Source organism: Halomonas sp. MMH1-48, assembly GCF_022348105.1.
GTDB lineage: Bacteria > Pseudomonadota > Gammaproteobacteria > Pseudomonadales > Halomonadaceae > Vreelandella > Vreelandella piezotolerans.
The window spans coordinates 56,876-114,546 of record NZ_JAKRFL010000011.1 but is presented as its reverse complement, the minus strand read 5'-3'; the positions used below and the strand labels follow the sequence as shown (position 1 = coordinate 114,546).

At 60.3% G+C, this 57,671-nt stretch carries 44 protein-coding genes (2 of these 44 running past the window's edge); 24 read left to right on the top strand and 20 right to left on the bottom strand.

What is annotated here, in order from left to right; translation table 11 throughout:
- The 4 genes in view from edd to MHM37_RS11510 are tightly spaced (at most 44 nt apart) and all read left to right on the top strand, a layout consistent with a single transcriptional unit that may run on beyond the window.
- Positions 1 to 1,391, top strand: the 3' portion of a protein-coding gene (edd, locus tag MHM37_RS11525) for a phosphogluconate dehydratase (protein ID WP_139528198.1). The gene continues 499 nt to the left of window position 1, outside the view; 1,391 of the gene's 1,890 nt are visible here — the last part of the coding sequence; the start codon falls outside the window, past its left edge; it ends in the stop codon at positions 1,389 to 1,391.
- Positions 1,391 to 2,356, top strand: coding sequence for a glucokinase (gene glk / locus MHM37_RS11520; protein ID WP_239286010.1), 966 nt, complete (start codon positions 1,391 to 1,393; stop codon positions 2,354 to 2,356). The genes edd and glk overlap by 1 nt, the downstream gene beginning before the upstream one ends.
- Before the next feature lie 15 nt (positions 2,357 to 2,371).
- Complete coding sequence (locus MHM37_RS11515) at positions 2,372 to 3,241, top strand: aldo/keto reductase (RefSeq protein ID WP_239296732.1); 870 nt, start codon at positions 2,372 to 2,374, stop codon at positions 3,239 to 3,241.
- 44 nt (positions 3,242 to 3,285) lie between these two features.
- Positions 3,286 to 4,251, top strand: coding sequence for a carbohydrate kinase (locus tag MHM37_RS11510; RefSeq protein ID WP_239296730.1), 966 nt, complete (start codon positions 3,286 to 3,288; stop codon positions 4,249 to 4,251).
- Positions 4,252 to 4,272: 21 nt separating this feature from the next.
- Here the strand turns inward: MHM37_RS11510 and MHM37_RS11505 are convergent, their stop codons facing one another.
- From MHM37_RS11505 to zwf, 4 genes are all read right to left on the bottom strand, one after another.
- Complete coding sequence (locus MHM37_RS11505; protein WP_239296728.1) at positions 4,273 to 5,754, bottom strand: glycoside hydrolase family 32 protein; 1,482 nt, start codon at positions 5,752 to 5,754, stop codon at positions 4,273 to 4,275.
- A gap of 210 nt (positions 5,755 to 5,964) precedes the next feature.
- Complete coding sequence (locus MHM37_RS11500; protein WP_139528203.1) at positions 5,965 to 6,627, bottom strand: bifunctional 4-hydroxy-2-oxoglutarate aldolase/2-dehydro-3-deoxy-phosphogluconate aldolase; 663 nt, start codon at positions 6,625 to 6,627, stop codon at positions 5,965 to 5,967.
- A 42-nt stretch (positions 6,628 to 6,669) separates the two neighbouring features.
- Entirely contained in the window at positions 6,670 to 7,335 is a 666-nt protein-coding gene (gene pgl, locus MHM37_RS11495; protein ID WP_239296726.1) for a 6-phosphogluconolactonase, read from the bottom strand.
- A gap of 1 nt (position 7,336) precedes the next feature.
- Positions 7,337 to 8,830, bottom strand: a complete 1,494-nt coding sequence (gene zwf / locus MHM37_RS11490) for a glucose-6-phosphate dehydrogenase (RefSeq protein ID WP_139528205.1) — start codon at positions 8,828 to 8,830, stop codon at positions 7,337 to 7,339.
- 324 nt (positions 8,831 to 9,154) lie between these two features.
- On the opposite strand from zwf, the gene malE reads away from it, so the two are divergent.
- The 4 genes from malE to MHM37_RS11470 all read left to right on the top strand — a co-directional run bounded on the left by malE (position 9,155) and on the right by MHM37_RS11470 (position 14,536).
- The gene (gene malE / locus MHM37_RS11485) at positions 9,155 to 10,342 is read left to right on the top strand and encodes a maltose/maltodextrin ABC transporter substrate-binding protein MalE (protein ID WP_153844074.1); all 1,188 of its coding nucleotides are present in this window, start codon (positions 9,155 to 9,157) and stop codon (positions 10,340 to 10,342) included.
- A 63-nt stretch (positions 10,343 to 10,405) separates the two neighbouring features.
- Positions 10,406 to 11,965 carry a maltose ABC transporter permease MalF gene (malF, locus tag MHM37_RS11480; RefSeq protein WP_139528207.1) on the top strand — a complete coding sequence of 520 codons (1,560 nt, stop codon included), beginning with the start codon at positions 10,406 to 10,408 and terminating at the stop codon, positions 11,963 to 11,965.
- A gap of 10 nt (positions 11,966 to 11,975) precedes the next feature.
- Positions 11,976 to 12,866 (top strand): maltose ABC transporter permease MalG, encoded by an 891-nt coding sequence (gene malG / locus MHM37_RS11475; protein WP_219863370.1) that lies wholly within the window; start codon positions 11,976 to 11,978, stop codon positions 12,864 to 12,866.
- 182 nt (positions 12,867 to 13,048) lie between these two features.
- On the top strand, positions 13,049 to 14,536 hold the full coding sequence (locus MHM37_RS11470; protein WP_239296724.1) for a TrkH family potassium uptake protein: 1,488 nt from the start codon (positions 13,049 to 13,051) through the stop codon (positions 14,534 to 14,536).
- A 16-nt stretch (positions 14,537 to 14,552) separates the two neighbouring features.
- On the opposite strand, the gene MHM37_RS11465 is transcribed toward MHM37_RS11470, so the two are convergent.
- The 5 genes from MHM37_RS11465 to kdpA are packed head-to-tail and all read right to left on the bottom strand — an operon-like array spanning position 14,553 to position 22,374.
- A complete protein-coding gene (locus tag MHM37_RS11465; protein WP_139528210.1) occupies positions 14,553 to 15,281 on the bottom strand; it encodes a response regulator transcription factor in 729 nt (242 codons plus the stop codon).
- Positions 15,271 to 17,955, bottom strand: a complete 2,685-nt coding sequence (locus tag MHM37_RS11460) for a sensor histidine kinase KdpD (RefSeq protein WP_239296723.1) — start codon at positions 17,953 to 17,955, stop codon at positions 15,271 to 15,273. The genes MHM37_RS11465 and MHM37_RS11460 overlap by 11 nt, the downstream gene beginning before the upstream one ends.
- A 4-nt stretch (positions 17,956 to 17,959) precedes the next feature.
- Positions 17,960 to 18,625, bottom strand: a complete 666-nt coding sequence (gene kdpC, locus MHM37_RS11455) for a potassium-transporting ATPase subunit KdpC (protein ID WP_218013988.1) — start codon at positions 18,623 to 18,625, stop codon at positions 17,960 to 17,962.
- 10 nt (positions 18,626 to 18,635) lie between these two features.
- On the bottom strand, positions 18,636 to 20,672 hold the full coding sequence (gene kdpB, locus MHM37_RS11450; protein ID WP_239296722.1) for a potassium-transporting ATPase subunit KdpB: 2,037 nt from the start codon (positions 20,670 to 20,672) through the stop codon (positions 18,636 to 18,638).
- A gap of 10 nt (positions 20,673 to 20,682) precedes the next feature.
- Positions 20,683 to 22,374 (bottom strand): potassium-transporting ATPase subunit KdpA, encoded by a 1,692-nt coding sequence (gene kdpA / locus MHM37_RS11445; protein WP_239296721.1) that lies wholly within the window; start codon positions 22,372 to 22,374, stop codon positions 20,683 to 20,685.
- 296 nt (positions 22,375 to 22,670) lie between these two features.
- On the opposite strand from kdpA, the gene trkA reads away from it, so the two are divergent.
- Positions 22,671 to 24,044 carry a Trk system potassium transporter TrkA gene (trkA, locus tag MHM37_RS11440; protein WP_168444443.1) on the top strand — a complete coding sequence of 458 codons (1,374 nt, stop codon included), beginning with the start codon at positions 22,671 to 22,673 and terminating at the stop codon, positions 24,042 to 24,044.
- Positions 24,045 to 24,059: 15 nt separating this feature from the next.
- Here trkA and MHM37_RS11435 read toward each other — a convergent pair whose 3' ends face one another.
- From MHM37_RS11435 to MHM37_RS11405, 7 genes are all read right to left on the bottom strand, one after another.
- Positions 24,060 to 24,797: an anti-sigma factor gene (locus MHM37_RS11435; protein WP_239296720.1), complete on the bottom strand. Its 738-nt coding sequence runs from the start codon at positions 24,795 to 24,797 to the stop codon at positions 24,060 to 24,062.
- A complete protein-coding gene (locus tag MHM37_RS11430; RefSeq protein WP_232068234.1) occupies positions 24,794 to 25,417 on the bottom strand; it encodes a sigma-70 family RNA polymerase sigma factor in 624 nt (207 codons plus the stop codon). Before MHM37_RS11430 ends, MHM37_RS11435 begins: the two co-directional genes overlap by 4 nt.
- A 124-nt stretch (positions 25,418 to 25,541) precedes the next feature.
- Positions 25,542 to 26,066: a DUF3455 domain-containing protein gene (locus tag MHM37_RS11425; protein WP_239296719.1), complete on the bottom strand. Its 525-nt coding sequence runs from the start codon at positions 26,064 to 26,066 to the stop codon at positions 25,542 to 25,544.
- A gap of 118 nt (positions 26,067 to 26,184) precedes the next feature.
- Positions 26,185 to 27,297, bottom strand: coding sequence for a sn-glycerol-3-phosphate ABC transporter ATP-binding protein UgpC (gene ugpC / locus MHM37_RS11420; RefSeq protein ID WP_239296718.1), 1,113 nt, complete (start codon positions 27,295 to 27,297; stop codon positions 26,185 to 26,187).
- Complete coding sequence (locus tag MHM37_RS11415) at positions 27,285 to 28,964, bottom strand: alpha-amylase family glycosyl hydrolase (protein WP_139528486.1); 1,680 nt, start codon at positions 28,962 to 28,964, stop codon at positions 27,285 to 27,287. The genes ugpC (MHM37_RS11420) and MHM37_RS11415 overlap by 13 nt, the downstream gene beginning before the upstream one ends.
- Before the next feature lie 147 nt (positions 28,965 to 29,111).
- Positions 29,112 to 31,817: an HTH-type transcriptional regulator MalT gene (malT, locus tag MHM37_RS11410; protein ID WP_139528485.1), complete on the bottom strand. Its 2,706-nt coding sequence runs from the start codon at positions 31,815 to 31,817 to the stop codon at positions 29,112 to 29,114.
- Positions 31,818 to 31,975: 158 nt separating this feature from the next.
- Complete coding sequence (locus MHM37_RS11405; RefSeq protein WP_239296717.1) at positions 31,976 to 33,511, bottom strand: carbohydrate porin; 1,536 nt, start codon at positions 33,509 to 33,511, stop codon at positions 31,976 to 31,978.
- Between the two features lie 470 nt (positions 33,512 to 33,981).
- Here MHM37_RS11405 and MHM37_RS11400 point away from each other — a divergent pair, with 470 nt between their 5' ends.
- From MHM37_RS11400 to MHM37_RS11375, 6 genes are all read left to right on the top strand, one after another.
- On the top strand, positions 33,982 to 35,253 hold the full coding sequence (locus MHM37_RS11400) for an ABC transporter substrate-binding protein (RefSeq protein WP_139528483.1): 1,272 nt from the start codon (positions 33,982 to 33,984) through the stop codon (positions 35,251 to 35,253).
- A 14-nt stretch (positions 35,254 to 35,267) separates the two neighbouring features.
- Positions 35,268 to 36,260 carry a sugar ABC transporter permease gene (locus tag MHM37_RS11395; RefSeq protein WP_139528482.1) on the top strand — a complete coding sequence of 331 codons (993 nt, stop codon included), beginning with the start codon at positions 35,268 to 35,270 and terminating at the stop codon, positions 36,258 to 36,260.
- A complete protein-coding gene (locus tag MHM37_RS11390) occupies positions 36,260 to 37,102 on the top strand; it encodes a carbohydrate ABC transporter permease (protein ID WP_139528481.1) in 843 nt (280 codons plus the stop codon). The genes MHM37_RS11395 and MHM37_RS11390 overlap by 1 nt, the downstream gene beginning before the upstream one ends.
- Positions 37,103 to 37,170: 68 nt before the next feature.
- On the top strand, positions 37,171 to 38,787 hold the full coding sequence (locus tag MHM37_RS11385) for an alpha-glucosidase family protein (RefSeq protein ID WP_139528480.1): 1,617 nt from the start codon (positions 37,171 to 37,173) through the stop codon (positions 38,785 to 38,787).
- A gap of 65 nt (positions 38,788 to 38,852) precedes the next feature.
- Entirely contained in the window at positions 38,853 to 39,959 is a 1,107-nt protein-coding gene (gene ugpC, locus MHM37_RS11380; protein WP_139528479.1) for a sn-glycerol-3-phosphate ABC transporter ATP-binding protein UgpC, read from the top strand.
- Positions 39,960 to 40,137: 178 nt separating this feature from the next.
- Positions 40,138 to 41,187 (top strand): LacI family DNA-binding transcriptional regulator, encoded by a 1,050-nt coding sequence (locus MHM37_RS11375; RefSeq protein ID WP_231125665.1) that lies wholly within the window; start codon positions 40,138 to 40,140, stop codon positions 41,185 to 41,187.
- Positions 41,188 to 41,210: 23 nt separating this feature from the next.
- On the opposite strand, the gene gap is transcribed toward MHM37_RS11375, so the two are convergent.
- Positions 41,211 to 42,215 (bottom strand): type I glyceraldehyde-3-phosphate dehydrogenase, encoded by a 1,005-nt coding sequence (gene gap, locus MHM37_RS11370; RefSeq protein WP_139528478.1) that lies wholly within the window; start codon positions 42,213 to 42,215, stop codon positions 41,211 to 41,213.
- 238 nt (positions 42,216 to 42,453) lie between these two features.
- Here gap and pyk point away from each other — a divergent pair, with 238 nt between their 5' ends.
- Together pyk and MHM37_RS11360 are read left to right on the top strand one after the other, a co-directional pair.
- Positions 42,454 to 43,920, top strand: coding sequence for a pyruvate kinase (gene pyk / locus MHM37_RS11365; RefSeq protein ID WP_139528477.1), 1,467 nt, complete (start codon positions 42,454 to 42,456; stop codon positions 43,918 to 43,920).
- Positions 43,921 to 43,974: 54 nt separating this feature from the next.
- The gene (locus MHM37_RS11360; protein WP_239286044.1) at positions 43,975 to 44,451 is read left to right on the top strand and encodes a methylglyoxal synthase; all 477 of its coding nucleotides are present in this window, start codon (positions 43,975 to 43,977) and stop codon (positions 44,449 to 44,451) included.
- Between the two features lie 35 nt (positions 44,452 to 44,486).
- On the opposite strand, the gene cra is transcribed toward MHM37_RS11360, so the two are convergent.
- A complete protein-coding gene (gene cra / locus MHM37_RS11355; RefSeq protein WP_239286046.1) occupies positions 44,487 to 45,461 on the bottom strand; it encodes a catabolite repressor/activator in 975 nt (324 codons plus the stop codon).
- A 236-nt stretch (positions 45,462 to 45,697) separates the two neighbouring features.
- Here cra and ptsP point away from each other — a divergent pair, with 236 nt between their 5' ends.
- The 5 genes from ptsP to MHM37_RS11330 all read left to right on the top strand — a co-directional run bounded on the left by ptsP (position 45,698) and on the right by MHM37_RS11330 (position 53,690).
- Positions 45,698 to 48,568 carry a phosphoenolpyruvate--protein phosphotransferase gene (gene ptsP / locus MHM37_RS11350; RefSeq protein WP_239296715.1) on the top strand — a complete coding sequence of 957 codons (2,871 nt, stop codon included), beginning with the start codon at positions 45,698 to 45,700 and terminating at the stop codon, positions 48,566 to 48,568.
- A complete protein-coding gene (pfkB, locus tag MHM37_RS11345; protein WP_239296713.1) occupies positions 48,568 to 49,539 on the top strand; it encodes a 1-phosphofructokinase in 972 nt (323 codons plus the stop codon). Before ptsP ends, pfkB begins: the two co-directional genes overlap by 1 nt.
- A complete protein-coding gene (locus tag MHM37_RS11340; RefSeq protein ID WP_239296712.1) occupies positions 49,536 to 51,272 on the top strand; it encodes a PTS fructose-like transporter subunit IIB in 1,737 nt (578 codons plus the stop codon). The genes pfkB and MHM37_RS11340 overlap by 4 nt, the downstream gene beginning before the upstream one ends.
- Positions 51,273 to 51,507: 235 nt before the next feature.
- Positions 51,508 to 53,175, top strand: coding sequence for a glucose-6-phosphate isomerase (gene pgi / locus MHM37_RS11335; protein ID WP_044629392.1), 1,668 nt, complete (start codon positions 51,508 to 51,510; stop codon positions 53,173 to 53,175).
- Between the two features lie 134 nt (positions 53,176 to 53,309).
- Entirely contained in the window at positions 53,310 to 53,690 is a 381-nt protein-coding gene (locus MHM37_RS11330) for a gamma-glutamylcyclotransferase (RefSeq protein ID WP_239296711.1), read from the top strand.
- Here the strand turns inward: MHM37_RS11330 and MHM37_RS11325 are convergent.
- Entirely contained in the window at positions 53,639 to 53,872 is a 234-nt protein-coding gene (locus MHM37_RS11325) for an isochorismatase family protein (RefSeq protein WP_343218250.1), read from the bottom strand. The genes MHM37_RS11330 and MHM37_RS11325 overlap by 52 nt on opposite strands.
- 181 nt (positions 53,873 to 54,053) lie before the next feature.
- On the opposite strand from MHM37_RS11325, the gene MHM37_RS11320 reads away from it, so the two are divergent.
- Together MHM37_RS11320 and MHM37_RS11315 are read left to right on the top strand one after the other, a co-directional pair.
- Positions 54,054 to 55,133, top strand: coding sequence for a PA0069 family radical SAM protein (locus tag MHM37_RS11320; protein ID WP_239296710.1), 1,080 nt, complete (start codon positions 54,054 to 54,056; stop codon positions 55,131 to 55,133).
- Between the two features lie 38 nt (positions 55,134 to 55,171).
- On the top strand, positions 55,172 to 55,465 hold the full coding sequence (locus tag MHM37_RS11315) for a winged helix-turn-helix domain-containing protein (RefSeq protein WP_139528467.1): 294 nt from the start codon (positions 55,172 to 55,174) through the stop codon (positions 55,463 to 55,465).
- Here MHM37_RS11315 and MHM37_RS11310 read toward each other — a convergent pair.
- Positions 55,386 to 57,671: the 3' portion of a cation-translocating P-type ATPase gene (locus MHM37_RS11310; protein ID WP_343218249.1), read on the bottom strand. Its footprint extends 21 nt past the window's final position; the window shows 2,286 of its 2,307 coding nt (coding positions 22-2,307); the start codon falls outside the window, past its right edge; it ends in the stop codon at positions 55,386 to 55,388. The two genes, MHM37_RS11315 and MHM37_RS11310, sit on opposite strands and share 80 nt — an antisense overlap.

Here is a 57,671-nt window from a genome sequence, read left to right as displayed (position 1 = left end):
CGGGCCTGTTTATCGGCGCGGCCCGTTTCGGTCACCTGCCCGCCATGTTCGTCCCCGCAGGCCCGATGCCCAGCGGCTTGCCGAACAAAGAGAAAGCGCGCATTCGCCAGCTCTACGCCGAAGGCAAAGTAGGCCGCGAAGAGCTGCTGCAAGCGGAGTCCGACTCCTACCACAGCCCCGGCACCTGCACCTTCTACGGCACCGCCAACTCCAATCAGCTGATGATGGAAGTGATGGGCCTGCACCTGCCGGGTACCTCGTTCGTCAACCCAGGCACCGAGATGCGCGAAGCGCTGACCCGCTACGCCACCGAGCAGGCCATTCGCAACACCGAACCCGGCGGCGAGTACCGCCCGTTCTACAAGCAGATCGACGAGCGCGCCATCGTCAACGCCGTGGTCGGCCTGCTGGCCTCCGGTGGTTCGACCAACCATACCATGCACCTGATTGCCATGGCGGCCGCGGCAGGCATTACGCTGAACTGGGATGACTTCACCGACCTGTCAGCGGTCACCCCCAGCCTGATGAAGGTGTACCCGAACGGCCAAGCAGACATCAACCACTTCCAGGCAGCGGGCGGCATGAGCTACCTGTTCCGCGAGCTGTTGGGCGCGGGCCTGCTCCACGGTGACATTCCCACCGTGTTTGGCACCGACCTGACCGCTTACACCCAAGAGCCCTTCCTGGAAGATGGCAAAGTGGTCTGGCGCGAAGGCCCGGAGAAGAGCCTGGACGAAGAAGTGCTGCGCCCTGTGGCCACGCCCTTCGCCCCCACCGGCGGCCTGACCGTGATGAAAGGCAACCTGGGCCGTGGCGTCATCAAAGTCTCGGCCGTTGCCGAGGAGCACCGCATCGTCGAAGCGCCGGTGAAGATCTTCGAAGACCAGAACGAGATGAAAGCGGCGTTCGAGTCGGGCGAGCTGGACCGCGACGTGATCGTCGTCGTGCGTTTCCAAGGCCCCAAAGCCAACGGCATGCCCGAGCTGCACAAACTGACACCGTTCCTGGGCGTACTCCAGGATCGCGGCTTCAAGGTAGCCCTCGTCACCGATGGCCGCATGTCCGGCGCCTCGGGCAAAGTGCCCGCCTCTATCCACATGAGCCCGGAAGCGCTCGACGGCGGCCCGCTGGCCAAGCTGCGCGATGGCGACGTGGTGCGCCTGGATGCCAACGCCGGTACGCTGGAAGCCAAGGTAGACGCCGCCACCTGGGCCGAGCGTGAGCTCGTTGTCGCCAATTTGGACCACTACCATGTGGGCCTGGGCCGCGAGCTGTTCTCGGGCTTCCGCCACCTCGCCATGCGCGGTGAAGAGGGTGCAGGCTCCCTGGGCGGCTTCGAAGCCGACGATCTCGCTCGTCAAGAAGGTCAGATTTTTCAAGAGGACGCCTGATGCGACCGGCACTCATCGGGGACATTGGCGGCACGAATGCTCGCTTGGCGCTGGTCACGCCGGGCGAGGTCACGCCCCACGACATTCTTAACCTGCCCTGCGCCGATTACCCCGGCGTGATCGAGGCGATTCAAGACTACCTCGCTCGGGTAGGCGCTACAGGCGAAAACGCGCCCAAAGAAGCCTGCCTGGCATTCGCCTGCCCGGTACATGCCGAGCGAGTGAAAATGACCAACAACCATTGGGATTTCATGAAAAGCGACGTTCGGCAGGCGCTGAATTTGTCGCTGTTCAAGGTCATCAATGACTTCACCGCCCAGGCGCTGGGCGTACCCCACGTAGGGGAAGATAACCTGGTGGAAGTGCAGCCTGGGGAAGCCCAGTCGCACTCGACCCGCTTGGTCATCGGCCCAGGTACGGGGCTAGGCGTGGCCGGGGTGTTCCCCGGCCAGCACGCCTGGATCCCGCTGCCCACCGAAGGCGGCCACGTGACGTTTGCGCCTACCGACCCCACCGAGCGCGCGCTGCTGGACGTGTTCCTGCAGCGCCACCGGAGGGTGAGCGTCGAACGCATTCTGTGCGGCCAGGGGCTGCTTGAGCTGTACCAAGCGCACTGCACCCTGGAAGGCCAAGCGCCTCGCTGCGAGACGCCTGCCGAGGTGACCCAGGCGGCCAACCAGGGCGATGCCATCGCCACCGCCACGCTGCTGCGCTTTTTGAAGATTCTCGGTGACGTATGCGGCGATGCCACCCTAACCATGGGTGCCCGAGGCGGCGTGTATCTGTGCGGCGGCATTCTGCCCCGCCTGTTGGACTGGCTGCCTAAGTGCGAGCTGCGCGCAAGCTTCGTCAACAAAGGGCGGATGGGCGGGTATAACGCCGATATTCCGGTGTGGATCGTGACACATCCATGGACCGGCCTGTTAGGGGCCGCCGAAGCGCTGCATAACGAAGAAGTCTTTTAACGAATGGAAAACGCCATGGCTGCCGTTACGTTTGACGTGCCTTTTGTACTCGGCATGATGCGCCTGCATGAAGCGCAAGAGATGCACCAAGCGAGCCAGTTGGCCGACTGGATCGAAGCTCGTCTAGAGCAAGGGTTACACTGGTTCGACCATGCCGACATCTACGGCAATGGCGCCTGCGAAATGCTGTTTGGCCAAGCCCTGCGTGCCCGCCCGGCGCTGGCCAAGCGGCTGAATGTGGTGACCAAGGCCAGCATCGCCAACGACAATCCGGCTCCAGGCTCCGGTAAGGTCAAGCACTACAATGCCAGCCCGGACTACCTTGGCCGCGCCATTGACGATGCGCTGGGCCGCTTGGGTGTCGAGCGTCTGGATCACTTTCTGATTCACCGCCCGGACCTGCTGATGGACGCCGCCGCGACAGGCCGTGCGCTGGATGACGCCATCGAGGCGGGCAAAATCGGCGCGGCGGGGATTTCCAACCATCTGCCCAGTCAGTGGCGCCGACTGCAACGCCATATGCACCACTCGCTACGCGCCAATCAAATCGAGCTTTCGATTGCCCATAGCGCGCCGCTGTTCGACGGCAGCTTCGACGACCTGAACGCCGATGGCCAGGCGCCCATGGCGTGGTCGCCGCTGGCGGGCGGCCAACTGATGCAGGGCGAGGTCAGCCGCGTGCTGAACCGTTTGGCAGGCGAGCTGAACGGTACGCCCGGCGCGTTGGCGCTGGCCTGGCTGCGCACCCTGCCCGGCCGCCCGGCACCGGTGGTGGGCAGCGTGAAACCGGAGCGTATTGCCAATATGCTGAACGGCCCGGAAACGCTGCCCAGAGACGCCTGGTATGAACTGCTGGAGGCCGCCCGCGGCCACTGCGTCGCTTAGTACGCCCACTCAACATCAATGCCAATAATGACAAGGAACGACCTATGACGCCGGTGATTGCTTTCGGTGAAGCCTTGATCGACATGCTCTCGAGCCGACTGGGCGATGACACGGGGCCGGAAACCTTTACCCCCTACGCGGGCGGCGCGCCCGCCAACGTCGCGGTGGCCTGCGCGCGCCTCAACGTACCCAGCCAGTTTTTGGGGATGGTGGGTGACGATACCTTTGGGCACTTTCTCATCCGTGAGCTGAAAAGCCACGGCGTCGATACCCAGGGGGTCGTGCTCACCCAAGAGGCGCGCACGGCGCTGGCCTTCGTCTCTCGCGATAGCAGCGGCGAACGCACCTTCGACTTCTACCGCCCGCCAGCAGCGGACCTGCTCTACCGCCTGGAGCATCTGCCCCACGGCGTGTTCGAGCAGCCCGCCATCGTGCACCTATGCAGCAACAGCCTGACCGACCCCAACATTGCCGAAACCACTCTCGCGATTGCCGCCATGGCCAAGCGTGCAGGCTGTCTGGTAAGCGTGGATGCCAACCTGCGCCACAACCTGTGGGCAGAGGGTGCGGCAGATCCTTGGCTGGTCACCGAGCTGGTCGATAGCGCCGAGTTGGTCAAAGTCTCTCTCGAAGAGCTGGACTACCTGCGTGGCGACCATCCACCAGAGGCGTGGTTAGCCGAGCGCATGGCCGCTGGCGTCAAAGTGGTCGTCGTCACCGATGGCCCTAACGATGTCGTGCTCAAAGGCATCGGTATCGACCAGACCGTGACGCCACCCAGCGTGACGGCCGTCGACACCACCGCCGGTGGCGATGCCTTCATTGGCGGCTTACTGGCCGAGCTTTCCCGCTACGGCATCAGTGAGAACTGGCATCAGGACAGCGCGTTTCTCACCCGCGCGGTGGACATTGCCTGCCGCTGCGGTGCCCACGCGGTCACCCGCCCCGGCGCGTATGCCGCACTGCCCACCCACGCCGATATCGAAGCCCTGCGCAGTTCGGCAAGCTAACTCTCAGTGTCGTCGAGGTCGCTACTCGACGACGCTTTGGATGACCCCTTCCGCCACTTCCACCCGCCCGCTGACGACGTCCAACGTCACCGGCTGACGGCGATGATCGACAAAGCTAACCTGAGTGATGCTGCGCTGTTCGGTGGCCCCGTCGACCAACATTTCCAGCGTGCCGTGATCGCACCACCACGTTACCGTCACCGTTAACCCATCGACGCTGCCCGCCGCGTGGTCGCAGGCAAAGTGTTCGTCGAACGCAGCCTGCCCAATACGTCCCTGCCGCTCGTAGTGAAGTAACGTTTCGGCATCGCTTGCGGTCAGCCACAGCCGCTGCTGACTCCCCTGCTGCAGCGACAGCGCCAGCCTCGTGCCCGCTTCGAGCACCAGCGTCAGCTGACCGTGAATGACCTCCCCGTCGGGCACGACAATGCAGTGCTCCCCGGCCGTTTGAAGCGAGCGCGGCGATAGATGACAAGGGGCGCTCAGCACTTGCCCTGCTTCGCGAGCAAAGCGCTGTCGTAACCGCACCCCACGGGAAGTCGCGCGCAGTGTCAGCTCTCGCGGCAGGCTCATGGTGCCCCGCCAGCCCGTTTCGGGAGCCTGGTTGGCGTACTGCCAGTTGTTCAACCACGCCAGCGCAAGCTGCCGCCCGGGGGTATTCGACCAGCTCTGCACCGCGTAGAAATCCCGCCCTTCGTCCATCATCAGCACGACGTCGGCAGCGTTGTCATTGGTGAAACGCTGGCCGTCGAACGCGCCGATGAAGTACTGGGTCAACGAGCCAAACGGGTTATCCGGCGTGGCGCCAATGCCCACCACCAGCACCCAGAGGGTGGCGGGCTCATTCGGTCCAGCACCTTCCACCGGCAGCTCGAACAGGTCCGGGCACTCCCAGGGGTGCTGGGTGTGAGCGCCCTCGCCTTCGCCAAAGGCGCTGGCGAACTGCCACGCCAATAGGTCGTGGGAGGTATAGAAGTGAATCGCCTGCCCACAGGCCAGCGCCATTACCCAGCGCTGGCTAGGTCCATGCCAAACGACTTTAGGGTCGCGGACGTCTTTAAACCCAGGCGGCGGCAGAACCGGATTACCCGCGTAGCGCTGCCAGGTACGGCCCTTGTCACGGCTATACGCCAGGCACTGGGACTGCTGGTAATCCTCCGGGTCACCGGAGAGCACCTTATGGCAGGTGTAAAACGCCACGAGCCCCGGCTGGCCCTCGAACAGCCCAGTGACATCGTGCTCATCCACCACGGCGCTCCCCGAAAAGCAGGTGCCGTCTTCGTTGGGCGCCAGCGCGATGGGCAAATGCTGCCAGTGGCACAGGTCGCGACTGACCGCATGCCCCCAGTGCATCGGCCCCCAGACGGTGCTGAACGGGTGGTGCTGATAAAACAGATGGTACTCGCCCTCGAAAAACACCAGCCCGTTGGGGTCATTCATCCATCCCATCGGCGGGGCAAAATGCATCGCCGGTCGCTGGGGCTCGAAATCCGCTAACGTCATGCTTGAGCCTTGAGTTAACCAGTTAACTTAATCGTTTAAGTTAGCGTATCACGCCTATTAACTAACGGAAGTATCCCCTTTAGGTGTAGACGTAAAAAAGCCCGAGCATGACGACATGCTCGGGCAAACGTCTTGCTCACACGACCCGACATCAGTGAGGCAAGTGACGAGAGTGCTCGGTACTGTGTTTTACATAAGTGGTGGAAACGTTTAGTGGTGGAAACGCTCTGCAGCTTGGCGGGCCAGTTCGCGGATGCCGTCCCAATCTTCGGCATCGACCATTGCTTTCGGCGTCAGCCAAGAGCCGCCTACACACATCACGTTCGGCAGCGAGAGATAGGAGTCGGCGTTGTCGACCGTGATACCGCCCGTGGGGCAGAAACGTGCTTCCGGGATCGGTGCGCCGAATGCTTTGATCGCTTTGGCACCGCCGCTGGATTCAGCGGGGAAGAACTTGAATCGGCGGTAGCCGTATTGCCAGCCAGTCATCAGCTCAGAAATGGTAGAAACGCCCGGCAGCATCGGCACGGGGCTCTCTACGCCGTAGCGGTAAAGCGCTTCGGTGGCTCCTGGCGTAACGACGAAATCAGCGCCGACCTGTTCTGCTTGGCGATACTGGGCAGGTGTGAGTACGGTGCCCACTCCAATGCTGGCCCCCGGCAGCGCCTCTTTCATGCGTTTGATGGCGTCTAAGGCGCAGTCGGTACGCAGAGTAATTTCCAGAACGGTCAGGCCACCTTCGACCAGCGCACGGCCCAGCGGCACGGCATCTTCCAGGCGCTCGATGGTGATCACCGGGATCACTTCGGCTTTCAAACAGATGCTGTCCAGCTCGGCGGTGCGCGTTGAGGGTAACTGTTTATCGATGGTCATCAGTGAGTCTCCAAGCAATTTGTTATTGGCGAAGGCGGTTTATTAGGGCGCCCAGTAAATCGCCAGCGGGCAAGATAGAAACGCGCGAATCGGCAGCGTGCGAACGTCGTCGCCGCCCATGGCGTTGGCCAGTACGGCGCGCTTGTCTTCACCCGTGATATGCAGAATGTGGCGTTTCGCCTGGTGCAGGCGGTCCGCAGAGAAAGTAATGCGCGGCTGCGGCTGGCTGGGCGTACGCACCGCGACTAGCGGCTCATCCGTAGAGAGCGCCAGCCCCAGCTCTTGGCTATCGGGGAACAGCGAGGCCGTATGACCATCGCCGCCCATGCCCAAAATCACCACGCTGGCAGGCCAGCTCAAAGCCGCGGTTTGCTGTACCACGGCGGCCACCCCTTCTTCCGGCGTACCATCGTTGCTAGTAAGTGGCACGAAGTTAGCGGCCGCCGCCGGGCCTTGCAGCAGGTTGTCGCGCACCAGTTTGGCGTTGCTATCGCTGCTCTGCTCGTCGACCCAGCGCTCGTCGGCCAGGGTGATATCCACCCGCGCCCACGCCAGTGGCTTTTGCGCCAGCGCTTTGAAGAACGGCACCGGCGTCGAGCCGCCCGATACCACCAGCAGCGCACGCTCCTGGTGCTCCAGGTCTGTCGCCAGGGCTTGATAAACGGCTTCGGCTAGCTGCTCGGCCAGCGCTTGTCGTGTATTGCTCATCTCAATAATCCTCGTACCAGCTGCGACCATCCTGGGTGATCATGGCAATGGAGGCGACCGGCCCCCAAGAGCCTGCCGGGTAGCGGCGCGGTGGGGTATCGCGTGATTTCCAACCATCGATGAGCTGATCACACCAGCGCCACGCATGCTCCACCTCGTCCCGGCGGACGAACAGATACTGCTGGCCTTTCATGACCTCCAATAGCAAGCGCTCGTACGCATCCGGGATACGCGATTTCGGGAACGCGCTGTTGAAATCCAGATGTAGTGGGCCAGGGCGCAGGCGCATGCCCTTGTCTAGACCGCTATCCTTGGTGAGCACCTGAAGGGCAATGCCCTCTTCTGGCTGCAGGCGAATGATCAGTTTGTTGGAGGCGATGCCGCGCTGGTCCGGATCGAAGATGTAGTGAGGCTGCTGACGAAAGTGAATGACGATTTGCGAGAGTTTTTCCGGCATCCGCTTACCGGTACGCAGGTAGAACGGCACGCCCGCCCAGCGCCAGTTGGACACTTCGGTTTTCATGGCCACGAAGGTTTCGGTCTGGCTCTGGGTATTGGCCCCCTCCTCTTCCAGGTAGCCCGGCACGGCTTGGCCGTCGCTGGTACCGGCAATGTACTGGCCGCGCACGACGTCACGCCCCAGCGATTCACCGGTAAACGGTTTCAGCGCCTTGAGCACCTTCACCTTCTCATCGCGAATGGCATCGGCATCCAGGTTCGAGGGCGGGTCCATGGCGATCAGGCATAGCAGCTGTAGAAGATGGTTCTGGACCATATCGCGCAGTTGGCCCGCATCATCGAAATAGCCCCAGCGCCCTTCGATACCGACTTTTTCGGCGACGGTAATCTCGACGTGGGAAATATGATTCTGATTCCACTGGGTGCCAAACAGCGGGTTGGCAAAGCGTAGAGCAATGAGATTCTGAACCGTCTCTTTACCCAAGTAGTGGTCGATGCGGTAGATGCGCGATTCGGGGAACACGGCGCCGATGGCATCGTTGATCTCTTCGGAAGAGGCCAGGTCGTAGCCAATCGGTTTTTCCACCACGACGCGGGTATCGTCATCCAGACTGTTACTGGCCTGGAGGTTGCGGCAAATGTCGCCGTAGATGCGCGCCGCCACCGAGAGATACACCACCATCGGGCGCTTTGAGCCTTCGCGCCACTGGCGAATGGCGTCATAACCGTCAGCGGTAGCGAAGTCGAGCTTGAGATACTCCAAGCGATTTAAAAAGCGCTCCAGACTCGCCTTGTCCTGCTCCTCTTTCTTCAGACGCTTCTGCAGCGCGCCACTGACTAGCTGGCGGAACGCAGCAGTGTCATGCTCCTGACGCGCCAGCCCCATGATCCGCGTGCTTTCGGGCATCAAGCCTTCGCGGTCAAGATGATACAGCGCGGGAAACAGCTTGCGCATGGCAAGGTCGCCAAGCGCCCCGAATAGCGCCAGATCGATCGCGTGATTGGGATCGCCCAGCGGGGCATGTGACTGGCTCATCTCAGCTCCTGTTTATAATTAGGTCATCTGATGTAGTTAGATTACCTAAAATCTATCTGATGTGAGGCATTATACGCAATAATTCTTGTAATTTTACTACAAAATATTCTCGCCTGCTGCCCTTTCCGGTTGGTGTTACAGCGGTGATGCCGAGCCCTGGTCACCTATTCTTCTACCTTTACTCTACGCCCCTTGGATACGCCACCCCTCTTCCCCCCTAGGATGAGGTGACCTCGTGCGTAATTAGCGACGCTGACCGTGAACAAAGCACGTCGTATGAGAACGTGCACGACAACAACAACGTCATAACGAGGTACGCACATCATGGCAATGGTTCGTCCATTTTTCACGCCGCTGCTCGCCGCTACGCTAGCGGCCACTGCCACACTCCCCGCCCTGGCCTTCGAAGATGACCGTTTGACCATCTGGATGGGCGACAATAAAGGCCAGGAAGGCATCCGCGCAGTGGCCGATCAATTCCTGGAAGATACCGGCATCGAGGTGGACGTCGTGTTTCCCGACAACCTGACCGACCGTTTTCAGCAAGCGGCAGGCAGCGGGCAAGGGCCGGATATCGTCATTTGGGCCCATGATCGCATGGGGGAATGGGCGCAAAGCGGTCTGCTCAAACCGATTGCGCCCAGCGACAGCTTCCGCGAAGCGTTCTACGACTTCACCTGGGAGGCCGCACTATGGAATGGCGAGACCTACGGCTACCCCATTTCGGTGGAATCGCTGGGGCTGATTTACAACAAAGCGTTGGTAGAAACGCCGCCTGAAAGCTTTGCCGAGTTAATGGAGCTAGACGCCACGCTCTCCCAAGAAGGCAAAAAAGCCATTTTGTTCGATTACAGCGAACCCTACTACGGCTGGACGCTGCTGGCAGCCAACGGCGGCTACCCGTTCAAACAGACCGACAGCGGTTATGACGTCAGCGATATCGGCGTCAATAACGAGGGTGCCTTGCAAGGGGCTGAGCTGCTGGTCGAGTTGATCGAGAGCGGCGTACTGCCCCGCGGCACCGACTACAACCTGATGGATACTCGCTTCAACCAAGGCGAGGTAGCGACCATGATCAGCGGCCCTTGGGCGTGGCCTAACCTGGAGCGTAGCGGCATCGAATACGGCGTCGCCCTGCTACCCAACGTGGGTGACGAGCGAGCCAAGCCGATGTTCGGCGTGATGACCGCGATGATCAACTCCGCCACGCCCAACGACTTCCTGGCGGTAGAGTTCTTGGAAAACTATTTGCTGAGCGAAGAGGGTATGCGCACGTTCAATAGCGACGGTTCGCTCGGCGCGGTAGCGCATATCGATTACCAGGCAGAGCTGGCGGACAACCCCAACATTGCCGCGACGCTAGAGAACGCCGAAGTGGGCATGCCGATGCCCAACATTCCTGAAATGGGCGCCTTCTGGGCCGCTATGGAACCCGCGCTACAGAACATTGGCAGCGGTCGCCAATCCCCCCAAGAAGCGCTGGATGCCGCTGCGCGCCGTATGCGCCAGTAGCCTCCTTTTTAGCCTCCATTGCCCGGCAGCGCCCGCTGCCGGGCAGCCTTTCAGGACGTCATCATGTACACCACTAACGCGTCTCGTGGCCTGCCCCGCCACCGCTCTCGCCATCTTACCGAACGCTATACCCGCTGGGCCATGCGCGGCGTCATTGCCGTGCTGGTGATCGCGCTACTGTGGCTGGTGCTGGCGTTTCATCTCAACGGCCAGTGGATGTTTGCTCTGCTGTTTCTGGTACTGGGCGGCTCGCTGGGCGTGGTCTTTACCAAGCGCACGCTGATGAGTCATCGCTACATCTTTCCTGCGATAGCCGGGCTTGGTGTGTTCGTCATTTTTCCGCTGCTGTACACCATCGGGATCAGCTTCAGTAACTACAGCTCTACCAATCTGCTTTCGGAAGAGCGGGTGCGCGACCAGCTCATGAGCCAAACCTATCAAGCGGAAGGCAATGCCTTTGACCTGGCCCTCTACCCCGACAGTGATTTGGTTCGGCTCTATTTGGAGAGCCAAGAGGGCCAGCGATTCGTTTCCTCCCCGCTCAATGTTGCCAATCAGGAGAATCGACAAATTGGCGTGCAGCCCGCCGATGCACCACCCGCGCAGGAAGCACTGGGCATGCGCGACATCATTCAAGCGCGCGAGGCCCTGCAAGGGCTGCGGCTAATCACCCCGGACGGCAACGAGCTGCGCATGGCGGGACTGCGCCAGTTCGCCCCCATGGTCAACCGCTACGAAGCCCGCGAGGATGGTGCGCTGTACGACCGTCGCGATGACAGGCTGCTCACCCCCGACCCCAGCATTGGTTTCTTCGTGGCTGACGACGGTGAACGGATCGCGCCCGGCTGGCCGGTCAACGTCGGCATGGCCAATTACACCCAGATTTTCACCGACCCGGACATTCGCGGTCCGTTCATGCAGATTTTCGTATGGACCTTCGTATTTGCCGCCCTCACCGTTGTGTTTACTCTGGCCGTCGGTTTCGTGCTGGCCTCTTTGCTGCAGTGGGATCAACTCAGGGGCAAGGCCGTATACCGCACGCTGCTGATTCTGCCCTATGCGGTGCCAGCGTTCATCTCGATCCTGATTTTCAAAGGGATGTTCAATCAGCACTTCGGTGAGATCAACCTGATCCTGGATACCCTGTTTGGGGTACGCCCGGAGTGGTTTACCGATCCTTGGATGGCGCGCAGCATGCTGCTGATCGTCAATACCTGGTTGGGCTACCCCTACATGCTGCTGCTCTGCATGGGCTTGATTCAGGCCATTCCGCAGGACTTGTACGAAGCCTCGGCCGTGGATGGCGGCGGCCCAATCACCAATCTGTTCAACATCACCCTGCCGCTGATCCTCAAGCCGCTCACGCCGCTGCTGATTGCTGCGTTTGCGTTCAACTTCAATAACTTCGTGCTGATTGCCCTGCTCACCGGCGGCAGCCCCGATATTTTGGGCGCCAGCACCCCGGCGGGCACCACCGACCTACTGGTGAGCTACACCTATCGCATCGCCTTTCAAGACGCAGGGCAGAACTTTGGCCTTGCGGCGGCTATCGCTACGCTGATCTTCCTGCTAGTCGCGGGTTTGTCGCTGCTCAATTTGCGCCTTTCCAAAGTAAAGGTATAGGAGGTTACCGATGCCCATGGTTCAACCCCGCTCCGTTGGCGCGCGTCGCTTGGGCGCGCACTTGGCGCTGAGCTGCTTCGTATCGCTGATCGTCTTTCCGCTGCTGCTGGTGATCTCGATCTCGTTTCGAGAGGGTAACTTTGCCACCGGCAGCCTGATTCCGCAGAACTTCTCGCTGGAGCACTGGTCCCTGGCGCTAGGGATCCCTTGGGAGCGGCCCGATGGCACCGTGGTCCAACCGCCCTTCCCGGTGCTGCTGTGGCTGTGGAACTCCATCAAGGTGGCGGTGATCTCCTCGGTGCTGATTCTCATGCTCGCTACCACCAGCGCCTACGCGTTTGCCCGCATGCGCTTCAAGGGCAAAGCGCCGCTGCTCAAAGGCATGCTGATTTTTCAGATGTTCCCAGCGGTGCTCTCGCTGGTGGCACTGTATGCCCTCTTTGACCGGCTGGGCCAGTTCGTCGGTTGGCTGGGCATCAATACGCACGGCGCGCTGATCGTCGCCTCGCTGGGGGCGGTAGCGCTGCATATCTGGACGATCAAAGGCTATTTCGAATCCATCGACGGTTCACTGGAAGAGGCCGCCATGGTCGATGGCGCCAGCACCTGGCAGGCGTTTCGCTATATTCTGCTGCCGCTTTCTGTTCCCATTCTGATGGTGGTCTTCATCCTGGCCTTCGTGATGAGCATCATGGAGTACCCGATGGCCTCGGTACTGTTGGTGGATGAGCACAAGCTGACGCTTGCCGTTGGCGCGCAGCAATACCTCGCCGACCATAACCAGCGTTGGGGTAACTTTGCCGCTGCCGCCGTGCTCTCTGGCCTGCCCATCACCGTGGCGTTTCTTATTTGCCAACGCTGGATTATTGGCGGTTTGACCGCCGGAGGCGTCAAGGGCTAGGCCGCCCACCGCTCGAGGGTTTCCTCGCTTGAGCATGTTGCTCATGACCGGCGCTCATCAGCGCCGGTTTTTTATGGGTAAGGTAATTTTTAGGGAAATTTTACGGACAATGTTTGATCGGCGTGGTGAGATAGCTCACCACCCTTAGGGTAATTTAGAGCGGACCCACTTAGAGCGGACTTATGGCCACGTTCCCTAGCGCACGTTACTACCAAGAGACTTACCGAAACTGGGCACAAATTTTCAAGATCATGTCGGTGCTGTGGCTGGTACTGGCTATGTTCATGACGCTGCCGCTGATGGTACTGCTCATCGAACGCGATCCCGATGCCCCTGCTTTTGCCGTCTCGCTGATCATCATTTTAAGCGCGACGTTGAGTACTTGGGCAGTCACCCGCGGCGTGCCGTTAGAGCTCAAACCCTGGCAGATGTTCATCTTGACTGCCGGCAGTTGGACCAGTATCAGTGGCTTTGCCAGTCTGCCGCTCGTTCTAGGCGCTCCCCAGCTTAGCTTTACCAACGCCGTGTTCGAATCGGTGTCGGCGATTACCACCACTGGGTCGACCGTCTTGGTAGGTATCGATAACCTCTCGGACGGTTTGAAACTATGGCGCGGCTTGATGCAGTGGATGGGAGGCATCGGCATCATCGTCATGGGCATCGCCATTTTGCCGTTTCTGAAAGTGGGTGGGATGCGGCTGTTTCACACCGAGTCGTCCGATTGGTCCGATAAGGTCATGCCACGCACGGGCGGCATTGCCAAAGCCACCCTCGCCGTTTACGTGATATTGACGCTCGCGGCCATGCTGAGCTATTGGCTGGGAGGCATGCTCCCGCTGGATGCCATCGTTCACGGCATGACGTCCCTGGCGACAGGCGGCTTTGCCAACTCCGACGCGTCGTTTGGGGCCTATGCCGAGCAGCCCTGGCTGCTCTGGATGGCGAGCTTTTTCATGCTCAGCGGCGCGCTCCCCTTCGTGCTGTACATCCGCTTCATTCGCTCGTCCAAGAGCGCGCTTTGGAAAGACCAGCAGGTGCGCGGGCTGCTCAAGCTGTTGCTGACGGCCATCGTGATACTCAGCGCTTGGCGGGTGTTTCAAGGCGACGACTGGTTCGTCTCGCTGACCCACGTCACCTTCAACGTCATTTCCGTGGTCACCACCACCGGATACGCCTCCGACGATTACACGCTATGGGGGGCGCTGCCCATTGCCGCCTTCTTCTACCTCACCTTCGTCGGTGGCTGCAGCGGCTCTACTAGCGGCGGCATGAAGATCTTTCGCTTTCAAATCGCCATGCTGATGCTGCAGAACCAGTTGCGCTATCTGATTCACTCGAACGGCGTCTTTACCACTCGCTATAACCAGCAGCCGGTGACCAGCGATATCTCCCGCAGCGTGGTGGCGTTTTCGTTCTTCTTTTTCATTACCATTGCCGTCTTAGCATTAGGGCTCGCCGCGCTGGGTCTGGATCTCGTCACGGCGCTTACCGGAGCCGCCACGGCAGTGGCCAACGTGGGCCCGGGCCTGGGCGACATCATCGGCCCCGCCGGCAACTTCGCCAGCCTGCCCGATGCCGCCAAGTGGCTACTGTGCATCGGCATGTTGATGGGCCGCTTGGAGATTTTGACCGTGGTGGTGTTGATGACGCCGATGTTCTGGCGGCGTTAACCCCCGTTTGGTGGCGTCAGAGTGTCTCTGCAGGCCGAGCGCTGGCTTCTACCAATAACCGATACCCGACGCCGGCCTCGGTTTGAAGCAGGGCCGGTGTTTGTGGGTCATCAGCTAGTTTTTGGCGCAAACGACTCACTACAATACGAAGATAATGAGTGTCATCAGTATGCGTTGGCCCCCATACCTCCTTGAGCAGTTGAGTTTGCGTGACCACTCGCCCAGCGTAGCGGCAAAGCTTTGCCAGTACGGCAAACTCTTTTCGGGTTAGGTGTATCTCTTGCTCATACACCACGACACGCCTCAACTCCACATCGATGGTGACATTAGCGCTTGCGAAAAAACTGGCACTCTCTTCACCTCTAGCCTTTTGGGCAATACGCAGCACTGCCCTGATGCGCGCCAGCAGCTCTTGGATACCAAACGGTTTAGTGACATAGTCATTAGCCCCATTATCCAGTGAACGGACTTTCTCCTCCTCTCTATCGCGTACCGATACTACGATAATCGGTACAGTGCTATGGTCACGGATCCCACGCAGTACGTCATGACCATCCATATCAGGCAAGCCTAAATCGAGCAGCACGACATCCGGCGATTGGATGTAAGCCGCTGCCAGTGCCTGCTCGCCATTTTCTGCCTCAATGACACTGTAGCCCTGCGAAGCAAGACTAATACGCAAAAATCGACGAATCTGCTGCTCGTCATCAACGATCAAAATGCGTCCATTCCCCTCACTCTTCATCCATCCTCCCTATATCGGCTCCTAATAGTGGCAGTGTGATGATGATCGCTGTTCCCTTTCCGTTCGCGCCTACATCGGCTGTGATAGTGCCACCATGGGCGCCAATCATGCCGCGACAAATTGCCAACCCCAACCCACTACCATGGGCGCTGCGGTCACCGTCACCGCCGCTATAAAACATATCGAACACCTGCTCACGCAGTCCGGGCGAAATACCGGGGCCTTCGTCCTCAATCTTAATAACTAGTACGCTGGGGTCCTCGTCTTTTAGGTGTACGCTAATCAATAGTTCACCGTTAGGTGGTGAAAAGCGCTGGGCATTATCCAAGACGTTCACCAGCGCTTGCTCTATCAGTGCGGGATGCACGTAAAGTAGCGGCAAGTTGGTCGGCCACTGTTTGCGAACCACCACGTGCTTGAGCGATTGACCCAGTCGTTTAAGCGCCGAATTAATCACGTCATCAAACGAGACCCAATCGCGCTCAATCTTCAGTGTGCCATGGCCTAGACGAGTCATATCTAACAGGTTTTGGATGTAGCGATTGAGCCGTTCGCTTTCAGACAAAATGCCGTCCAGTAGCTCACGCTGGTCGCTATCACTGAGCTGTGGTTTTAACTCGATTAACGAACTGGTGGAGCCAATAATTGAGGCAAGCGGGGTGCGTAAATCATGGGATACGGAGGAAAGCAGCGCAGAACGCAAACGCTCGTTCTCCTCTGAGACCCGCGTGGTGTTCAGCTCTGCTACTAGCCGTGTTCGTTCCAGCGCCATGCTGAGCTGACGCACCAACGTATCAATTAATGCCTCATTTTCGTGTGTTAGCCCCTTCTGGCTTGCAGAGAGCTTAAGCGCCAGCATCCCTACTTTCTCCCCTTGCACCGCCAGCGGTAGCAAGCGCCAAGCTTGTTGGCTCAAGGTTTGAGTGCCCTGACCGCTGGGTTTTTGGTGTTGCCAACTCCACACCGCTGCCTGCTTGGCGGTCATGTCCAGACGCTCGGCATCCGGCAGTGCGTAGACCACACGCACTTCGCTAGCGCTTTCCGCCGTTTCAATAAAGATAACGGGGACTTCAAAACACTGCACCAAGGTATCGACACCCACTTTGGCGGCACTGGCACTGTCGGTGGCAATTGAGAGCTGCTCGGCGTAGCGCAGCAAAAGCTGAGTCTGGTCGCGGCTGGCCCGCAGTGCGACTAAGCGCTGGCGTCCACGTCCCGCCAATTGCCCCACCACTAGCGCTACCAAAAAGAAGAACAACACCGTCAGCAGCTGTCCCCGCTCCACCATGGCAAAGGACAAACGTGGCTCTGTAAAGAAGAAGTTAAAGATCAAAAAACCCGCAACGGCACTGAACATCGCCATTGAGGTGCCCGCCCAGACAGCGCTGAAAAGCACGGCGGCTAAAAATACTAGCGACAGATTGGCAAGCTCCAACCAGGGCTCTAACAGGTGGGCGATTCCCAATGAGGCCATCACCGCCAAGCTGGTAGCGAGTAGTTGAGGTGGACGCACTATCCAGCTAGGCTGCCGTTTATGCCTACCTTGCTTCACGCTCCCCTGAGCCACTACCACGATATCAAAGACATCGGTATGCGCGATCAAGCGTTGGGCAAGCGGCCGCGACCACGGCCACCAGCGGCGCTTGCCGTCGCGGCCCACCATAATTGTGGTGGCATTAATCGAGCGGGCGTAGTTAAGCACTTCACCTAGCTGGCTATGCCCCTGCAAGCGAAGTGAATCGCCTCCCAGCCGGGTCACCAGGCTAAATATCTTCTCAATCGTAAGCTGCTGCTCCGGCGAGGCAACACCTTTATCCACATAGACCGCTCGCCATACGGCCAAACGCCTCTCGGCCATTCGATGGGCTGCACGCACGAGGGACACATCGTCTTCACTACCGGTAATAATCACCAACAGGTGGGGCCTTACCGGCCAAGGGCCTGCCCTACCGCTGGCATCCATGGCTACTTTTACATCGGCATCTACCCGCTCGGCCATGGTCTGAATCGCCAGCTCGCGCAGCGCGTTAAGGTTCGACTCGTTAAAGTAGCCCTCCATGGCGGCGCGAGCTTGCTCGGGGATATACACCTTGCCGCGTCTTAAGCGTTCGAGCAGCTCCTCCGGGGTTAAGTCCACCAGCGATACATCCCGGGCGCGCTCTAGCAGTGCATCGGGAACGGTTTCGCGCATGCGAATGCCGGTAATCCGTGCAACATCGTCGTTGAGGCTTTCCAAATGCTGGACGTTCACCGTTGTCCAGACATCGATCCCCGCATCCAGCAACTCTTCGATATCCTGATAACGCCGTGGATGTCGGCTGCCGGGGATATTGCGGTGGGCTAACTCGTCTACCAACAGAATGGTGGGTTTCCGCTCTAGGGCCGCATCGATATCGAATTCATAAAACGTTCGGCCATGATGCTGTAAAGGCGCTAGTGGAATACGTGACAGCCCCTCACAGAGAGCTTCGGTGTCGGCGCGCCCGTGGGACTCCACCACGCCAATCACAATATCGTCACCCTCCTCTGCCCGCTCCCGGGCCGTGCGTAGCATGGTGTAGGTTTTGCCAACGCCAGGGGCGGCTCCCAAAAATACACGCAAACAGCCGCGCGCCTCTCGGCGCGCGGCTTTTAGCAATGCATTGGGATCGGGTCGCTGATCCGCTGAATACATTTAGCTACTCCACAGGGGCGACAGACGACGTGGTGGTGGCGACGGGAAAACGCTCATCCAAACTCACATTCAACCGCAATACGTTGACCACTGGCGACCCCAACCAGCCCGTGTTTTCAAGCGCTTGGTCGATCAGCTCAGTGACGCTAGCTTCGTCGATTTCACGCGCCTGCGCTACCCTTGCGACCTGTAATTCAGCGGATGGTAACGAGATATGTGGGTCAACCCCTGAACCCGATGCAGTGATCAGATCAACCGGGATTTGATCGACACTGACGCCTTCCCGCTGGGCAATCGCCTGGGCATCGGCCTGGGCACGCTCACGAAGCGCCTCATTGCTAGGCGCTAGGTTAGAGCCCGATACCCCGCCCGCATCGTTACCCGCCGCTGACGGGCGACCGATAAAGTATTCATCGCTGACAAAGGTTTGCGACACCAGGCTTGACCCTATCACCCGACCATCGGCGTCACGAACCAAGCTGCCTTGCGACTGCTCAGGAAACAACCAGCCACCGACCATTGTCGTCGCGAAGGGGTACACTAGGCCAAGCAAAACGGCCATCACCACCATAAAGCGCAGCGCACTGCCCCAAGTGGCTTTTGCCTCGGCCGTTGGTGCCTGTTGCGCTTCGTCATTCATCGCCATTTGATCCTTGAAACCTGTATTCATGACGCTTCTCCTAGATAAACAGCGCAATCAGCATGTCGAACAGCTTGATGGCGGGGAACGGTAGCAGCAGCCCACCAAGACCGTAAATCAGCAGGTTGCGGCGCAATAGCACCGTCGCCGATGCGGCTTTCACAGACACACCACGTAGCGCAAAGGGAATCAGCGCGGGAATAATCAACGCATTGAACAGCACGGCTGCCAGCACCGCCGTGGTGGGTGAATGCAGATTCATGACATCCAGCACGCCCAGCGCCGGGAAACTCGCCGCAAAGAGCGCCGGTAGAATCACGAAGTACTTAGCGACATCGTTCGCCAAAGAGAACGTGGTCAGTGCGCCTCGGGTTACCAGCAGCTGCTTACCAATTTCCACCGCGCTGATAAGCTTTCCGGGATCGGAGTCCAGATCGACCATATTGGCCGCTTCGCGGGCGGCTTGGGTGCCGGAATTCATGGCCAGACCAAGATCAGCCTGGGCCAGCGCCGGTGCGTCATTGGTACCGTCACCCACCATGGCCACCAGACGGCCACTGGCCTGCTCTTCGCGAATCAGCGCCAGCTTACGCTCAGGCGTGGCTTCGGCAATGTAGTCGTCGACCCCTGCCGTGGCGGCTATGGCCGAGGCGGTAATCGGGTTGTCACCGGTGATCATCACGGTTTTGATGCCCATGGCACGTAGCTCGGCAAACTTCTCCGCGATGCCGCTTTTGATGACGTCAGACAGCGCTACCACACCCAGGATCTGCTGGTTTTCCGCTACTGCAATGGGTGTGGCACCATCTCGGGATATACGCTCAATGACCTGGTTGTAGTCACTGGGAATAACGCCGCCCTGCGCCTTTACCCACTCGGCGATGGCATTAGGGGCACCTTTACGTAGCTTTTTACCGCTGGTTAGATCCACACCTGAAAGCCGGGTTTCAGCACTGAAGGCTTTAAAGGTTGCGCCATCCGCTTCTTCGCTAAGCTGGGCATCTACACCCTGCTCGGTGGCCAACGACACAATCGAGCGACCTTCCGGCGTCGGGTCTTCCAGTGAGGTTAAAAACGCTACATCGCGTACCTTTTGATGCCGCACCCGCTGACAGGGGGCAAACTCTGTCGCGCGACGGTCACCCAAGGTAATCGTGCCAGTTTTATCCAGCAGAAGCGTATCGATGCTACCGGCGATCTCTACTGCCTTGCCTGATTTAGCAACCAGATTGGCCCGCATGGCGCGCTCCATACCAGCAATGCCAATGGCAGGCAAAAGACCACCTATCGTGGTGGGAATCAAGCACACCAATAGCGCTACCAACATGACCGCCGAGGTTTCTACCCCAACGAACGCGGCCATGGGCACCAGTGTCACCACCACGATCAGGAACACCAGTGTCAGCATCGCCAGCAGCACCGAAAGCGCCAGCTCGGAAGGCGTTTTCTGACGGCTAGCCCCCTCTACCAAGGCAATCATACGATCCAGCAGGGATTCACCGGGATTGGCGCTGACTTCAATGATCAATTGATCCGAGAGCACTTTGGTGCCCGCACTGACGCCGCTGTTATCGGTGCCCGCTTCACGCAGCACCGGCGCGGACTCACCGGTCACCGCCGACTCGTTAATAGATGCCGCACCCTCGACGATATCGCCATCTGCCGGAATCAGCTCACCCGCCACCACTTTCACTCGGTCGCCTTTACGCAGTGAGTCGGCGGTCACGTCGCTGGTGGTGCCGTCAGCGTTTAGCTTGGCCGCCTTGAGCTCCCCTTTGGTTTTGCGCAGCGCCCCAGCATGAGCCTTACCTCGGGACTCCGCCAGTGACTCCGCACCGGTGGCAAACAGCACGGTGGTAAGCAGTAGTAGCGAAATAGTGAGCGCAAAGCCGCCGTTTTCGCCCTGGACGAAAGCAATCGGCGTTAGCCCGAAACACACCACCGTACCAATGGCGACCACCGCCATAACCGGGTTGCGCGCCAGTAGATGGGGCGCAAGCCCTTTTACCGCGCCGGTGACAACTTGGCCAATAGGCAGCGAACGACGCGGCTGTTTAGCAAGCTCTGTATGTGACATCTCTTTTCTCCTAGAAGCCTTGCACGACGGATTCTGCAATCGGGCCAAGCACTAACGCCGGTAAGAAGCCAAGCAGGTTAACAATCACAATCACCCCTGCGGTTAAGCCCATAAAGGCGGGGCTATCCATGGGCAGGGTTCCACGACCGGCCGGTGCCGTGCGCTTAGCGGCCAACCAACCGGCCACCGCTAATGGCACTAGCATGGGTAAGAAGCGGCCAATCAATAAGGCGACCACGCAGGCGAGATTCCACCAGGGCGTGTCATCGCCCAGCCCTTCAAAACCAGAGCCGTTATTAGCAAACGCCGACGTAAACTCATAGAGCACTTGTGATAAGCCATGGAAACCGGGGTTTGAGTTAGCGGCTGCGCCAGGCATCGCCACGGCCAGCGCACTCAACCCTAGGATGACCAGCGGCTGAGCCAGCATCGCCAGTGAAATCCAGCGCATTTCACGGGTTTCTAACGGTTTACCGAACAGCTCGGGTGCCCTGCCCACCATCAACGAGCCCACAAAGGCCGCCAACATCAGGTAGAGAAAGAAGCCAATCAGCCCGACGCCCACGCCACCGAAGGTCACGTTCACAAACATATCCATCAGCAGCATCATGCCGCCCATGGGATTGAAGCTATCGTGCATGGCGTTGACTGAGCCGTTGGAGGTTTGCGTCGTCCAACTGCCCCATAGAGCGGAAAGGTCAGTGCCAAAACGCAGCTCTTTACCTTCCAAATTTCCCCCCGGCTGGGAGAGTTCGACTAGGGCCGCATTGGGCATGCGTTCCGAATAGACCACCACGGAGGTAGAGATCAGAGAAAACGCAATCATCACGGTGCCAATGCCCATCATTAGCCGACGTCGACCGCTGATCAAAGCAATCGCGATAAGCAGTGCCACGGGGATAAGCGTGAGTGAAGCGGTTTCAATAACGTTCGCCAGCGGCGTGGGGTTCTCAAGGGGTACGGTAGAGTTGGGTCCATACCAGCCACCTCCGTTGGTACCTAGCTGCTTGATCGCCACCATGGACGCCACCGGGCCTAAGGGAATCGACTGCACTTCTTCCACCTGGGGATCCAGCATGTCTACTTGGTGGGCGGCCTGATAGCTGGCCGGTACGCCCTGCCATGTGAGCAACAGTGCGACAACCGCTGCCAGTGGCAACATAACCCGTACCACGGTGCGGGTAAGGTCGTGGTAGTAGTTGCCAACGCCGTTTAATACTTTGGCAGGCTTAGCAACTAACAAAGTGCGGGCAATCGCGACCAACACTGCGAGCCCCGTGGCGGGAGTTAAGAACTGCAGTGTGACAATGGCAAAGGTTTGGCTTAAGTGCGAAAGCTGCGCTTGGCCAGAGTAGTGCTGCTGGTTAGTGTTGGTAGCAAAAGACACCGCTGTATGCAGCGCTGTGTCCCACGGCATGCCGGGGATGCCGTCCGGGTTGAGTGGCAGTAGGCCCTGGCACATAAAGACCAGCCAGGCCAGCAGTATCAAGCCCACATGCAGCTTAAGGATGGCTAACGCGTACACTTGCCACGTCATGGCGTGTTGACTGTTAACGCCCGCCAACCGATAGATAGGCTTTTCAATCACGCCAAACAGCGTATCGAGCCGGTTCGTCTGTGTGCTTAATGCAAAAGCAATATAGATACCCAAGGGCACACTAAGCAGAGCCACTAAGGCGTAAATAGCGATCATATCGTTCATGACGATCTCCTAAAAACGCTCGGGACAGATGAGCGCGTAAAACAGATACGCCGCTGTGCCGGTCGCGATAATTAGCAATGCAATATTCATGGAAGTGCCTCCTTTGATTGGCACCCTGAGCTTAGAGATTGCAGGCGTAAAAATTCGATGGCATTTAAGGCATTAGCCGTCAAAAACGCGTAAAAAAAGCCCTTTCCGTCGGGCAAAGGCAGAACTGAGCCCACCTACACTCGACAGCTTCCCCTTAGATAGGTGAGTATCTGTATTCATATGTCGCCGGAGTGACCTAACTACCCATGAAAATTATCATTCTTGGGGCAGGCCAAGTGGGCGCAACCCTAGCCGAGCACCTTGCCCGCGAGGAGAACGACATCACCGTCGTCGATACCGACGGCGCAAAACTGCGCGAGCTGCACACCAAGCTGGATATCCGCACGGTGACCGGCGCAGGCTCCTACCCGATCGTGCTGCGCCAGGCGGGCTGCGAAGACGCCGATATGCTGATCGCGGTGACCAACACCGACGAGATCAATATGATCGCCTGTCAGGTGGCCCACACGCTGTTTCGCACCCCCACCAAAATTGCCCGGGTCCGCTCCACTGCCTATCTGACTCGTAAAGGCCTCTTTGCCCACGAAGCCATTCCCATCGACGTGCTGATCAGCCCCGAGCAGGTGGTGACCGACCACGTGCGCCGCTTGATCGAGCACCCCGGCGCGCTGCAGGTGCTGGAGTTTGCCGGCGGGTTGGTACAGCTGGTGGCGGTGAAAGCCTTCTACGGCGGTCCATTGGTGGGCCAGGATTTGGCCTTTCTGGGCAAGCACATGCCCAACGTGGAAACCCGTGTCGCGGCGATCTACCGCCGCAACCGACCGATCATCCCCCGGGGCGACACCATCATCGAAGCCGACGACGAGGTGTTTTTTCTCGCCGCCCGGCGAGATATCCGCGCGGTGATGAGCGAGCTGCGCAAGGTAGAGCGGGACTTCCGCCGGGTCGTCATCGCCGGAGGCGGCAATATCGGCGAACGCTTGGCGGAGCACTTGGAGCACAGCCATCAGGTCAAGATCATCGAGCACAGCCTGGAGCGCTGCACCACGCTCTCCGAGCGGCTGGATCGCACCGTGGTGCTTCACGGCAGCGCCACCAGCAAGCGGCTGTTGGAAGAGGAAAACATCGAAGACTGCGATATCTTCTGCGCGCTGACCAACGACGACGAAGTGAACATCATGTCGTCGCTGCTGGCCAAACGGCTGGGGGCGAAGAAGGTCCTCACGCTGATCAACAACGCGGCCTACGTGGATTTGGTGCAGGGTGGCGATATCGACATCGCCATCTCCCCCCAACAGGCCACCATCGGCAGCCTGCTGACCCACGTGCGTCGGGGCGATATCGTCAACGTACACTCGCTGCGCCGGGGCGCGGCAGAGGCGATCGAGGCGATTGCCCACGGCGATAAGCAGTCGTCGAAGGTCGTGGGCCGCACCATCGCCGATATCGACCTGCCCGAGGGCACCACCATCGGCGCCATCGTACGCGGCAAAGAGGTGCTGATTGCCCACGGCGATGTGAAGGTGGAGAGCGGCGACCACGTGATTCTGTTCGTGATCGACAAGCGGCGTATTCGCGACGTGGAGCGCTTATTCCAGGTCGGGTTGAGCTTTTTTTAACAGCGGCTGGCGACGTTAGATTTCGACCGCGCGGCCAATGAACTCAATCGGACCAGTGGGCAGCCCGGTGGGCGAGCCAGTGTCATCTTCCAGCGTCAGCTCGAATAGCTGATTATCTTGCAGCGGCGGCAGCTGATCCAACCGCAGGCGCAGCGGTTGCCCCGGCTCGACGAGCCCCAGCGAGACGGGCGCTTGCCAATCATCGGCTTTGGTCCAGAACTCCAGCGCTTTGCCCTCCGGTACCTCGAAGGTGCCCAAAGGAATTAGCTGGATCTCCTGGCGATTCGCGGCCTGCGCCACCCACCCCGCCGACTGAGTTTGCGGTGCGAGCAGCACCACCATGTACTCTGGCGTTGCAGGTGCGGTCGTCACGTTGGTCAACAGCACGCCCATGGCCAGCGCAGCCGCTAATCCTGCCCCTGCCACCCCTCGCCAAAACGGCAGGCTCTGCATCAAGCGGCGGCGTGGTCCATTCGGCCTGGGAGCGCGTGTGGGCACGGATGACGGGGCACGGGTAGCGGAGGCTTTGAGACTGCGCTCGATGCGCGGCCAGAGATAATCGGAGGGCGTGACCGGCTCCACCATCGCGGTGTAGGGGAAAAAGCGCTCTTCCCATGCCGCCACCGCTTTTTGCAGCTCAGGGTCGTTGGCTAAACGCGCCTCAAAGGCTTCGCGCTCGGCCATGGGCAGCGTGCCTAGCACGTACTCACCGGCCAGGACATGAAGATCATCGGGTTCGTTCGAAGGGCTCATGCCATACACTCCCGTAAGCGAAGCAGGCTGCGCTTGATCCAGGCTTTGACCGTACCTAGCGGCGCGCCCGTGTGCGCCGCAATCTCTGCATGGGACAAACCATCCACATAGGCATGCAGCACGCAGTTACGGCGTTCGGTTTCCAACTGCTGCAGGCACTCGTCCATCCGTTGGCCGGTTTGCCAATCGAAGGCATCCGTCACTTGCGACGCCTGCTGGAAGGTATCGTCGTCATCGAGTTCGTGGGGGTCGTTCAGGTCGACGCTCACTTCGCGGTCACGGCCGCGGATGGCATTCAGCGCCAAGTGACGGGCAATGCTGAAGATCCAGGTTCGGGCTGTCCCTTTTTGCGGGTCGAAGCTGTCCGCGCGCTGCCAAATGTTCAGGCAGGCATCGTGAACGATATCTTCTGCCATGCCTCGATCCTTCACGATGCGCAGCACGACACCCAGCAGCTTGGCGCCTTCCTGTTGATAGAGCCGTTGCAGCGCTGCGTGCTCCCCCCGGGCACAGCGGGCGAGCGCATCAGCGTAATCGAATTCTTGAGCGGGCCTTACGTGGCCGTTATCGGTGCTAATGGTGTTAGCCTTACCTGTTTCAGGCATGTCACGTTCAGACACATCTTCGCTCCCTGGTAACGCGCCGCATCGGTCGTCGCACTGCCAGGAGCATAACGGCTAGGGAGCCTGGTGACGAGTCCCTAGCCTTACGAAGCTTAATAAAAGTGAGTCAGTGTTGGAACGCTTAGTTCGCGGTCCAGAAGATGTAGTCGGCTTGATAGGTGACGACCGCAGTGGCGCCGTCGTGGCCCTCGTCGCAGGCAACGTCAGGGGCAACGCCACCTTGGGTGTTCAAGCGCTGGATGTAGCTCACGCCGCTCATTGCGCCTTCGCCTTCCGCCGGGTTGGCTTCGACGAGCTGCAGCGGAATGTTGCCATCGCCATTCGGCGCCACGGCTAGCTGAGTGCCGGTAATTTTAGAACCGTCCAGGGCTTCCCAAGTGGCGGGCGGGCCGTAGTAGCTGCCGACCTGGGTGCCTTCGCTGTCGTTCAGTGCAGCGTGTGGGCCTTTAAATACCCAGCCCATGGTGCCGTCGTCCTTGGCTTCACACATGTAGGTAATCGCACCCACGCCGACGGTTTCGAGAGCGACGGTGTTGCCGTCCGGTACTTGGACGTCGGCGGGGGGCATGTCCGCCAACGCGGCGTGACTGAAGGATGCAATCAAGGTAGCGGCGAGCGTCGCACGCGCCATGTGTTGGATGGTCATTTCAGTCTCCTTGGGTTTTGTTCAACCGCTTTGAGTAGCGGCTGTATAGGGGGATACACACAAGGAGACCGATTGGATGCACTCTTTTTTAAAAAAAGTTTAATTCTTTAAAAAATTATCAGCTCACCCCATCCACCGTGACTTGGCGCGGGCAGGCATTGCCGTTGGCATCAAACAGGTGGCAGCGCTGACCAGCGATTCCCAAGCGCGAAACCTGGCCCTCTTCCAGCCGTGTCAGGCCATCCAGCCGCTGGGTCACGGGGGTATCGATGCCCGCCAACTGCCAGTGGGCGAGGGTTTCATAGCCCAGCTTTTCGGCCACCATCAGCGTAGCGCTCAACGTGGCGTCGGCTTGCTCAGCCGCCACGAAATCCTCGGCCCGCAGTCCCAGGGTGGCCCTATCGCCTGCCTGAAGCTGCTGGCCATTTACCGCCACCGCCAGCGTTTCACCGCTGTGCAGGCGCACCACGGTTTGGCGCTCGCCGGGGTCGACCACCGTCACCGGCAGCGTATTGATACGCGGCGAACCGATAAACTCCGCCACCTCAAGGGTATTGGGAAAGTGATACAGCGATAGCGGCGCGCCCACCTGGGCAATACGTCCTTTCGAGAGCAGCACGATACGGTCGGCCAGGGTCATCGCCTCCACCTGATCGTGGGTGACGTAGATCATGGTGGCGTTCAGGCGCTTGTGCAGCGCGGCGATCTGTACCCGCATATCCACGCGCAGCGCGGCATCCAGATTGGAGAGCGGCTCGTCGAACAGAAACACGGCAGGCTCTTTGACCAGGGTGCGGCCAATGGCCACCCGCTGGCGCTGGCCGCCGGAGAGGTCTTTGGGCTTGCGCTCCAGAAGGTCGGTGAGATGCAGCATCTCGGCGGCGTGCTCCACGCGGCGACGGATCTCCGCCTTGTCGGTACGCGCCAGCTTCAAGCCAAAGGCCATGTTCTCCGCCACGCTCATGTGCGGGTAGAGCGCGTAGGATTGGAACACCATGCCGATGTCTCGCTCCTGGGGCGGTATCTCGTTGATCCGCTGGCCATCGAGCTGCATATCCCCGGTGGTGATGTCTTCCAAGCCTGCAATCATGCGGAGTAGCGTGGATTTACCGCAGCCGGAGGGGCCCACGAAAACGACGAACTCGCCGTCTTCGATGGTGAGGTCGATATCCCGTGAGATTTCGACACCATCGAAGGATTTACCGATGCCGCTGAGGGTTAAACGTCCCATGGCGCATCCTCCTGGGTTTGCGGGCAGCGGGCAATCGCCACCCCAAACGGCGGCAGCGTCAGCGTACCTGCCTGCCACTCGCCGTTTAGCCACTTAGGCGCATCCTCCAATGCTTCAGCACCCTCGGGAGCCGAGCGGGTCACGGTTTGATCGCTAAAGTTCAGCGCCACCAGCAGGCGAGTTTGCTGATGGGTGCGCTCCAAACAGAGCACCTCGTCGCGTACCGGATGGTAGTCCACGTCGCCTTTCACCAGCGCAGGCTGCGTGCGGCGGAAGGCTAAAAACGCGCGGTAGGCATTGAGCAGCGAATCGGCATCCTGCTCTTGCTGGTCCACCGCCAAACTTGCGTGGGAATCGGGCACCGGCAGCCAGGGAGTAGCGCTGCTAAAGCCCGCATGGCGGGCGTCCGCCTGCCAGGGGTGCGGGGTGCGGCAGCCATCGCGACCTTTATAAGCAGGCCAGAAGGTGATGCCCGCCGGATCGACGAGCTGCTCGAACGTCAGCTCCGCCTCGGGCAGGCCCAGCTCTTCGCCCTGATAGAGGCATACGCTGCCCCGCTGGCTGAACAGGAACACCAAATAGAGGCGCAGCTTATCGAGCTGCCCTTCCGCCTGCCAGCGGGTTGCCAGCCGCGTTACGTCGTGGTTTCCCAGCGCCCAGCAGGGCCAGCCATCGCCAATGCGCGCTTCCATTTCGGTAAGCGTTTCGTGCAAGTAGCCAGGGTCGGCTTTATCGGTCAGCAGGTTGAACGAGTAGCACATGTGCAGGCGCTTGCCGCCCTGGGAGTACTCCGCCATCACGCCGAGCGCATCGTCGTCGCCCACTTCGCCCACGCTGGTGGTGCCGGGGTACTCATCCAACAGTGCCCGCAGCCGCTCCAGGAAAACGAGATTTTCCGGCTGAGTCTTGTCGTAATGGTGGAGCTGATAGCCGTAGGGGTTGTCAGGGCGAACGCCTAGGAAGCTCTCGGTGATTTCCTGGCGCGGCGGATTGTCTTTTAACTCGCCGTGGGTGCAGAAATTCACCGCATCCAGCCGGAAGCCATCCACGCCGCGCTCCAACCAGAAGCGCACCTCTTCCAGCATGGCGTCGACCACGGCAGGGGTGCGGAAGTTGAGATCCGGCTGGCTGGCCAGGAAGTTGTGCAGGTAGTACTGGCAGCGGCGGGTATCCCACTGCCAGGCGCTGCCGCCGAATACCGACTGCCAGTTGGTGGGCGGCGCGCCGTCGGGTTTGGGGTCGGCCCATACGTACCAGTCGGCTTTTGGGTTGTCGCGGCTTTGGCGGCTCTCTTCGAACCACGCGTGCTGGTCGGAGGTGTGGGACATCACCTGATCGATCGTCACTTTCAGCCCCCGCGCGTGGGCCGCTTCGACCAGGCGGTCGAAGTCGTCCAGCGTGCCGAACATGGGGTCGACATCGCGGTAGTTGCTGATGTCGTAGCCGAAATCTTTCATCGGCGAGGTAAAAAACGGCGACAGCCAAATCGCATCGACGTTTAATGACGCGATGTAGTCGAGCTTGTCGATCACGCCTTGCAAATCGCCAATGCCGTCGCCGTGACTGTCCATGAAACTGCGCGGGTAGATTTGGTAAATCACCGCGCCGCGCCACCAGTCGGCCCCTTGGCTGCCAACGTAGTGAGAAGTAGAAGGTGTCTGCATCATGATCCTTATCCTTGTTATTGCCGTCGGTATCTCGATGAATAGAGAGATGGCCCATGCTCGGCATGATGCAGGCTACGCCGCTTGATAGAATCCTCCCCCACTGGGCATACCAGGCGTAGGCCCGGGGAGGAGTGATCACACGGCGCCTCACTCCCCCTGAATATGCGCCATGAGTTGCCCTGCCAGCGCAATGGCTTCGTCCCGGCGGCGAATGCTCTGCTTTTGGTAAAGGCTGCGGATATGGGTCTTGATGGTCGTCGGCGCCACCGAGAGCTGTTCGGCAATCTGCTCATTGGAGAGCCCGGCGTAAATCAACCCCAGGATTTGCCATTCGCGTCGGGTGAGCGGCGAGGTGCGAATCAGCTCCGGCACGTCAGGTCTTGCGACAATATCGGCGATCACCGTTTCATCCAGCATCAAGCGTCGGGCGCTTCCAAAATCTTTCTGCTGACCCGCCAGCGCCAGCAGCCGCTCTGCCCTCGCCTGCTCCAGCGCTGAAAGCGGACCGTCCGTCAATACGCCCGACAGCAGATCTCCCAACGGTTTGCCCATGCGCAAAAAGCTGCCTATCAACGCCGTGCGAGACGCCAAACTGAGCGCTTGATGCATGTGGCGGCGGGCTTGCGCCTCCTGGCCAGCCGACCACGCAGCGGCCGCGAGGCAGAGCTGGTTGCGATTGGCATCGGTGACCAGCCCAAGTCTTTGAGTATGGACTTCGAGCGCTTCCAACAGCGCGCGGGCCTCATCAAAGCGGCCCAGCAGCGTGAGCGCCCGGGCGTGATTGCGTACGTTACACTGCGCAAAGTGGTTGGTGGCCCCGTCGGTGATGGGGGTGGGCGCTTCCTGACGCCAGCGCTCTACCGCGTCGAGGTCTTGCGTGGAGTGCCACCAGGCCAGCAGCGTGGCGTGGGCATTGGCCACCCAGTCGATATGGTAATCGCCTTCGGCCAGGATTTTACGCAGCCGCCGAATATGATCAGCGCACTGAGCCTGATCGCCACGGCTCTGGGCAATTTTGGCCAGTTGAATGTGGCACTGTAGCGTCCAGCGCTCGCCCTGGTTGTCGAGCACGGCAATGCCTTTGAGCGCGGCCTGCTCGGCTTCATCCAGGCGGTGCCACTCCCAAAGCACCTGGCTGCGAATCCGGTAGAGAAACTCCGCCACGGGCAGGTGCTCGAGCTCTGCCCGCTCCAGATGGGCAAAAGCGCGCTCTTGAATATCGTAAGCGGCCTGCAAGCGCCCCTGGGCCACCAGCGTTTCCGACTGATGGCAGAATGACCACAGCAGTAGCTGGTGATCTTCTCGCTGGCGTGCCAGACGCTCCACCTCGCGCACCCGTTGCAGCGACTCGTCCAGATAGCCCAGCACGAAACGCGCCTCGCTCAAGATGGCGGTCGCGGTCAGCGGGGTGGAGGCTAAATAGCGGGCGGGCACGGCGAGCGCCTGTTCAGCGAGCGGCGCAGCGCGCTCGGCGTTGCCCTGATTGATCGCTAATTGGGCGCGCAGGGTGGCAAACTCGGCCGTCAGCCGCTGCCACTCTGGGGCCTCCAGCTGCGCTTCGATCCATTGGATGACTCGTGCGGTGATATCGAACTGGAACTGCGCATGGGAGACCCAGCCGTAGAGCAGCGCCAGCTCTGGGCGTGTCGAGATTTGCGGCTCCCCCAGCAGCCCAAGCCCTTGAGCCAGCAGCGCGTAGGCCCCGCTGGCCAACAGCGCTGGCCCTTGCGCGACCAGTAGACTGGCCACCTCCTCGGGCGATTCCGCCAAAATGGCTTGGCGCAACGCCATGATCGGGTCGTTGAGTGCCAGCCAGGCTTGGCTGGCCCGCTGGTGCAGGGTGCGCTGGGTGGCCAAGCTAAGCTCGTGGCGGCGGTGGCGCAGGTACTCCCCGAACAGCCGTTGAAAGCGGTACCACTGGGCGTGGGGGTCGGGCCGCTCGATGAATAGCCCCGCTTGCTCGAAGGCATCGAGCCGCTGGGTAAGCCGCTCGCCCTCCAGCAGGCGCGCCATCAATTCAGGTGAGAAGCGCTCCAGCACACCGAGCTGCAGTAGTAGCTCTCGCTCCTCAGGGGGCAGCGCCTCGGCCAGCCGTTCATCGAACCAGGCCACAAAATCGGGATGACCGCCGTTTAGCCGCTCGACCAGCGCATCGAATCCGGCGCGAGTCGTCGTACGCTCCACCAGCCAGTTCAGGGCCATCACCCAGCCGCCGCTGCGGCGCAGCGCCCGCTCCAGGCTCACCCGAGTAGGCGGAAAACTGAGCTGCTCGGCGCAGAGGGTTTGCGCCTCTTCGCTATCGAAGGCCAGGGCGCTTAGATCGATCTCTTCGAGTTCGCCCCGCAGCCGCAGGCTGGCAAGGCCCAGCGCAGGCCGGGAGCGACTGGCCAGGGTCAGGGTCAGCCAGGGCGGCTGATGACGCAGCCAGTGGGCAAGCCCCGCCAGAATATCGGGGTGCGTCAGGTGCTCGAACTCATCCACGACCAGCCGACAAGCCGTCCGCTGCTTCGGCAGCTCGCCCAGCCAGCGCTCTAGCTGCTCCACGCAGTCCGCCGCCTCAGACAAAGGCGACAGCGGCGCATCCTCACGTAACAGCGTATCGATGGCGGCTTGCCAGTAGCGTAAAAAGCGCTCGGGCCGATTGTCGCGCTGGTCCAGGCGCAGCCAAGCGGCGTCTTGCTCCAGGGCGGGTAGGCGTTCTGCCAGTAGCGTGGTCTTTCCGTAGCCCGACGGGGCTTGAACGAGAAGCAGGCGCACGCGCTCGTTCAATGCAAAGGCATCATTGAGGCGTGGCCTTGCCACGACGCCCAGTGGCAACGTCGGTGCGGTAAGCTTTTCTTGTAGCAGCGGCATGGCCCTCTCCTATGTGTCTACCAACGTCCTCGTCTATGACTTAGGCTACTTATTTGGACAATAAAAAGCCCGCGACGAGTCGCGGGCAACCGGCATGGGCAGATGGCGCTCATGCCGCCATGAGATCGAAAGCAGTCTTGCTAGCGAGCGGTACTCCCCTAGAACCATACTTCGGTTTGGACACCGAAGGTGAACTCACCACCTGTGAAGCCGTCGCTGCCCAGCGAGCTGGCACCGTAGCTATTCAGGCTCTCATCCCAGTCGCTGTAGGTGGTGAACAGACGGATTTCAGGACGCTTCCAGAACCCGCCCACTTCCGGCTTGAAGGTCGGGGCGATGGTGAACTTCATGTAGTCGCCGTCCACCGCATTGCGGCCGCTGTAACCCTGCGGTTCGAAGTCCATCCACTGGTAGCTGGCTTCGTACTGCATTTCGAAGTTTTGGTTGATTTCGTTCGCCAGGCGAACGTTCAGCGTGGCCCAATCATAGCTATCGCCACTAGCAAAACGGTCGTCGCTGGTTTCCGCCAGGATGGCCGGCGCAATGCGCCACTGCGGGGCAATGTAGGTCGTGCCGTAGAGGGCAAGGCGCGTTGCGCTGGCATCATCGGTCAAGTCGCCGTTGCTACCCAAGCCTTTCACCTCGGCACCCAGGCCTTGGCCGTGCAGTACGGCGGCCTTGAAGTTACCGTCGCCCAACCCAAAGAAGCTATCACCGTGGTAGGCCACCATGGTGTGCCAACCGGTATCGGCAGCGGTTTGGCCGACGCCGATGTCGCGCTCGTCGTTATCGGCAGCGGACATGCCGTTGACCATCACCTGCCAGTTACCGAAGTAGTTGTTGGAGGTCAGGACAAGGTTGTCGGTATCGCTGTTTTCGCCGTCCAAACCGGGGTTTTCACGGTTGACGACCGGGAAGTCGCTGAAGCTGCGACCATAGAGCGAGAAGTTGGTTTTCCAGTTCTCCGCCAGCTGCACGTCGTACACACCACCACCGGTACCGGCGAGAAAGACCACGTTGCTGTCAAGCCAGTGAATGTCGAAGTTATTGCGATCGAAGCGCTTACCCGCCCAGATCGAGGCGTTCTCGAAGGCCCCTGTAAAGCTCGGCAAATCGCTGAACTCTGCGTACACCTGACGCACGTTCAGGTTGGTGTCATCGCCCACCCAGTCGTTGCTGGAGTTGGTGCCATGGGCCAGCATGGTGGTGTAGCGGGCTTTGGCGCCGTTATCGAACTGCATGCGGTAGTTCAGGATCGCTTCAGAGTAGGTGTCCGGCTCGTTGCCCAAACGCCCCACCGCCCCACCGTTACCACCGGCGGGCGTTAGGTACGGGCCACCCGGTGCACTTTTGCCATCTTCACCAATCAGCAGGCCAGATCGGGCGTAAACGTTAAACGAAAAGCCCTCTTCGCCGCTGGCCTGGCGTTCGACGCGGGCCAGGCGCTCTTCGATATCGGCATTGGTAGTCGCCGCAGCCGGGGCGCTGGATGCAGGCGCGGTTCCGCGACCTTGCTCGGCTAGCTCGGCGCGGCGCTCGGCCGCTTCAGCTCGCTGCTCAGCGGCTGCAATGCGTGCTTCCAGCTCGGCAAAGCGCTCTTCCAAGGTCATGTCAGCATTGGCGGCACCGCAAAGACCGAAGCTGGCAGCGGCGACGGCAATGGCTAAAGGTGTTTTGAACGTCATTTTATGCATTGTTTTTCAACCCTAGTGTTAAATCCTATTGTTTTTTATCCCGAACGCCCGAACCGTTTGGCTCCCTACTTTTTGATCACCGGCCCCAAAACCGGTGTAAAAAAAGCCAGCGTTTCAGTGCTGCCACCCGTGTCGTTACTTCGACTCGCCGAAGCCTGTGCCCAACAACGCGACAAGGTGATTGACCCAACGTGTTGCAAAGCAACTTTCGTGTTGTGTGAAGATAGAGTGACAGTTGAAACTTAATCGATTAAGAGCACGTAAACCAACAAGCTTTTACTAATTATCGACCAATGGTCTAAAAGGTTATTTATCTTAGAGAAATTGAATTGACATAGATTAGACAAAAGTCGCTATTGAACTTCACGACGACAGACGGCTAACTGGCAGCGTACTTAATCGTTTAAGTAGGCGCTATGAGCGCATTGATACCCCATCACCCACAACAATAAACGCCGAGGAACGCCGTAATGAAAAAGACACTACTCACTTCAGCTATTGCTTTGGCCAGTCTTGCCAGTGCCACCGGGTCTGCCCAGGCGGCCGAACTGACGATCTCCTGTGGTGCAGTTGGCGCAGAGTTGACCCTTTGCCAAGAAGGCGTACGCGCCTGGGAAGAGAAAACCGGCCACAGCGTCGATGTGGTTTCAACGCCCAACTCGTCTACTGAGCGCCTGTCTCTCTATCAACAAATTCTCTCCGCTAACTCCAGCGATATCGATGTGATGCAGATCGACGTGGTATGGCCCGGTCTGCTAGCCAACCACCTGCTCGACCTGCGCGAAGTACTGGGTGAAGACGCCGCAGTCGGTCACTTCGACACCATCGTGACCAATAACACCATCGATGACCGCCTGGTCGCCATGCCCTGGTTTACCGATGCGGGTGTTCTTTACTACCGCGAAGACCTGCTGGAAAAGCATGGCCACGAGGTGCCCACCACGTGGCAAGAGATGACGGAGATCGCGCGCGATATTCAAAACGCCGAGCGTGAAGCGGGCAACGACCGTATGCAAGGCTTCGTGTTCCAAGGCCGCGCCTACGAAGGCCTGACCGTCAACGCCCTCGAGTGGGTTGCCAGCTTTGGCGGCGGCACCGTGGTCGATAACGAAGGCGAAGTGACCATCAACAACGAGCGCGCTGCCCAAGCGCTGGATCTGGCCGCCTCTTGGATTGGCGACATCTCCCCGGAAGGCGTGCTGAACTACACCGAAGAGGAAGCACGGGGTGTTTTCCAGGGCGGCAATGCCGTCTTCATGCGCAACTGGCCCTACGCGTGGTCACTGGCCCAGAGTGACGATAGCGACGTGCGCGGCAAAGTAGGCGTCGTGCAGCTGCCTGCCGGCGGTGAAGAGGGCCAGAGCGCCGCGGGCCTGGGCGGCTGGAACCTGGCCGTGTCGCGCTACAGCGAGCATCCTGAGATCGCCGCTGACCTGGTGGCGTATCTGACCGGTGAAGAAGAGCAAAAGCGCCGCGCCATTCAGGCTTCTTACAACCCGACGATCGATTCGCTCTACCAAGACCAGGAAGTGCTGGATGCCGTGCCCTTCTTCGGCACGCTTTACGATACGTTCACCAACGCGGTGGCCCGCCCCTCTGCCCCCACGGGCGATGCCTATGGCCGTGTCAGCAACGCGTTCTTCAGCACCTCTCATGACGTGCTGTCCGGCACCAAAGATGGCGCTCAAGCCGTCGCCGACCTTGAAGGCGAATTGCTGCGCCTGAAGCGTCGCAACTGGTAAACGCGGAGACACCTATGTCGAGCTCTTCTCACCACTCTCACCAAAACGCGCCCCTCGGGGCGCGTTCCGCCACGCCAGCGCGGCGGCAACGGGGTACCAAGGTCCGCCGCCAACGCGTCAAGGCGGCGTGGCTGTTCTTAGCCCCCATGCTGATTGCCCTCACGCTGGTGGCGGGCTGGCCGTTACTACGTACGTTTTTCCTGAGTTTTACCGATGCGTCGCTCTCCGATTTGGGCTCGGCGAATCTGATCGGTTTCGAAAACTACCTGGTCTACGACAACGGCCGCTGGTTTGGCGTGCTGGCGGACCCAGTGTGGTGGCAGTCCGTGTGGAACACGGTTTACTTCTCGGTGGTGTCGGTATCGCTGGAAGTCGTTTTCGGCGTCATCGTCGCACTGATTTTGAACGCAGAATTCAAAGGCCGCGTGATCGTTCGGGCGGCCGTGCTGATTCCCTGGGCCATTCCTACCATCGTGTCGGCTCAGATGTGGGCGTGGATGCTCAACGACCAGTTCGGCATCATCAACCACCTGCTGATGATGGTCGGTATTATTGATAACCCCATCGCTTGGACCGCGAGCGCCACCTACTCCATGTGGGCGGTGATCATGGTCGACGTGTGGAAAACGATTCCCTTCGTGGCTCTGTTGGTCCTGGCCGCGCTGCAGATGCTGCCCAAAGATTGCTACGAAGCCGCCGAGGTGGATGGCATTCATCCGGTGCGCGTGTTCTTCAAGGTCACGCTACCGCTGATTACCCCGGCGCTGATGGTGGCGGTCATCTTCCGCCTGCTGGATGCCCTGCGGGTCTTCGACGTGATCTACGTGTTGACCTCCAACTCCACCAGCACGATGTCGATGTCGGTCTACGCGCGCCAGCAGCTCGTCGAGTTTCAGGACGTCGGCTACGGCAGCGCCGCATCCACGCTGCTGTTCTTGATCATCGCGCTGGCCACCGTGGCTTATCTCTACCTTGGCCGCAAACAGATTCAATTGGGAGGTGACTGATGAACAGCCGTCAGTTAGCCAAAGTAGCGAAACGCGTCGGGTTCTGGGCACTGATTGCCGTCATCATGGTGTACGCGGTCTTCCCGTTCTACTACGCCGTCATTACCTCGGTAAAACCCTCCAGCGACCTGTTCCGCGTGGAGCTATGGCCCTCGACCTGGAATCTGGACAACTACGCACAGATCTTTAGCCAATCGAGCTTCGTGAGGGCGATCTTCAACTCGATCATCGTCGCGTTCAGCGTGGTATTCATCGCGCTGCTGCTAGGCATCACCGCTTCTTACGCGCTGGGTCGGGTACGCTTTCGCGGCCGCTCCACCGTGCTGCTGGTCATTCTCGGCGTGTCGATGTTCCCTCAAGTGGCCGTTCTCTCTGGGCTGTTCGAAGTGATTCGCGCGCTGAACCTCTACAACAACCCGGCAGGCCTCATTCTCAGCTACACCATCTTTACCCTGCCCTTTACGGTGTGGGTGCTCACCACCTTCATGAAGCAGCTCCCCATGGAGCTGGAAGAGGCGGCGATCATGGATGGGGCAACGCCCTGGGTGACCATCACCAAGGTATTTCTGCCGCTGATGTGGCCCGCCATGGCGACCACGGGCCTGCTCGCATTCATCGCCGCCTGGAACGAGTTTCTGTTCGCACTGACCTTCACACTGACCGATGCGCAGCGCACGGTGCCGGTTGCGATTGCCCTTCTGTCAGGCGGTAGTGCCTACGAACTGCCCTGGGGGCCGATCATGGCAGCCTCCGTCGTGGTCACCGTACCGCTGGTGATTCTGGTCATCATTTTCCAGCGCCGCATCGTGTCCGGCCTGACCGCGGGTGCCGTGAAGGGCTAACCGCCTTCACACCATGGTCCCATGAATTCGCTGATCAAACTCAGCAACCGTTTTTAAGGAACACAGTAATGCAAGACAACATGATGTGGTGGCGCGGCGGCGTTATTTATCAAATCTATCCGCGTAGCTTCTTGGACAGCCGCGGCGACGGCGTAGGCGATCTGAACGGCATCACCGAAAAGCTGGATTACGTGGCCTCCCTCAACGTGGACGGCATCTGGCTATCGCCCTTCTTTACTTCTCCGATGCTCGACTTCGGCTATGACGTGAGTGACTACCGCGACGTAGACCCCATGTTCGGCACGCTGGAAGACTTCAAGGCGCTGCTGGAAAAAGCTCACTCGCTGGGCTTGAAAGTGATGATCGACCAGGTGATCAGCCATACCTCCGATCAGCACCCCTGGTTCCAGGAGAGCCGCCAGAATCGCACCAATCCTAAAGCCGACTGGTTCGTATGGGCCGATCCGAAACCCGACGGCACGCCGCCCAACAACTGGCTGTCGATTTTTGGCGGCTCGGCGTGGACCTTCGACTCCCGGCGCCAGCAGTACTATCTGCACAACTTCCTGACCAGCCAGCCGGACGTGAACTTCCACCACCCGGAAGCCCGTCAGGCGCAGCTCGACAACATGCGTTTCTGGCTGGATTTGGGCGTAGACGGCTTCCGCTTGGATACGGTCAACTTCTACTTCCACGACGCCGAACTGCGGGACAACCCGCCGGTACCGACAGGCGAAGCCAAAACCCTGGGGGCACCGGAAGCGAACCCCTACACCTGGCAGCGCCATGTCTACGACCTCAGCCGGCCGGAAAATCTGGACTTCCTCAAAGACCTGCGTGCGCTGATGGATGAGTACCCCGGCACCACCACCGTGGGTGAGATTGGCGACGATAATCCGCTAGAACGCATGGCCGAATACACTGCCGGTGGCGATAAGCTGCACATGGCGTACACCTTCGACCTGCTCAACATGCCCCACTCCGCCAGCTACCTGCGCGAAGTGATCGAACGCTTCCAACGCTTGGCGGGCGACGCCTGGCCTTGCTGGGCCACGTCCAACCACGACGTGGTGCGCAGTGCGACCCGCTGGGGCGCTGAGGAAGACCCCCACGCCTACCCAAAAGTGATGCTGGCCATGCTGTTCTCACTGCGCGGCAGCGTGTGCCTGTACCAAGGCGAAGAGCTGGGCCTACCGGAAGCGGACGTGCCCTTCGAGCGCATTCAAGACCCCTACGGCAAAGTGCTGTGGCCCGAGTTCAAAGGCCGCGACGGCTGCCGCACGCCCATGCCCTGGACCGACGGCGATCAGGGTGGCTTCTCGCCAGTAGAGCCGTGGCTGCCCATGGAAGCTCGTCACTTGGATTTGGCGGTGAGCCGCCAGCAAGACGACCCCAACGCCACACTCAATACCGTACGCGCCCTGCTGGCGTTCCGCCGCCGCCACCCCGCCCTCTTCGATGGCGATTTATCGTTGGTCGACGTCGGTGACGACCTGCTCGGCTTTACCCGTCAAAAAGGCGACGAGATCTTGCTATGTGTTTTCAACCTGACCGGGCAAGAGCAGCAAACCACCCTGCCCGTGGAGGTCGCCAGCGACTTGCCGGTCGCCCATTTTACCGCCACGCGAGACGGCAGCACACTCACGCTGCCCGCGTACCAAGCCGCCTTTATGCAGGTTGCCTAAACGCCGCCCATAACAGTTAATAACGATAGCCGACCCGCTCAGGTCGAGGTCGGCAAGGAGTTACCATGGCAAGTGTTACGCTTGAAAAGGTCAACAAGGTATTTGGCCGCGACCACATCATCAAAGACGTCGATCTTTCCATTGGCGACGGCGAGTTCGTCGTGTTCGTGGGTCCCTCCGGCTGCGGTAAATCCACCCTACTGCGCCTGATTGCAGGGCTCGAATCGATCACCGATGGCGACCTGAACATTGGCGGCACCGTGGTGAACGACCTACCCCCCCGCGAGCGCGGCGTCGGCATGGTGTTTCAGTCCTACGCGCTCTACCCGCACATGACCGTCTACGACAACATGGCCTTTGGCCTAAAGCTGGCCAACACTGCTAAAGAGACCGTTCACGAGCGGGTAATGAGCACGGCCAAAATCCTGCAGCTGGAAGAGCTGCTGCACCGCAAACCCAAAGCCCTCTCTGGCGGCCAGCGCCAGCGCGTGGCGATGGGACGTGCCATGGCGCGGGAGCCGCGCATTCTGCTGTTCGACGAGCCGCTCTCCAACCTGGATGCCTCGCTGCGGGTGCAGATGCGTAACGAAATCGCCCGCCTGCACAACCGTCTTGGCTCTACCATGATCTACGTGACCCACGATCAGGTCGAAGCCATGACCCTGGCGGATAAGATCGTAGTGCTCAACCGGGGCCATGTGGAGCAAGTGGGCAGTCCCCACGAGCTGTACCAGCGTCCGGCCACCCAATTCGTCGCGGGCTTCATTGGCTCGCCTACCATGAATTTTATGCCCGCCGAGCTGATCAGCGGCGCCGCCGAAGGCTGCCGCGTCAAAGCAGCGGGCATCGGCGAGGTCTCACTGCCCCAAGCGGGCGACGCTTACTCACAGGGCACCTCGCTCACGCTTGGCGTGCGGCCCGAGCACCTTCGCTTGGAAGCGCCTCAAGGCGATAACTGCTTCGATATCGTCAACGTCGAGTACCTGGGCAACGAGGTCTACGTCTATCTGGAGCCGAAAGCGGGCTCGACGCTGCTCATCCATCGCAGCGAAGCGCCCAGCCAGTGGCAAGAGGGCCAGCAGGTGTCGCTGGTACCGGATACCGAACACGTCCACCTGTTCGATGAGAGCGGCGCCGCGTTGACACTAGCCAAGGCGCGCTCGGCCGCTTAAACACGGATAGAAAGACCCATAACGGCCTTGGCTGGATGAGGCACCTTGCAAAGAGGGTAGTCGTCAGACCGTCAAGGCCGTTATTCTTGTGCGCGACAATTCAATAATTAGCCTGCGCTGTAAAGGCGTCCGGCACGCACTCTCTCCGCCCATACTCTTCACCAGTTTAGGAAGCTCCGTGACCACCCCTCGCCGAATGACCTTAAAGGACCTTGCGCTCGAACTCGGCGTTTCTACTGCGACGATTTCCAACGCCTTCAATCGCCCCGACCAGCTCTCTCCGCTGCTGCGCGATCGCATTCTCAAAGAAGCCAAACGCCTGGGGTATAACGGCCCCGATGCCAAAGCGCGCAGCCTGCGCACCGGCCGCTCCAGCATCGTGGCGGTGATTCTGGCCGAAAGCCTGACTTACAGCTTGAACGATGCCGTCGCCAGTGAGTTTCTTTCCGGTGTAGCGGAAGTCCTGGATGCCCATGGCCATACCCTGCTGCTGCTTCCAGGCCGGGGGCACGCATCACAACCGCCCGGCTCGGCCAACATTGCCGATGGCTTCATCGTCTACGGCCTGATGCCCAACAATAAACTGTTGAACGAACTGCCGTCGCAGCGTCCGCTGGTCTCGGTCGACTTCGATATCGACGGCTGCCCCACGGTGCATATCGATGACCGTGACGCTAGCTACGCCATGGCCATGCATGCCCTTAAACAGCGTCCTACCCGGCCTGCCATCATCAACCTGCGGCTGACCAGAGAGCCCTGTAATGGCCGAGTAACGAAGGCGCATACGTTGCTTCCCGACAGCAGCACGATCAGCCGAGCACGCCTCGCCGGGTTTCACGCCGCGCTCAGTGAACACGGGTTCGATACCGATACCATTCCGCTATGGAACATCGAGGAGAACGTGTTCGATGTGTGCTCGCCGGTGATCACCGAGATCCTCGATCAGCCAGCAGAGCAGCGTCCCGATCTGCTGCTGTGCATGTCGGATCGGATTGCTCTGACCGCGCTGACGCTGGCGGAACAGCGAGGCATCCAGGTGCCGAAGGCGTTACGCATCACGGGGTTCGATGGCATTGCCGAAGGGCAATATCGTGCCCCTCGATTGACGACCGTGCGCCAGGACAGCGCGGGCAAAGGACGTGTCGCGGCCAAAATGATTCTGGGGCGAATACCCAAGACCCAACAGCTGCTCCAGACCGAGCTGCTGTTGGGCGATACCTGTCCTTAGCGGACAGCCCCTAAACGGCGGGATTACTGCGCAGTTTTCTGCATGGCGATGGCGGTATCCAACATGCGGTTGGAGAAGCCCCACTCGTTGTCGTACCACGCCATGATTTTCACCAACCGGCCATTAACGCGGGTGTGATTCGCGTCAAAGGTAGACGAGTGCGCATCGTGGTTGAAATCGATGGAGACCAGCGGCTGGGCGTTAACCGCCAGGACAGGGGAGTTCGCGGCGGCTTTCTCGACGATCTCGTTGATCTCCTCTTTGGTCGTATCACGTCCTGCCGTGAAAGTCAGATCCACCAGAGAGACGTTGATCACCGGTACGCGCACCGCCAAACCGTCGAACTTGCCCGCCAGCTCCGGTAATACCAGACCTACTGCAGCGGCAGCGCCGGTCTTGGTCGGAATCATGGAGTGGGTAGCGCTACGGGCACGGTAGGGGTCGGAGTGGTACACATCCGACAGGTTTTGGTCGTTGGTGTAGGCATGAACCGTGGTCATCAGGCCGTTTTCGATACCAACAGCGTCGTTCAGCGCTTTGGCAACCGGTGCTAGGCAGTTCGTCGTGCACGACGCGTTGGACACCACGGTGTGCTCAGCGGTGAGGATGTCGTCATTCACACCGTAAACGATGGTGGCATCCGCGTCCGGGCTGGGAGCTGAGATCAGCACACGCTTGGCGCCCGCAGCAATATGCTTGGCAGCCGCCTCGCGCTTGGTGAACAGACCAGTACACTCCATGACGAGATCGATATCCATGGACGCCCAGGGTAGGTTGGCCGGATCACGCTCGGAGGAGATCGTAATACGATCACCATCTACGCTGATGCTTTCGGCGTCATGCTCGACACTGAAGGGGAAGTGGCCGTGAACCGTATCATGACGCAGTAGATGGGAATTAAGCGAAGGGTCACCCAGATCATTGATCGCAACGACCTGAACGCGATCACGGTAGCCGTTTTCATACAGTGCACGCAGTACGTTGCGGCCAATCCGTCCAAATCCGTTAATGGCAACTCTTATTGTCATGGTAGCACCTCAATCAAGCAGTGGTCGTAGATGGCGTATCCAGTAAAAAAATTACTAAAAATACGTATTTAATCACCTGTAGGCCGATTAAAACCTGCCATAACCGCCCCTAAAGGCTAATAACTATCCAATATGTAGTAAAATTACTATATAAAGGCTATCGTAGTCCAATACTTAATCAACGATTCACCCGCCCTTTATCGGGCCACGTTCAGCAACGCTGCCCCCAGGAGCCCCTATGACACGCGCAACGTCCTCGACTCCCCTACGCCGTACCAAAATCGTCGCCACGCTTGGCCCAGCCAGCGACCGCCCTGGGGTATTGGAAGCCATGCTAAAAGCAGGCGTTGACGTGGTGCGCCTCAACTTCTCCCATGGGTCTGCCGATGATCATCGCAAACGCCTCAACGCTGTCCGCGAGATCGCCCAGCGCCTGGGCCGCAGTGTCGCCGCCCTCGGCGACTTGCAGGGCCCTAAAATTCGCATTTCGCGCTTTGCCGAAGGCGCCGTTCATCTAGAGGTCGGTCAACCGTTCGTGCTGGACATGGCACTAGATGCCAATGGCGGCAGCAGCGAGCGCGTCGGCTGCGACTACAAAGCGCTCATCGATGACGTCACCCCCGGCGACCGTCTGCTGCTGGACGATGGTCGCGTCGTGCTGGACGTCACGTCTATCGTTGGGCAAGAAGTTCACACCCGAGTTCACGTGGGCGGCAAGCTGTCCAACAATAAAGGCATCAATAAGCAAAGCGGCGGCCTTTCCGCCCCAGCGCTGACCGATAAGGATAAAGAAGACCTGAAAACCGCCATCGAGATTGGCGTGGATTACCTCGCCGTTTCGTTCCCACGCAGCGCCGCCGACATGCAGGAAGCGCGTGCTCTACTGGGTGACGAGGGCAAAGAGATCGGGCTGGTGGCGAAATTGGAGCGTGCCGAGGCCGTCGCCAACGACGACACCTTGGACGCCATCATCGAAGCATCGGAAGCGGTGATGGTCGCTCGCGGCGACCTGGGCGTAGAGATAGGCGATGAGGCGCTGATCGGCACGCAAAAGCGCATTATCAAGCATGCCCGTTCGCTGAATCGCGCGGTGATCACCGCCACCCAAATGATGGAGTCGATGATCGAATCGCCGCTCCCCACCCGTGCGGAAGTCTTCGACGTAGCCAACGCCGTGCTCGACGCCACCGATGCCGTCATGCTCTCGGCGGAAACCGCAGCGGGCGACTATCCGGTGGAAACCATCGAAGCCATGGACCGCGTCTGCCTGGGTGCCGAGCGCGAGCGCATTGCTCAAGCCTCCGGCCACCGCATCCATGAAGGCTTCGAGCGGATCGATGAAACCATTGCGCTCTCCGCCATGTACGCCGCCAACCATCTGACCGGCGTACGCGCCATTGCCTGCATGACCTCCACCGGCTACACGCCGCTGATTGCCTCGCGCATTCGGTCGGGCCTGCCAATCGTAGGCTTGGCCCATAGCCCCATCGCCCAGCGGCGCATGGCGCTCTACCGCGGCGTGGTCTCGCTTCCATTCGATACCACGCACATGGAGGCGACCGAAGTGAACCAGGAAGCCATCAAGCTGCTGAAAGCCCATGGATTGGCACGCCCAGGCGAGCATGTCATTCTTACTCGCGGCGACCACATGAACGCCCATGGCGGCACCAACACCATGAAAGTACTGGCCGTCGACGCCGAATGAATAACCGTCTCGACGGACGATGAATAACAAGCGAATGACCAGGAGAGCCATGCCATGAACGATGCCCGCCCACCCCGCCAAGCGGTGCGCACGCTGCAACCGCGCAAGCGTATTGCGTTGATAGCCCACGATGGCAAAAAAACCGAGATGTTGGAGTGGGCGACGCGCTGGCAGGAGACGCTGAGCCAGCACACGCTGATTGGCACGGGCACTACCGCCGGGCGACTGAAGACCGCCCTGGGGCTAGAGGTAGAAGGCTTGATGAGCGGGCCGCTGGGCGGCGACCAGCAGATCGGCGCGCGTATCGCCGAGCAGCAGCTCGACGTATTGATCTTCTTCTGGGACCCCTTTGCACCGCAGCCTCACGACCCGGATGTGAAAGCGCTGCTGCGTTTGGCGGCGCTGTGGAACGTGCCGGTGGCCTGTAATGCGGCGAGTGCTGACTTTCTACTCTCCTCGCCCTACCTGAGCGAGCGCTACGATATGTCGATTCCCGACGCGAATGCCTGGGCAAAAGCCCGCACGGTATAATAGGCACGCACGGTATAGCCGCGCGCACCTCTTGCTTAGCGAGTACGCAGGTGGCGTGCCACCACCTGCTGACCGCATTGGTAACTTCCGTTCATCGCGCCGAGCGCGCACTGAAGCGTCAGCTCGGCGATGCGGTCGTAATCTTGCAGTGCCGAATTGACCGGCTGGGGTAGAAAATCCAGCAGGCGATGATCGCCGAAGGTGGCTAACCGAAGTGTCCTCGGCATCCCACCTCGAGCCAGCAGCTCATCGAAGACGCCCTCCATGAGTGCGTAAGAGGCGGTGACCAGCGCATCCACCTCGCCCGCCGCAAACGCTTGCTGCGCCAGCGCCACGCCCACATCCCGCTCGTAACGCTCGCCGCTGAAGGTGGTCGCCTCAACCCCCTGGTCTTCCAAGGCGGCAAAGAAACCCGCACGGCGCTCACGGCTCACCGAGAGTTCGGGCATGGCATCCAACCAGGCAATGCGACGCGTTGAGCCCTCCATCACCGAGCGCGTCAGCGCGTAAGCCGCCTCTTGGTCATTGCTCACTACGCTGGCAAAACGCTCGGGTGTCAGGCCACGGTCCATCCCAACGACGCTCCAGCCTTCGTCGGCCAAATCCGTATAAAAAGTGTCGCTCTCTGGCAGACAGCTGGCGGTAATCAGCACCTCACAGCGCTGGGCGCGCAGCGCCAAGGCCAGCGCGCGCTCACTATCCGCGCAGTCATCGGAACTCACCACCAGCAGCTGGTAGCCGCGTTCGCGGGCACCGCGCTCCAGGCGCTTGGCAAGGCGCGCATAGCTGATGTTCTCTAAATCCGGCACGATCAAACCAATCAAACGGCTCGCGCCACGGCGCAGCGCGGCAGCTTGAGGATCGATGTGATAGCGGTGCTGACGCACCACAGCCATCACTTTATCGATGGTGGCCGGGCTAATACGCCGCTGTTCGGCCTGGCCGTTGATTACATAGCTTGCCGTGGTGCGCGAAACCCCGGCAAGCCGGGCAATATCGGCAAGTGTCATGCTGGTTTCTCCCTAGATGAAGACGACAGTTTAGCAGCCGTTTTACCCTCTTCAGACCAAAGTCTTAAAAGACAACCCTTGTGTCGAAAAGTGAATCGATTCAGCATAGCCACTATACACAGGTGACACGATTCATCCAGTTAACCACAACGATCTACGACTAACGTTTTATGCGCGCACTTTCACCGCCAATCGCAGACGTTGCCGTTGCCTGACCGCGTTTACAGGAGACCCCTATGTTGACACTCGGCCCCGATGACATCTTGCTCGACCGCCATGCGGACAACTGGCAAGCTGCGCTCGACAGCGCCGCCAACGCTCTGGCAGAGGCTGGCCTGGTGGCGGCCGAGTACCGCGATGGCCTCCACGCCCGCGAAGCGCAGTCCTCGACGTACTTAGGCAATGCCATTGCGATTCCCCACGGCACCCCGGAAAGCCGCCAACACGTCAAGCGTACCGGCGTGCGGGTGCTGCAGTTCCCTGAGGGGGTTCAGTGGCATGACGGCAACACCGTTCACGTACTGGTCACGATAGCGGCACAAAACGACGAACACCTGGATATTTTGCGCCAGCTAACCCACGTCCTCGACCGCGACGGCGTGGCAAGCGAGTTGGCTCGCGCCAGCTCCGCCGCCGATGTTGCACGCCTGCTCTCTAAGCCGTCACTAGCCCCCCGCCTGGATGCGGATACGCTATGTATCAACTTCCCCGCCCGTGACCCGCATGAGCTGGCCCTGGCGGCGGCTGCGCGGCTGCGTCAAAGCGGCTGCGTGGATAATGGCTTTATCGGTACCGTGGCGAGCGCCCAGCCCCAGTGGCTGGGCAAAGGCCTGTGGCTCTCGAGCAGCGCCCAAGGCGTGAACCAACCCGCGTTAGGCGTCGCCACCCCCGCCGATAGCACGCTCGAACACGGCGGCCACCCGGTGCATGCGCTGTTCTGTCTGGCTGCCAGCGGTGACGCTCACCGGCCGCTGCTCGAACAGTTGATGGCGGTACTGGAAAACGGCGAAAGCGACAGCTTCTTAGGCAAAAGCAGCGCCCAGCTACTGGCGGCACTGGCCGGTGAAACCGCCAGCACCCAAACCCGCCGGGTGCGCGTTCTGAACCCCCACGGTCTGCACGCTCGCCCGGCCAAACAGCTGGTACAGATCGCTCGTGTCCAGTCCATGCCCATCAACGTGCGCCTGGAAGAGGGCAGCGCCACTACCGTCTCCGCCGCCAGTTTGACCAAAGTGATTGGTTTGGGTGCGCGCCGCGGCCAGTGGCTGATTTTCTCCGCCGAGGGCGAACAGGCAAATGCCGCGTTAGACGCCATTGCCGCCGCCGTCGAGAGTGGCTTGGGTGAGAAAGTCACGCCCTTCGATGGCGGTCGCGACTCGGCTCCAGCCGCTAGCACCAGTAAGCCCGCCGTCGAACCACTCGCTGCCGATACGCCCCATTCCGGCGTTGCCGCCTCGCCCGGTTTGGCGATTGCCCCGGTGTTCGTCATTCGTCCGATGCAGTTCGACTATCCTGAGCACGCCAATCAGCCCGACGACGAGATCGCCCGCTTGGAAGCGGCCCTGAAAGAAGGCGCCACCCAGCTTCAGGCGCTGGTACATAAAGCGCCCGGCGGCGAAGTCGCGGACATTCTCTCCATGCATGAAGAGATGCTCGACGACCCCGAACTTCACCAGGCGGCCATCGACGCCATTCGTGAAGGCCGCTCGGCGGAAGCGGGCTGGTGGGAAGCCATCGACACCGCCGCCCACGCTCAAGAGATGCTGGCCGACCGACTGCTGGCCGAACGCGCCGCCGACCTTCGCGATGTCGGCCGCCGCGTGCTGGGCGTTTTGTGCGACGTCAGCCTGCCCGAGCCACCCGACCACCCCTATATCTTGGTCATGGACGATATCGGCCCCTCTGACGTGGCCCGCCTGGATACCTCCCGTGTGCGCGGCCTGCTGACCGTGCGCGGCGGTGCAACCGCCCACAGCGCTATTTTGGCCCGTGCGCTGGGCATTCCTGCTGTGGTCGGTGCCGGTGAAGCGGTGATGGCGCTGCATAACGGCGGCATGATGATTCTGGATGGCGAGCGCGGCCGCGTGACGTCGCAACCTTCCGAGGAGCGCCTGCGCCGCGCCGAACAGCAGCTGCTCGACCAGCAGCAGCGTGAAGCGGACGCCTGGGAGCTGCGCTTCGAGCAAGCGCAAACCCGCGACGGCCACAAGGTGGAAGTGGCTGCCAACCTCGGCAACACCGCCCACGCCGCCGATGCGGTCGAGCGCGGTGCGGAAGGGGTCGGCCTGCTGCGCACCGAGTTCCTGTTCATGGCCTACTCCAGCGCGCCGGATCTCGCCACGCAAATCGCCGAATACCGCGAAGCGACCGATGCCCTCGACGGCCGCCCGCTCGTCGCCCGCACCCTGGACGTGGGCGGCGACAAGCCGCTGCCTTATTGGCCAGTGCCCCAGGAAGACAACCCCTTCCTCGGCCTGCGAGGTATTCGCCTCGCGCTGACCCAGCCGGACGTGCTGGAAACCCAGATTCGCGCGCTGCTGATGGCCGCCGTCGGCAAACCGCTGCGCATCATGCTGCCGATGGTCAAAGACGTGGCCGAATTCCGCGCCGCGAAAGCGATCTATGATCGCCTGCTCATCGAGATCGCCCCCCAGCAGCGCGCCACCGACGTGCAGCTGGGCGTGATGATCGAGGTACCCTCGAGTGCCTTGTTAGCCCCCACGCTGGCCGCCGAAGTCGACTTCTTCTCGGTCGGCACCAACGATTTGACCCAGTACACGCTGGCCATCGACCGCGGCCATCCAGAGCTCTCTGCCCAAGCCGATGGCCTGCACCCGGCGGTGCTGCGGCTGATCCAGATGACCGTCGACGCCGCCCACGCCCACGGCAAATGGGTCGGCGTGTGTGGTGAGCTGGCTTCCGACGCCATGGCCGTACCAGTGCTGGTGGGCCTGGGTGTCGATGAACTCTCGGTCAGCGCGCGTCAAATCCCGTTGGTCAAAGCTCGCCTGCGTGAATTCGACTTGCCAGATGCCCAGGCCAAGGCGCAGCTCGCGCTCGGCAAGGCGACCAGCGACGAGGTACGCGACGCCCTGGAGGCCCGCTAATGGCACGAGTCGCCTGTATTACGCTCAACCCCGCGCTGGATCTCGCTTTCAATCTGGAGGCGCTGACGCTAGGACACGTCAACCGCCCCACCAGCGCGCAGCTAGAAGCGGCCGGTAAAGGCGTGAACGTCGCGCGGGTGTTGGCAAGTTTAGGTCACGAGGTGATCGTGAGCGGTTTTTTGGGCGAAGAGAACGATGCTCCGTTCAGCCTCGCCTTTCCCCGTTACGGCGTCATCGACGCCTTCGTGCGGGTGCCGGGCAGCACGCGCATCAACGCCAAACTTGCCGAGCAGAGCGGCCGCGTGACCGATATCAACGGCCCCGGCATGCCCATCGAAGCTGCCCACCTGGAGGCTTTACGCGCTGAGGTCGACGGACTGTTCGAGAGTAGCGCGCCGCCCGAGGCCGTGGTGGTGGCGGGCAGCCTGCCTCCCGGTATCGATCAACCCACGTTTAGCGAGCTGCTCACCTTTCTAAAAGGTTTCGCAGTGCCGCTGTGGGTCGACACCAGCGGCCCGGCGCTGTTCACGGCGATTGCCGCGCAGCCTGCCGCCGTCAAACCCAACGAAACCGAGCTGGCCGACTGGGCCGGTAGCACGCTCGATACCGACCAGCAGCGCCAAGCTGCCGCCGAACGGCTGCACGCCAGCGGTATCGAACACGCGCTGATTTCAGCAGGTGCCGAAGGCGTTCTATGGGTGAGCCAGCACGGCACTTGGCAATCCACGCCGCCCACTGTCACCGCCACAAACACCGTTTGTGCGGGTGACACCTTTGTGGCCGGCATGCTCCACGGGCTGCTAAGCCAGCACTCACCTGAAGAAACGCTTCGCTTCGCGACGGCGCTGTCTGCCGAAGCGGTACGCCACGTCGGTGTGGGCACTTCCCACGCCTATGATTTTGACTCACTCCAACAACAGACCCGGGTACGGCGTCTTGACGACACCCACACCGAGGGAGCCACGCGATGAACCTCATTCTGATTACCGCCTGCCCCAGCGGCATGGCGACCACTTTCCTGGCCGCTAAGCGCCTAGAGCAAGCCGCCACGCGGCTAGGCTGGAACGTTCATGTGGAGATGCACGGCGAAATTGCGCCGCTGCAAGCCGCCAGCGCTGAACAGATCGCCAACGCCGACTTGATCGTCGTGGCCGCCGACCACGTACCCGCTCCAGAGCGCTTCGAGGGCAAGCGGCTGTTCCAGGCCCCCACTGCCAGTGCCCTGCCCGACCCCAGCGCTTTCTTGAGCCAGGCCAAGCGGGAAGCGCCGATCTACAGTGCCCCGGCAGCCACAGCGGCTGCCCCGACTAGCAGTGCGGGGGGTAAAAACATCGTTGCCGTCACCGCCTGCCCCACCGGGGTTGCGCACACCTTTATGGCCGCCGAAGCGCTCGCCGAAGCGGGCAAGGCCATGGGCCACCAGATCCGCGTCGAAACCCAGGGCTCGGTGGGCGCGCAGAACCAACTCACCGACGACGACATCGCCGCCGCCGACGTCGTCGTACTGGCCTGCGATATCGAAGTCGACCCCTCGCGCTTTGCGGGTAAGCGAATTTACCGAACGTCGACCGGCAACGCGCTCAAAAAGCCGCGCCCGACCCTGGAGGCCGCCCTCACTGACGCCGCCGTGGAAGACGGCACCAGCACTGCTGGCAGCGCCACGGCCAAAAAAAGCATCAAAGAAAAAGGCATTTATAAGCACCTGCTGACTGGCGTGTCATTCATGCTGCCCATGGTGGTCGCGGGCGGCCTGCTCATCGCCCTCTCATTCGTGTTCGGTATCGAGGCCTTCCAGGAGGAAGGCACCCTGGCCGCCGCGCTAATGCAGATTGGTGGCGGCACGGCCTTCGCACTGATGATTCCCGTTCTAGCGGGCTACATCGCCTACTCGATTGCCGACCGCCCCGGCATTGCCCCCGGCATGATTGGCGGCATGTTGGCCGCCGAGATTGGCTCCGGATTTATCGGCGGTATACTGGCCGGTTTCCTGGCGGGCTATGTGGCACTCGCCGTCACGCGCTACGTGAAGCTGCCCTCCAGCGTCGAGTCGCTCAAACCGATTCTGATCATCCCGCTGATTGCCAGCTTGGTCACCGGCCTGACGATGATCTACGTGATTGGCGAGCCGGTGGCTGCCGTGCTGAGCGCGCTCACCAGCTTCCTGGAGTCCATGGGCTCGACCAATGCCGTGCTGCTGGGCATTCTGCTCGGCGCCATGATGTGCTTCGACCTAGGTGGCCCGGTCAACAAAGCGGCTTACACCTTTGGCGTCGGCCTGTTGGCCTCTGAAACCTACGGCCCAATGGCCGCGATCATGGCCGCTGGCATGGTGCCCGCAATTGGTATGGGTATCGCCAGCTTCGTGGCGCGCAACAAGTTCTCTGCCCCCGAGCGCGAAGCGGGTAAAGCCTCGTTCGTGCTGGGCCTGTGCTTTATCAGTGAAGGCGCGATTCCCTTCGCGGCGAAAGACCCGCTGCGCGTGATTCCCGCCTGTATCGCCGGGGGCGCGGTCACGGGTGCGCTCTCCATGCTGGTGGGGGCCAAGCTGATGGCCCCCCATGGCGGTATCTTCGTGCTGCTGATTCCTAACGCCATTACTCCCGCTCTGCTTTACCTGGGCGCCATTGTGGTGGGCTCATTGATCACCGGCCTGGGCTACGCGTTTATCAAACGTGGCGCTGCCCAAGTAGCCGTTGCCAGCTAAAAGCGGCACACTAAGGGCGAGGCAACCTCGCCCTTTTGCTGTTTAGTCAGTCGTTCAAGACGTCCACCACCCCGCTGTTTTATTAACCATTTTTCTTACCATTTATCGCTAACTGTTGTTCTCAAGCGCGCAATATGTAGTATTTTTACATAAATAACAGCGACGCCAGGGGTTGGACACGCCCCGTTAGCGATAACGATGTAAAACAGATGCAAAAACAACAGGACCGCCCGTTATGTTTCAACTCACTCGCAGCGTTACTTGGCAGGCCCTAGAGCGCCTGCGCGATAAAACCGCCAATGACCGCATTCGTGACTACTTTACGAATGATCCGCAGCGCTTTGAAAAAATGAGCCTGCGCGTCGGCGGCCTCTTTCTAGATTACTCCAAGCATCAGGTATCGGATGAAGTGCTGGCCAAACTGATCGAGCTAGCCGACCACTCCGCCCTGGTACAGCGCCGCGCCCAGATGTTCTCTGGCGACATTATCAACGTGACCGAGAACCGTCCGGTACTCCACACCGCCCTACGCCATTTGGGCGATGAGCCGGTGTATGTGGACGGCGAAGACGTGATGCCAGAAATCACCCGCACCCGCGAGCAGATCAAGCTGTTCTCGGAAGCGGTGCGTAGCGGCGAGTGGAAAGGCTATAACGGCCAGCGCATTAAAGACGTGGTCAATATCGGTATTGGCGGCTCGGACCTCGGCCCTAACATGGCGGTGCGTGCGCTGTTGAAATATCGCCACCCGGAGCTGCACTTCCACTTCGTTTCCAACGTGGACGGCACCCATATTCAGAAAGTGCTGTCGCGGCTAGACCCCGCCACCACGCTGTTTATCGTCTCTACGAAAACCTTCTCCACCCAGGAAACCCTGCTCAACGCCAAGACGGCACGACGCTGGTTCCTGGAGAACGCTGGCGAAGACGCGGACGTGGGCGCGCACTTTATTGCCGCTTCCACCAACCGCAAAGCGGCGATGGAGTTCGGCATTCGCGAAGAGAACGTGTTTGAGTTTTGGGCCTGGGTGGGCGGCCGCTACTCCATGTGGTCTTCCATCGGCTTGCCCATTGCGCTCTCGATTGGCTTTGAAGGCTTTATCGAGCTGCTGGAAGGCGCCCATGAGATGGACCGGCACTTTATCGAGGCGCCGTTCGCTCAGAACATGCCGGTACTGATGGCGCTGATCGGCATCTGGTACATCAACTTTATCGGCGCGGAAACCCAGGCCATCGTGCCCTACGACCAAGCGCTGAACCAGTTACCCTCTTTCCTGCAGCAGCTGGACATGGAGTCTAACGGCAAGTCGGTGGATATTTTCGGCCACCCAGTGAACTACAAAACCGGCCCGATTGTATGGGGCCAAACCGGCTCCAACGGCCAGCACGCCTTCTTCCAGCTGCTGCACCAGGGCACGCGCTATGTGCCCATCGATTTTATCGCTTCGCTCAAGCCGGAACCGGGCGTGGAAGACCACCACTTCGCCCTGCTGACCAATATGCTGGCCCAAGCCAACGCCTTTATGGAAGGCAGCCAAGGCGATAGCAAAGAGCTCAGCCAGCTCGACCCCTATAGCTGCCCCGGCAACCGTCCCTCCAGCACCCTGCTGCTCGACGAGCTAACGCCGAAAAACCTGGGCGCGCTGATTGCGCTCTACGAGCACAAGGTGTTTGTGCAGGGCGTAATCTGGAACATCAACTCGTTCGACCAGTGGGGCGTACAGCTAGGCAAGCGCATCGCCGGTGAAATCAGCGAGCGCATCGACGCCAACGCCGCCGACTTCGACGCTTCTACGCAGGGGCTGCTTGAGCTGGTGCGTGCCCACTTTCCCACCAGCGCACGCAAAGCCGATAGCGCCGAGCCAGCAAGCAGTGATAAAAAACCGGTGCGCAAGAAGCGTTAGGATAAAAAGTAAGTAAGCACAGCGCCTTGGCAAACGACCAGGGCGCTTTTAGGCCAACGTTTGTTGAATGGCTCTTAGCGGTCGAAAATCGGCGTGTCGTCTTAGCTTATTGAATAGTGCGAAAAGGTGAACCCATGCAGCATCTTCACCAAGCCATCCAGCGCTGCCCTCGAGTCGCGGTGTACGGCACGTTAAAGCGCGGCCACCGCAATCATCATTGGTTAAACGGCGCGGACATGCTGGGTCAAGACTGCCTAAACGAGATTACGCTCTACGATCTTGGGCCCTACCCAGGCGCCAAGCTCACGCCGTCTGCCGGTGTGATCGTTGAAGTGTACGCCATCGACGCCGAGCGATTAGCGCGGCTCGACGAATTGGAAGATTACCTGCCCCTGGCCCCCACAGAAGGCGTATACGATCGGACGGTACTGGCAACACAGTATGGCGATGCCTGGTGCTATATCTACAACCCAACGGTTGAGGCGACGCGGCTGATCAAGAGCGGAGTGTGGTAGAACGACCTACAAAACGGCGAGCTAGGTGAGCGGAAAAGATGACGCACATGCACGACGAGCTCATCGCGGTGCCGCCAAACGGTCAGCAATCGCTGAATATTGGTTTCTGATTGCGGGTTATTGCGCTCTCCCGCCTCCTCCGTCGCCATGCCCTGCTGCATGTCGATAATGATCAGCGCCACACGCTGATTCTTCGTCGCGTAAATGCTTTCCCTCCTGCAATCATCCAAGTAAGTCGTCCCTCTTTTCCCAAAATACCATTAGCGCTGTCGTGGCTGTACTGCCCGCTTGGTTGCGGTGCTGAGAAAACCTCATATACTGTATGCATGAACATATATTTCAATGCTACGTACGAGGTGGCAGATGACATCATTGGACCTCTCTCGCACTACCGTGCATAAAGGGCGCGGTGCTACCTACGACCCGCATAACCGTTTTGCCCCTACCCACAGCGTGGCGGAGGATGACGGCTGGTGGCAGGAAGAGGCCGCCAACTCGCTGGCAACGGAAGTGCGTGAAGAGCCCAGCAAAAGCGCGCTCTCTTGGAACCAGTCGCCCGACCTGCCCTTCGACCGCTCGCTCAACCCTTACCGTGGCTGTGAGCATGGCTGCGTGTACTGCTACGCCCGCCCTTCCCACGCTTATTGGGATTTATCGCCGGGGCTGGATTTCGAGACCAAGCTGATCGCCCGCAGCGGGTTGGTGGAGCATTTAAAAGAGGAGCTTTGCCACCCTCACTACGTTTGCCGCCCCATTAACCTTTCTGGCAATACCGACTGCTACCAGCCGCTGGAAGCCACTTACCAAACCACCCGCCGCCTGCTGAAGTTTCTGCTGGCGTGCCGACACCCGGTCACGCTAGTGACGAAAAGCACGCTGATTTTGCGGGATATCGATCTACTGGCAGAAATGGCGGAGCATCGCTTGGTGCGGGTGTTCGTGAGTTTGACCAGCCTGGACGCCAACCTCAAGCGCACGCTGGAACCCCGTGCGGCATCGCCCCAGGCGCGTCTGAAAGTGATTCGTGAGCTGAATACAGCGGGAATTCCGGTGGGCACGCTGGTATCCCCCATCATTCCTGGCCTGACCGACCATGAGATCGAACGCATTCTGGAAGCCGCGAGCCGTGCAGGAGCGCGCACCGCCACTTGGATGCTGCTGAGGCTACCCCACGAGGTCGCGCCGCTATTCGAGGCGTGGCTAGAGGCCCACTACCCCGAGCGCGCCGCCAAGGTAATGAGTTTGATGCGCCAGTGTCGGGGCGGTAAAACCTACGAGGCGGCCTTTGGGAAGCGCTTTCGCGGCGAAGGGGTCTTCGCCGATTTGATTGCCCAGCGGTTTCAGCGTGCTAGCCGCCAGTGGAACATGCAGGCCCGCACCGATCAGGGGTTGAATACCCGGGATTTTCGTCCGCCTCGGGCGCAGGGGGATTTATTTGATTAGACTGCTGGAATACCCATCACTAAGAAGACGTTATTTCCATGTCGCTTAGCAAAACGAAATCCAGTTTTTACCGCCGCCTTTACGTGGCTCATTTGATCGAGCAAGGCGTGGCCAGCGTGCCCGCCCTGATGGAAGCCACCGGCATGCCCAGACGCACCGCACAGGACACCATTACATCGCTAGGGGAACTGGATATCGAGTGCGTGTTCGAAAAAAGCGACGGCGAACGCCACAACATTGGCCACTACACCATTAAACAGTGGGGAGCGATTGACCCGCAGTGGGTGACGTCGAATGCGGAGCGTTTGGGTCAGGCGCTGGGATATCGCTAGTCTTGCTAGGCTCTGACCATGCAAGTCGCGCTGCATTTAACGTCACGCTGAACGAGCTTGCCGCCATCGCCAGCACGGCGGCTAAGGGCGGAACCGCCATGATGATCACCAGCCCCAGCGCCAGCGTGTTATAGAGTGCCGAAAATACTAGGTTCTGCATCATGACTCGGCGTGTGCGCTTAGCCAACGAGAGTAAACACACTACACCACTCACTCCTGGCCGAAGCAGCTGCGCGGCGGCACCTTCACGGGCGGCGTCGCTGGCTTGCATGGGGACGACGCCTACCCCGGCTTCGGCAAGGCTCAAGGTATCGTTCACCCCGTCGCCCACATAGAGCGTGGGCGATGGCAGCGCTTTGAGCAGTGCCGCTTTGGCTTCCGGCGAACGCTGGGCGTAGCACGCATTGTTTGCTAACCCTACCTGCTGGCCAAGCCAGCCCACCGGGCCCTGGCGGTCGCCGCTGATCAGCGCCACGATGTACCCTGAGCGCTTTAATTCGGCAAGGCTCGCTGTCGCATCGCTCACCGGCTGGTCGGCACAGTAGAGCGTGGCGAGCCAACCATGGCTATCCGCCACGACTACCTGCGATGCAAAGGCGTTGTCAGGTTGATGAGCGCTATCTGGCAAGGGCGCGCCAAGCTGCTGCTCTATCCATACGGCGCTACCTAACCACCACTGCTCTTCATTTTGAAACGTGACTTGCTGGCCTTTGCCGGGATGCTCCTCAATATGCAGAACGTTATGAAGCACGTTGGACGGCGCCGCTGTTTCAACCGTGCTGGCCCAATCCCGCAAACCGCTGGCTAACGGGTGCTCGCTTTGACTGACGGCGCTGCTTAGCATCGCCCGAAACTGCGTGAGGTCTTCGCTTTGGCGCAGCGCGGCATTCACTACCTGATGCTGCCCACGGGTGAGCGTGCCGGTTTTATCGAAGGCAATGCCGCGTACGTTGGCCAGCGTTTCAAAAGCAGAAGGGTCGCGCAGAGCAATGCCCTGTTGTAACGCCTGGCTGCTACCGGCGAGGCTTGCCAGCGGGACCGCCAATCCCACCGCGCAGGGACACGCCACTACTAAAACAGACAGCGCACGCACGGCTGCGTCTTCCAAACCAAGGCCCATCAGCAGCCCGAGCGGAAGTGTCAGCACCGCCAGCAGCAGCGCTACGGGGCTTAGCCATGAGGCAAAGCGGTCGGCCAGCTTGTGCAATTCGCCCTTTTTTGCCTGGGCGCGGCGCATTTGCTCGCACAGTTTATCCATCCGCCGCTGGCCGACGGTAGCAGTCACAATCACCTTCAAAGGCGCAGCGTTTAGCCTCGCCGCATAGCGGCAGCCCGCATAGACGCGCTGCCCGGCATGCAGATAACGGGGCACGCTTTCCCCGGTTAGCGTGGCGGTATCCAGCCAGCCGGGCGTGTCCAGCAGGCCATCCAAGGGCACCTGCTCACCAGGGGGCACTTCAATCACGGCTCCTATAGCGACTTCCCCAACGGGCTGGGTGTCACGCTGCCCGCCTTGGCAAACTACGACATCAGCCTCCGGCAGCCTTAGTGCATCAAAGGCTTTGAGCCCCCGCTGCCTGCACAGGGTTTCGACCAGTCGGCCCACCAGAAGTAGCACGATGAGCATCACTGCGGTATCGAAATAGACCTCGGAAGAGCCGCGTAGGAGCAGCCCTACCGAGACCACCATGGCACCAAGCACCCCCAGGCTTACCAATACATCCATGCCGGGGCGCTGGGCCAATAGCGTGCGCCACCCCGCTCGATAAAACGGCAGACCGGAATAGAGCACTACTGGCAGCGAGAAGGCACCGGCCACCCACGCGACGACCAGCTCTATGGCGGCATTAGGCAGCGCGCCCGCATAAATCAATAGCGACGCTAGCATGGTCCACATGCCCAATACCGCGCCCACGATAAGTCGCAACGATAAATAGCGGCTCTCTTTGGCAAGGCGCTGTTGAGCATCGTGCACAGGCTCCAACTCGCTTAGCCGATAGCCTAGCCGCGTCACCACGGGAGCTAACGCCGCCAACTGCGTTGCAGCGGGAGTGCCGTTTACCCATACCGTTGCGGTCGGATAATGAACGCTGGCCTGCACGACGCCTGGAAGGCGAGCTAATGCGCCCTCCACCGCCAGCGCACAGCTGGTGCACCACATACCGTGAAGCGTATAGAGCGGCGCCTCTTGCTTGGTAGAAACGTG

Excerpts from the sequence above, each read along its gene's own strand:
- glk (WP_239286010.1), top strand. The coding sequence starts at position 1,391 with ATGCGACCGGCACTCATCGGGGACATTGGCGGCACGAATGCTCGCTTG.
- MHM37_RS11515 (WP_239296732.1), top strand. The coding sequence starts at position 2,372 with ATGGCTGCCGTTACGTTTGACGTGCCTTTTGTACTCGGCATGATGCGC.
- MHM37_RS11510 (WP_239296730.1), top strand. The coding sequence starts at position 3,286 with ATGACGCCGGTGATTGCTTTCGGTGAAGCCTTGATCGACATGCTCTCG.
- MHM37_RS11505 (WP_239296728.1), bottom strand. The coding sequence starts at position 5,754 with ATGACGTTAGCGGATTTCGAGCCCCAGCGACCGGCGATGCATTTTGCC.
- MHM37_RS11500 (WP_139528203.1), bottom strand. The coding sequence starts at position 6,627 with ATGACCATCGATAAACAGTTACCCTCAACGCGCACCGCCGAGCTGGAC.
- pgl (WP_239296726.1), bottom strand. The coding sequence starts at position 7,335 with ATGAGCAATACACGACAAGCGCTGGCCGAGCAGCTAGCCGAAGCCGTT.
- zwf (WP_139528205.1), bottom strand. The coding sequence starts at position 8,830 with ATGAGCCAGTCACATGCCCCGCTGGGCGATCCCAATCACGCGATCGAT.
- malE (WP_153844074.1), top strand. The coding sequence starts at position 9,155 with ATGGCAATGGTTCGTCCATTTTTCACGCCGCTGCTCGCCGCTACGCTA.
- malF (WP_139528207.1), top strand. The coding sequence starts at position 10,406 with ATGTACACCACTAACGCGTCTCGTGGCCTGCCCCGCCACCGCTCTCGC.
- malG (WP_219863370.1), top strand. The coding sequence starts at position 11,976 with ATGCCCATGGTTCAACCCCGCTCCGTTGGCGCGCGTCGCTTGGGCGCG.
- MHM37_RS11470 (WP_239296724.1), top strand. The coding sequence starts at position 13,049 with ATGGCCACGTTCCCTAGCGCACGTTACTACCAAGAGACTTACCGAAAC.
- MHM37_RS11465 (WP_139528210.1), bottom strand. The coding sequence starts at position 15,281 with ATGAAGAGTGAGGGGAATGGACGCATTTTGATCGTTGATGACGAGCAG.
- MHM37_RS11460 (WP_239296723.1), bottom strand. The coding sequence starts at position 17,955 with ATGTATTCAGCGGATCAGCGACCCGATCCCAATGCATTGCTAAAAGCC.
- kdpC (WP_218013988.1), bottom strand. The coding sequence starts at position 18,625 with ATGAATACAGGTTTCAAGGATCAAATGGCGATGAATGACGAAGCGCAA.
- kdpB (WP_239296722.1), bottom strand. The coding sequence starts at position 20,672 with ATGTCACATACAGAGCTTGCTAAACAGCCGCGTCGTTCGCTGCCTATT.
- kdpA (WP_239296721.1), bottom strand. The coding sequence starts at position 22,374 with ATGAACGATATGATCGCTATTTACGCCTTAGTGGCTCTGCTTAGTGTG.
- trkA (WP_168444443.1), top strand. The coding sequence starts at position 22,671 with ATGAAAATTATCATTCTTGGGGCAGGCCAAGTGGGCGCAACCCTAGCC.
- MHM37_RS11435 (WP_239296720.1), bottom strand. The coding sequence starts at position 24,797 with ATGAGCCCTTCGAACGAACCCGATGATCTTCATGTCCTGGCCGGTGAG.
- MHM37_RS11425 (WP_239296719.1), bottom strand. The coding sequence starts at position 26,066 with ATGACCATCCAACACATGGCGCGTGCGACGCTCGCCGCTACCTTGATT.
- ugpC (WP_239296718.1), bottom strand. The coding sequence starts at position 27,297 with ATGGGACGTTTAACCCTCAGCGGCATCGGTAAATCCTTCGATGGTGTC.
- MHM37_RS11415 (WP_139528486.1), bottom strand. The coding sequence starts at position 28,964 with ATGATGCAGACACCTTCTACTTCTCACTACGTTGGCAGCCAAGGGGCC.
- malT (WP_139528485.1), bottom strand. The coding sequence starts at position 31,817 with ATGCCGCTGCTACAAGAAAAGCTTACCGCACCGACGTTGCCACTGGGC.
- MHM37_RS11405 (WP_239296717.1), bottom strand. The coding sequence starts at position 33,511 with ATGCATAAAATGACGTTCAAAACACCTTTAGCCATTGCCGTCGCCGCT.
- MHM37_RS11400 (WP_139528483.1), top strand. The coding sequence starts at position 33,982 with ATGAAAAAGACACTACTCACTTCAGCTATTGCTTTGGCCAGTCTTGCC.
- MHM37_RS11395 (WP_139528482.1), top strand. The coding sequence starts at position 35,268 with ATGTCGAGCTCTTCTCACCACTCTCACCAAAACGCGCCCCTCGGGGCG.
- MHM37_RS11390 (WP_139528481.1), top strand. The coding sequence starts at position 36,260 with ATGAACAGCCGTCAGTTAGCCAAAGTAGCGAAACGCGTCGGGTTCTGG.
- MHM37_RS11385 (WP_139528480.1), top strand. The coding sequence starts at position 37,171 with ATGCAAGACAACATGATGTGGTGGCGCGGCGGCGTTATTTATCAAATC.
- ugpC (WP_139528479.1), top strand. The coding sequence starts at position 38,853 with ATGGCAAGTGTTACGCTTGAAAAGGTCAACAAGGTATTTGGCCGCGAC.
- gap (WP_139528478.1), bottom strand. The coding sequence starts at position 42,215 with ATGACAATAAGAGTTGCCATTAACGGATTTGGACGGATTGGCCGCAAC.
- pyk (WP_139528477.1), top strand. The coding sequence starts at position 42,454 with ATGACACGCGCAACGTCCTCGACTCCCCTACGCCGTACCAAAATCGTC.
- MHM37_RS11360 (WP_239286044.1), top strand. The coding sequence starts at position 43,975 with ATGAACGATGCCCGCCCACCCCGCCAAGCGGTGCGCACGCTGCAACCG.
- cra (WP_239286046.1), bottom strand. The coding sequence starts at position 45,461 with ATGACACTTGCCGATATTGCCCGGCTTGCCGGGGTTTCGCGCACCACG.
- ptsP (WP_239296715.1), top strand. The coding sequence starts at position 45,698 with ATGTTGACACTCGGCCCCGATGACATCTTGCTCGACCGCCATGCGGAC.
- pfkB (WP_239296713.1), top strand. The coding sequence starts at position 48,568 with ATGGCACGAGTCGCCTGTATTACGCTCAACCCCGCGCTGGATCTCGCT.
- MHM37_RS11340 (WP_239296712.1), top strand. The coding sequence starts at position 49,536 with ATGAACCTCATTCTGATTACCGCCTGCCCCAGCGGCATGGCGACCACT.
- pgi (WP_044629392.1), top strand. The coding sequence starts at position 51,508 with ATGTTTCAACTCACTCGCAGCGTTACTTGGCAGGCCCTAGAGCGCCTG.
- MHM37_RS11330 (WP_239296711.1), top strand. The coding sequence starts at position 53,310 with ATGCAGCATCTTCACCAAGCCATCCAGCGCTGCCCTCGAGTCGCGGTG.
- MHM37_RS11320 (WP_239296710.1), top strand. The coding sequence starts at position 54,054 with ATGACATCATTGGACCTCTCTCGCACTACCGTGCATAAAGGGCGCGGT.
- MHM37_RS11315 (WP_139528467.1), top strand. The coding sequence starts at position 55,172 with ATGTCGCTTAGCAAAACGAAATCCAGTTTTTACCGCCGCCTTTACGTG.